This is a genomic window from Pseudoalteromonas rhizosphaerae (assembly GCF_902498845.1).
GTDB lineage: Bacteria > Pseudomonadota > Gammaproteobacteria > Enterobacterales > Alteromonadaceae > Pseudoalteromonas > Pseudoalteromonas rhizosphaerae.
In genome coordinates, this window is the sequence record NZ_CABVLM010000003.1 from 115,343 (window position 1) to 173,013 (window position 57,671).

At 40.6% G+C, this 57,671-nt stretch carries 50 protein-coding genes and 7 tRNA genes (2 of these 57 running past the window's edge); 17 read left to right on the forward strand and 40 right to left on the reverse strand.

The features are described from left to right. Positions 1-138, reverse strand: partial view of a VC2046/SO_2500 family protein gene (locus PSR9079_RS05825; protein WP_149980741.1) — the 5' end (the start) only. Its footprint begins 384 nt before the window's first position; the window shows 138 of its 522 coding nt (coding positions 1-138); it begins with the start codon at positions 136-138; its stop codon lies off the left edge, out of view. Positions 139-250: 112 nt separating this feature from the next. Between PSR9079_RS05825 and PSR9079_RS05830 the strand changes: the two genes are divergently transcribed. Together PSR9079_RS05830 and PSR9079_RS05835 are read left to right on the forward strand one after the other, a co-directional pair. Beyond that, positions 251-335: transfer RNA gene (locus PSR9079_RS05830), tRNA-Tyr, on the forward strand. Positions 336-384: 49 nt separating this feature from the next. Then, positions 385-469: transfer RNA gene (locus PSR9079_RS05835), tRNA-Tyr, on the forward strand. Positions 470-760: 291 nt separating this feature from the next. On the opposite strand, the gene PSR9079_RS05840 is transcribed toward PSR9079_RS05835, so the two are convergent. Continuing rightward, positions 761-1,492 (reverse strand): M48 family metallopeptidase, encoded by a 732-nt coding sequence (locus tag PSR9079_RS05840; RefSeq protein ID WP_149980742.1) that lies wholly within the window; start codon positions 1,490-1,492, stop codon positions 761-763. An 85-nt stretch (positions 1,493-1,577) separates the two neighbouring features. Between PSR9079_RS05840 and PSR9079_RS05845 the strand changes: the two genes are divergently transcribed. The 3 genes from PSR9079_RS05845 (at position 1,578) to PSR9079_RS05855 (ending at position 7,138) form a co-directional block, all read left to right on the forward strand. Beyond that, entirely contained in the window at positions 1,578-2,558 is a 981-nt protein-coding gene (locus PSR9079_RS05845) for an ion channel (RefSeq protein ID WP_145241414.1), read from the forward strand. Positions 2,559-2,807: 249 nt separating this feature from the next. Further along, entirely contained in the window at positions 2,808-6,149 is a 3,342-nt protein-coding gene (locus PSR9079_RS05850) for an MHYT domain-containing protein (RefSeq protein ID WP_149980743.1), read from the forward strand. After that, positions 6,149-7,138, forward strand: coding sequence for a response regulator (locus PSR9079_RS05855; protein ID WP_149980744.1), 990 nt, complete (start codon positions 6,149-6,151; stop codon positions 7,136-7,138). The genes PSR9079_RS05850 and PSR9079_RS05855 overlap by 1 nt, the downstream gene beginning before the upstream one ends. A 7-nt stretch (positions 7,139-7,145) precedes the next feature. Here the strand turns inward: PSR9079_RS05855 and PSR9079_RS05860 are convergent, their stop codons facing one another. Then, on the reverse strand, positions 7,146-7,535 hold the full coding sequence (locus PSR9079_RS05860) for a VOC family protein (RefSeq protein WP_145241420.1): 390 nt from the start codon (positions 7,533-7,535) through the stop codon (positions 7,146-7,148). Further along, a complete protein-coding gene (locus PSR9079_RS05865; protein WP_149980745.1) occupies positions 7,535-8,200 on the reverse strand; it encodes an HD domain-containing protein in 666 nt (221 codons plus the stop codon). Before PSR9079_RS05865 ends, PSR9079_RS05860 begins: the two co-directional genes overlap by 1 nt. A gap of 138 nt (positions 8,201-8,338) precedes the next feature. Between PSR9079_RS05865 and PSR9079_RS05870 the strand changes: the two genes are divergently transcribed. Next, a complete protein-coding gene (locus tag PSR9079_RS05870; RefSeq protein ID WP_145241424.1) occupies positions 8,339-9,529 on the forward strand; it encodes a class I SAM-dependent methyltransferase in 1,191 nt (396 codons plus the stop codon). A 34-nt stretch (positions 9,530-9,563) separates the two neighbouring features. Here the strand turns inward: PSR9079_RS05870 and PSR9079_RS05875 are convergent, their stop codons facing one another. From PSR9079_RS05875 to pspA, 11 genes are all read right to left on the reverse strand, one after another. Further along, positions 9,564-9,860, reverse strand: a complete 297-nt coding sequence (locus PSR9079_RS05875) for a PilZ domain-containing protein (RefSeq protein WP_145241426.1) — start codon at positions 9,858-9,860, stop codon at positions 9,564-9,566. A gap of 8 nt (positions 9,861-9,868) precedes the next feature. Next, positions 9,869-10,246 (reverse strand): response regulator, encoded by a 378-nt coding sequence (locus PSR9079_RS05880; protein WP_145241521.1) that lies wholly within the window; start codon positions 10,244-10,246, stop codon positions 9,869-9,871. A gap of 72 nt (positions 10,247-10,318) precedes the next feature. Then, positions 10,319-14,206, reverse strand: coding sequence for an ATP-dependent RNA helicase HrpA (gene hrpA, locus PSR9079_RS05885; protein ID WP_149980746.1), 3,888 nt, complete (start codon positions 14,204-14,206; stop codon positions 10,319-10,321). Between the two features lie 170 nt (positions 14,207-14,376). Beyond that, positions 14,377-14,721: a 4a-hydroxytetrahydrobiopterin dehydratase gene (locus tag PSR9079_RS05890; RefSeq protein ID WP_149980747.1), complete on the reverse strand. Its 345-nt coding sequence runs from the start codon at positions 14,719-14,721 to the stop codon at positions 14,377-14,379. A 9-nt stretch (positions 14,722-14,730) separates the two neighbouring features. Further along, the gene (phhA, locus tag PSR9079_RS05895) at positions 14,731-15,528 is read right to left on the reverse strand and encodes a phenylalanine 4-monooxygenase (protein WP_145241432.1); all 798 of its coding nucleotides are present in this window, start codon (positions 15,526-15,528) and stop codon (positions 14,731-14,733) included. A 212-nt stretch (positions 15,529-15,740) separates the two neighbouring features. Further along, complete coding sequence (gene megL / locus PSR9079_RS05900; RefSeq protein ID WP_149980748.1) at positions 15,741-16,922, reverse strand: methionine gamma-lyase; 1,182 nt, start codon at positions 16,920-16,922, stop codon at positions 15,741-15,743. 128 nt (positions 16,923-17,050) lie between these two features. Continuing rightward, the gene (locus PSR9079_RS05905) at positions 17,051-18,094 is read right to left on the reverse strand and encodes a TIGR01620 family protein (protein WP_149980749.1); all 1,044 of its coding nucleotides are present in this window, start codon (positions 18,092-18,094) and stop codon (positions 17,051-17,053) included. Then, complete coding sequence (locus tag PSR9079_RS05910) at positions 18,091-19,506, reverse strand: YcjX family GTP-binding protein (RefSeq protein ID WP_425468842.1); 1,416 nt, start codon at positions 19,504-19,506, stop codon at positions 18,091-18,093. The genes PSR9079_RS05905 and PSR9079_RS05910 overlap by 4 nt, the downstream gene beginning before the upstream one ends. A 58-nt stretch (positions 19,507-19,564) precedes the next feature. Then, the gene (gene pspC / locus PSR9079_RS05915; RefSeq protein WP_145241438.1) at positions 19,565-19,966 is read right to left on the reverse strand and encodes an envelope stress response membrane protein PspC; all 402 of its coding nucleotides are present in this window, start codon (positions 19,964-19,966) and stop codon (positions 19,565-19,567) included. Next, entirely contained in the window at positions 19,963-20,196 is a 234-nt protein-coding gene (pspB, locus tag PSR9079_RS05920; protein ID WP_145241440.1) for an envelope stress response membrane protein PspB, read from the reverse strand. The genes pspC and pspB overlap by 4 nt, the downstream gene beginning before the upstream one ends. 67 nt (positions 20,197-20,263) lie before the next feature. Continuing rightward, positions 20,264-20,923, reverse strand: coding sequence for a phage shock protein PspA (pspA, locus tag PSR9079_RS05925; RefSeq protein WP_145241442.1), 660 nt, complete (start codon positions 20,921-20,923; stop codon positions 20,264-20,266). Positions 20,924-21,110: 187 nt separating this feature from the next. Between pspA and pspF the strand changes: the two genes are divergently transcribed. From pspF to PSR9079_RS05955, 6 genes are read left to right on the forward strand one after another with little or no spacing between them, the layout of a single operon-like run. Continuing rightward, positions 21,111-22,169: a phage shock protein operon transcriptional activator gene (gene pspF, locus PSR9079_RS05930; protein WP_145241444.1), complete on the forward strand. Its 1,059-nt coding sequence runs from the start codon at positions 21,111-21,113 to the stop codon at positions 22,167-22,169. Between the two features lie 18 nt (positions 22,170-22,187). Next, positions 22,188-23,795, forward strand: a complete 1,608-nt coding sequence (locus PSR9079_RS05935; protein WP_145241446.1) for an ABC transporter substrate-binding protein — start codon at positions 22,188-22,190, stop codon at positions 23,793-23,795. Beyond that, positions 23,795-24,829 carry an ABC transporter permease gene (locus PSR9079_RS05940; protein ID WP_149980750.1) on the forward strand — a complete coding sequence of 345 codons (1,035 nt, stop codon included), beginning with the start codon at positions 23,795-23,797 and terminating at the stop codon, positions 24,827-24,829. The genes PSR9079_RS05935 and PSR9079_RS05940 overlap by 1 nt, the downstream gene beginning before the upstream one ends. After that, positions 24,816-25,709: an ABC transporter permease subunit gene (locus tag PSR9079_RS05945; protein WP_145241450.1), complete on the forward strand. Its 894-nt coding sequence runs from the start codon at positions 24,816-24,818 to the stop codon at positions 25,707-25,709. The genes PSR9079_RS05940 and PSR9079_RS05945 overlap by 14 nt, the downstream gene beginning before the upstream one ends. Beyond that, positions 25,710-26,702, forward strand: coding sequence for a peptide ABC transporter ATP-binding protein (locus PSR9079_RS05950; protein WP_149980751.1), 993 nt, complete (start codon positions 25,710-25,712; stop codon positions 26,700-26,702). Then, positions 26,702-27,463, forward strand: a complete 762-nt coding sequence (locus PSR9079_RS05955; protein WP_149980752.1) for an ATP-binding cassette domain-containing protein — start codon at positions 26,702-26,704, stop codon at positions 27,461-27,463. Before PSR9079_RS05950 ends, PSR9079_RS05955 begins: the two co-directional genes overlap by 1 nt. A 215-nt stretch (positions 27,464-27,678) precedes the next feature. Here PSR9079_RS05955 and PSR9079_RS05960 read toward each other — a convergent pair whose 3' ends face one another. From PSR9079_RS05960 to PSR9079_RS06020, 13 genes are all read right to left on the reverse strand, one after another. After that, complete coding sequence (locus PSR9079_RS05960) at positions 27,679-28,014, reverse strand: hypothetical protein (protein ID WP_149980753.1); 336 nt, start codon at positions 28,012-28,014, stop codon at positions 27,679-27,681. Beyond that, entirely contained in the window at positions 28,014-28,508 is a 495-nt protein-coding gene (locus tag PSR9079_RS05965) for an ImmA/IrrE family metallo-endopeptidase (protein ID WP_149980754.1), read from the reverse strand. Before PSR9079_RS05965 ends, PSR9079_RS05960 begins: the two co-directional genes overlap by 1 nt. Before the next feature lie 364 nt (positions 28,509-28,872). Beyond that, on the reverse strand, positions 28,873-30,780 hold the full coding sequence (ppiD, locus tag PSR9079_RS05970; RefSeq protein WP_149980755.1) for a peptidylprolyl isomerase: 1,908 nt from the start codon (positions 30,778-30,780) through the stop codon (positions 28,873-28,875). Positions 30,781-30,950: 170 nt separating this feature from the next. Continuing rightward, complete coding sequence (locus PSR9079_RS05975; RefSeq protein ID WP_301562686.1) at positions 30,951-31,253, reverse strand: HU family DNA-binding protein; 303 nt, start codon at positions 31,251-31,253, stop codon at positions 30,951-30,953. A gap of 185 nt (positions 31,254-31,438) precedes the next feature. Next, positions 31,439-33,799: an endopeptidase La gene (lon, locus tag PSR9079_RS05980; protein WP_145241462.1), complete on the reverse strand. Its 2,361-nt coding sequence runs from the start codon at positions 33,797-33,799 to the stop codon at positions 31,439-31,441. Between the two features lie 150 nt (positions 33,800-33,949). Then, positions 33,950-35,233, reverse strand: coding sequence for an ATP-dependent protease ATP-binding subunit ClpX (gene clpX / locus PSR9079_RS05985; protein WP_149980756.1), 1,284 nt, complete (start codon positions 35,231-35,233; stop codon positions 33,950-33,952). Between the two features lie 135 nt (positions 35,234-35,368). Beyond that, positions 35,369-35,986 (reverse strand): ATP-dependent Clp endopeptidase proteolytic subunit ClpP, encoded by a 618-nt coding sequence (gene clpP, locus PSR9079_RS05990; RefSeq protein ID WP_145241466.1) that lies wholly within the window; start codon positions 35,984-35,986, stop codon positions 35,369-35,371. 164 nt (positions 35,987-36,150) lie between these two features. Next, the gene (tig, locus tag PSR9079_RS05995; RefSeq protein WP_149980757.1) at positions 36,151-37,455 is read right to left on the reverse strand and encodes a trigger factor; all 1,305 of its coding nucleotides are present in this window, start codon (positions 37,453-37,455) and stop codon (positions 36,151-36,153) included. A 397-nt stretch (positions 37,456-37,852) separates the two neighbouring features. Further along, a tRNA-Pro gene (locus PSR9079_RS06000) sits at positions 37,853-37,929 on the reverse strand. A gap of 70 nt (positions 37,930-37,999) precedes the next feature. Beyond that, a tRNA-Pro gene (locus PSR9079_RS06005) sits at positions 38,000-38,076 on the reverse strand. 17 nt (positions 38,077-38,093) lie between these two features. Then, a tRNA-His gene (locus tag PSR9079_RS06010) sits at positions 38,094-38,169 on the reverse strand. 23 nt (positions 38,170-38,192) lie between these two features. Then, positions 38,193-38,269, reverse strand: a tRNA-Arg gene (locus PSR9079_RS06015). 131 nt (positions 38,270-38,400) lie between these two features. Beyond that, positions 38,401-38,477, reverse strand: a tRNA-Pro gene (locus PSR9079_RS06020). A gap of 350 nt (positions 38,478-38,827) precedes the next feature. Here PSR9079_RS06020 and folD point away from each other — a divergent pair. Then, positions 38,828-39,682 carry a bifunctional methylenetetrahydrofolate dehydrogenase/methenyltetrahydrofolate cyclohydrolase FolD gene (gene folD, locus PSR9079_RS06025; RefSeq protein ID WP_149980758.1) on the forward strand — a complete coding sequence of 285 codons (855 nt, stop codon included), beginning with the start codon at positions 38,828-38,830 and terminating at the stop codon, positions 39,680-39,682. Positions 39,683-39,748: 66 nt separating this feature from the next. Here the strand turns inward: folD and PSR9079_RS06030 are convergent, their stop codons facing one another. Beyond that, positions 39,749-40,639 carry a DMT family transporter gene (locus PSR9079_RS06030; protein WP_149980759.1) on the reverse strand — a complete coding sequence of 297 codons (891 nt, stop codon included), beginning with the start codon at positions 40,637-40,639 and terminating at the stop codon, positions 39,749-39,751. A gap of 198 nt (positions 40,640-40,837) precedes the next feature. Then, positions 40,838-42,217 carry a cysteine--tRNA ligase gene (cysS, locus tag PSR9079_RS06035; protein WP_149980760.1) on the reverse strand — a complete coding sequence of 460 codons (1,380 nt, stop codon included), beginning with the start codon at positions 42,215-42,217 and terminating at the stop codon, positions 40,838-40,840. A 150-nt stretch (positions 42,218-42,367) separates the two neighbouring features. Here cysS and PSR9079_RS06040 point away from each other — a divergent pair, with 150 nt between their 5' ends. From PSR9079_RS06040 to PSR9079_RS06050, 3 genes are all read left to right on the forward strand, one after another. Then, entirely contained in the window at positions 42,368-42,859 is a 492-nt protein-coding gene (locus tag PSR9079_RS06040; RefSeq protein ID WP_149980761.1) for a peptidylprolyl isomerase, read from the forward strand. Positions 42,860-42,948: 89 nt separating this feature from the next. Beyond that, positions 42,949-43,692 (forward strand): UDP-2,3-diacylglucosamine diphosphatase, encoded by a 744-nt coding sequence (locus PSR9079_RS06045; RefSeq protein ID WP_149980762.1) that lies wholly within the window; start codon positions 42,949-42,951, stop codon positions 43,690-43,692. A gap of 48 nt (positions 43,693-43,740) precedes the next feature. Next, on the forward strand, positions 43,741-44,520 hold the full coding sequence (locus PSR9079_RS06050; protein ID WP_149980763.1) for a substrate-binding periplasmic protein: 780 nt from the start codon (positions 43,741-43,743) through the stop codon (positions 44,518-44,520). 92 nt (positions 44,521-44,612) lie between these two features. Here PSR9079_RS06050 and PSR9079_RS06055 read toward each other — a convergent pair whose 3' ends face one another. The 3 genes from PSR9079_RS06055 to miaE all read right to left on the reverse strand — a co-directional run bounded on the left by PSR9079_RS06055 (position 44,613) and on the right by miaE (position 49,722). Continuing rightward, positions 44,613-46,535: a sensor histidine kinase gene (locus tag PSR9079_RS06055; RefSeq protein ID WP_149980764.1), complete on the reverse strand. Its 1,923-nt coding sequence runs from the start codon at positions 46,533-46,535 to the stop codon at positions 44,613-44,615. Next, positions 46,528-48,753, reverse strand: a complete 2,226-nt coding sequence (locus tag PSR9079_RS06060; RefSeq protein ID WP_149980765.1) for an EAL domain-containing response regulator — start codon at positions 48,751-48,753, stop codon at positions 46,528-46,530. The genes PSR9079_RS06055 and PSR9079_RS06060 overlap by 8 nt, the downstream gene beginning before the upstream one ends. 198 nt (positions 48,754-48,951) lie before the next feature. Further along, positions 48,952-49,722, reverse strand: coding sequence for a tRNA isopentenyl-2-thiomethyl-A-37 hydroxylase MiaE (gene miaE / locus PSR9079_RS06065; protein ID WP_149980766.1), 771 nt, complete (start codon positions 49,720-49,722; stop codon positions 48,952-48,954). 415 nt (positions 49,723-50,137) lie between these two features. Here miaE and PSR9079_RS06070 point away from each other — a divergent pair, with 415 nt between their 5' ends. Beyond that, a complete protein-coding gene (locus PSR9079_RS06070) occupies positions 50,138-50,737 on the forward strand; it encodes a Yip1 family protein (RefSeq protein WP_145241488.1) in 600 nt (199 codons plus the stop codon). A gap of 114 nt (positions 50,738-50,851) precedes the next feature. On the opposite strand, the gene purF is transcribed toward PSR9079_RS06070, so the two are convergent. From purF to PSR9079_RS06105, 7 genes are all read right to left on the reverse strand, one after another. Beyond that, entirely contained in the window at positions 50,852-52,378 is a 1,527-nt protein-coding gene (gene purF, locus PSR9079_RS06075; RefSeq protein ID WP_145241490.1) for an amidophosphoribosyltransferase, read from the reverse strand. Between the two features lie 18 nt (positions 52,379-52,396). Next, positions 52,397-52,891, reverse strand: a complete 495-nt coding sequence (locus PSR9079_RS06080) for a CvpA family protein (protein WP_054206292.1) — start codon at positions 52,889-52,891, stop codon at positions 52,397-52,399. 61 nt (positions 52,892-52,952) lie between these two features. After that, entirely contained in the window at positions 52,953-53,591 is a 639-nt protein-coding gene (locus tag PSR9079_RS06085) for an SPOR domain-containing protein (protein ID WP_149980767.1), read from the reverse strand. Positions 53,592-53,602: 11 nt separating this feature from the next. Beyond that, on the reverse strand, positions 53,603-54,868 hold the full coding sequence (gene folC, locus PSR9079_RS06090; protein WP_149980768.1) for a bifunctional tetrahydrofolate synthase/dihydrofolate synthase: 1,266 nt from the start codon (positions 54,866-54,868) through the stop codon (positions 53,603-53,605). Between the two features lie 25 nt (positions 54,869-54,893). Continuing rightward, positions 54,894-55,769, reverse strand: coding sequence for an acetyl-CoA carboxylase, carboxyltransferase subunit beta (accD, locus tag PSR9079_RS06095; protein ID WP_145241496.1), 876 nt, complete (start codon positions 55,767-55,769; stop codon positions 54,894-54,896). 160 nt (positions 55,770-55,929) lie between these two features. Continuing rightward, positions 55,930-56,724, reverse strand: a complete 795-nt coding sequence (truA, locus tag PSR9079_RS06100; RefSeq protein ID WP_149980769.1) for a tRNA pseudouridine(38-40) synthase TruA — start codon at positions 56,722-56,724, stop codon at positions 55,930-55,932. A gap of 178 nt (positions 56,725-56,902) precedes the next feature. Further along, on the reverse strand, positions 56,903-57,671 hold the end of the coding sequence (locus tag PSR9079_RS06105) for a FimV/HubP family polar landmark protein (protein WP_149980770.1). The gene runs 3,779 nt beyond the window's last position; the window shows 769 of its 4,548 coding nt (coding positions 3,780-4,548); its start codon lies off the right edge, out of view — the gene reads right to left on this strand; the stop codon is at positions 56,903-56,905.

Here is a 57,671-nt window from a genome sequence, read left to right on the forward strand (position 1 = left end):
AAATTGACTAAAATCTAACACGTCATGAGAAAGCATTGCCAATAATAATGCAAACTCGCCACGACGGTGTTCTGAGACACTTTTGGCAAGACGATTGTTAAGTTGACTCTCTGTGATTAACAAATCATCGATTTGCATAGACTTTAGCCGATTGCAGTTAGTAATAGATATTTATCGGCTTTATTTAATATTTCTTTAGCTTTTTTCTTTACTTAAATGCTCACTTTGCTATTATCAGCGCCGTTGCATTGGAGGGGTTCCCGAGCGGCCAAAGGGATCAGACTGTAAATCTGACGGCTCAGCCTTCGCTGGTTCGAATCCAGCTCCCTCCACCACTTTTCTTACCGCTAAGTTAAGTGGGGCCAAATGCGACAAAATTAGTGTGGAGGGGTTCCCGAGCGGCCAAAGGGATCAGACTGTAAATCTGACGGCTCAGCCTTCGCTGGTTCGAATCCAGCTCCCTCCACCACTTTTCTTAACTATCAGCAAAACTTCATTCTTCGAACTTTATTCTCGCTAACTTTATTCTCGCTACTTTATTCTCGCTAACTTTATTCTCGGTAACTTTATTCTCGGTAACTTTATCCTCGGTAACTTTATCCTCGCTAACTTTATCCTCGCTAACTTTATCCTCGCTAACTTTATCCTCGCTAACTTTATCCTCGGTAACTTTATCCTCGCTAACTTTATCCTCGGTAACTTTATCCTCGCTAACTTTACCCTCGCTAACTTTACCCTCGGTAACTTTATCCTCGCTAACTCATTCGACTACCCATTGTAAACTCGCACCGTGTTGCCTTAACCATTTTGTTGCTTGCTTATAATCAGGATAAAACTCACTGACGCGCTTCCAAAATGCGGCACTGTGATTTAAATATTTCAAGTGAGCTAGTTCATGCACAATTACATAATCAATAATACTCTGCGGCGCACTGGCTAATAACAAATTAAAGGTCAATTCTCGTCGTCGATTACAACTGCCCCAACGACGCTTATAAGTATGAATGCGAATACTGCTAGGTAAAGCCTCTGCCATTTTTAGGCAATAAGCATGTACACGCATTTCAATATAATTTTCTAATTGCTCATGTAAAAAACTTTCGAGCAAGGTTTGGTACATTGGCTGCTGATGCTTAACCCGTCCAGAAAGATTTAGCTGTAACACATTCCCCTGCTGATTTTTTACTAGCTGCCATGCGCTGCGCGAGCTGACACCATAAGTCAGTATCATAGGTTGTGAAAAAACCAGTACGCGATTATCTTGTAATGGGTATTGGCGAGTATCAAGCATTTGACTTTGCTTATTAATTTGCGCATTGATCCAGTCAGTTTTACTTAGCAGCCAGCTTTCAAGTTCCTTTTTAGCAACCCCAACAGGCGCATAAACTGTGACACTTTGTTGCTGGACTTTGATAGCGACAGTTTTGCGGCGGCGACTACGTTTTAATGTATATTCAAACAAACCTAACTCTTGTAATTGACCGACAGTCATTGAACTAATTAACAGGTCACTATAATACCTTGCAAAATAACTGCTAATCTATAACTAAGTAGAATTAAATAAAGCGATATCAAACATGCCTGATAAGCCTTGTTGTCGTTATACCTCTCCCGATGGCCATCATTGTCAAGAAACAGACATGGGCTCAGGTTTTTGTTTTTGGCATGATGCCAAATTTGATAAGTCAGGCTTAGATCTGACCCAAAAATTAGAGCGCTATGCAAAAAAGGGAGGATTATTACAGGGATTGCAATTAAAACGCGCTAACCTTAATGGGCTTAATTTGATAAAACAAGATGATGAGGATGGTTTTGATTTATCTTACAGTAATTTTTATCGTGCAACGCTCACCAACGCTCACCTGTTTAATAATAAAATAGCCCACAGTTCACTGATGAAAGCCAACTTGCACGAAGCAAGCCTGCATTACTGCAACCTACAAGATACAAATTTATTGGGTATAAAACTAAACAACACCCGTATTGATAACATTGAGCTAGGCGCTGAACTATTACAGGAAAAACAAGCTAAAGCAGCGCTTAAACATACAGATAAAAGCGCAGCCCTTGACTTATTTGAACAATCAGAAGAAATATTTCGCAATTTACGTAAAGCATCAGAACAACAAGGCTTATTTGAACTGGCGGGTAATTTCACGTACAAAGAACTGCGGATGCGTCACGCACAATATCCACGAGGTTCAAAAAAACGATTAGCCTCGAGCTGTATTGATATGTTGTGCGGGTATGGTGAAAAGCCTGAAAATGTGATCCGTTTTAGTTTGTCACTGATCATCTGCTGCGCCCTGTGTTATTTTATTTTTGGGGTGATGGATGCTGGTCGTATTATGCAGTTCAATCCGGCGGCAACATTAAGTGATAATTTATTAGCCCTACTTAATAGCTTCTATTTTAGCGTGGTTACTTTTACAACCTTAGGATATGGCGATATTACTCCGGTTGGTTTCTCCCGATTCGTTGCTGCAGTTGAAGCGTTTTGCGGGAGTTTCTCTCTGGCACTATTCGTAGTCGTATTTGTCAAACGTATGACCCGATAATTACCGATTACTTTATCTGCGAAAATAAATAGTTCAGCTAAATACCTGCTATAAAACTGGTTATAAATGATGCTAACATTGCGCACAATGAAACTTAGCGAATTGATTTTAAAAAGTTTTTGATTTTGTTAAATTTTGCAGCTAAATATGTAAACAAATAACAGGCGTTTGCGCAAAATTAATTAATTGTCTTAACATATATTTCAGGTGATATTAGTTATTACTGAAATAACAGTGTATTGAGTCGTTATGCTTACCGCTTTTTTTATTACCGATCACGATCCGAGCCTTCTTATTAATGGTGTTTATGACCCATTTTTAGTCGCTCTGTCTGTTTTAACGGCTATTTTCTCTGCATTTTTTGCAACTTACATGATCGATCTGGCCAAAGAAACACGCTTCAAAAGTTATCAAAAATTAGCCAACTCAACGGCTTCCTTGGTACTTTCTGGCGGTATTTGGAGTATGCATTTTATTGGTATGTTGGCATTTTCACTGTGTACAAATATCAGCTACGACCCAACACTCACCTTTTTATCTTTCATTCCAGCATTTTTAGCCTGCCTAACTGGCGTGTCATTATTAGTAAAAAATAACGCCACTATTTTCAGTTTAATACTGCCCTCGGTACTACTCGGCGCAGGTATCGGCACTATGCATTACAGTGGTATGGCAGCAATGGAATTGAGCCCGCTGCTACGCTACGATCCATTGATGTTTGGGTTGTCAATTATCGTTGCCGTTGTACTGGCGTTTATATCTTTATATGCTCGCTTTAATATTAAAAAGCACCTCCCAACACTAAATTCTTTGCAGACGCGGTTGATCAGCGCAATCATTTTGGGTTTTGCTGTTGCAGGTATGCATTACATGGGAATGGCGGCAACACGGTTTGTTGCAACCTCGCCATTAATTGGTAATGACAGCGCCAGCTCAGAACTTACATTTGTTGCTATTAGCGTAGTGTTCGCCACCATTATTCTAACCGCGATAGTTGCTATCATTAACGGTATGGTACGCTATCGCATGTTACTTGAAGAAAAAACAGGGAATGAATCTCGCTTAGAGGCTATTTTATCGACCGCTATAGATGGCATTGTAACAATTAACAATCGCGGTATTATCTTAAGCTTTAATAACGCTGCAGAGAATATTTTCGGCTGGCATAGCACTGATGTAAAGGGTAAAAACATAAAAATGCTGATGGCAGATGATATCGCAGCCGAGCATGATGAATATCTATTAAAGGCACATCACATCGATTTAGGTAAAGTTATTGGCGTCAATCGTGATGTTCTTGCTAAACATAAACAAGGTCACCTATTTCCTATTCGCTTAGGTATTGGTGAAGCAAACCAGCCAGGGCAAGAGTCAATATTTGTTGGCTTTATTACTGACTTGACTGAGCAACGCAAACTACAACAAAACCTCATAGCGCAAGAACAACAATACCGCTCGCTGATGAATAATATGCCTGGCGTGGTATTTCGCTGCCAGTTAGATAAAAGCTGGAGCATGATTTTTATTAGCCCTAGCATTAATGAAGTAACTGGCTATGTCCCATCGGAATTTATCAATCAGCATATTCAGTTTAGTGATTTGATTTTTAAAGATGATAACAAACGCATCAATAAATCGGTCGAGCAAGCGATCGCTGCTAAATCGCAATACTCAATTGAATACCGACTACGTCATCGAAGTGGCAAGCTAATTTGGGTGCTTGAGAAAGGTAGCTTTGAGTTCAACAAGCAAGGTGAAGCGATTTGGATCGACGGCGTTATTATCGATATTAGTGAACGTCGTGAATACGAAGATAAATTAAAGTTGGCGAAAATAGCCGCCGAAGATGCAGCCCAAGCCAAACAGTCATTTATGGCGAATATGAGTCACGAAATTCGCACACCGATGAATTCGATTATTGGCTTTAGTGATTTATTGATGGATACCCCACTTGATCAAGACCAACAAAAGCACTTAATTATCGTAAATAATGCGGCTCGCTCGCTGTTACGGCTATTAAATGAAATATTGGATTCTGCAAAACTTGAAAAAGGTAAGCTGACCATTGAATTAGTGCATTTTAATCTTCAAGCGGTGCTTGATAGTATTATTTCTACATTTTGGTTAGAAGCAAAAAAGAAAGATCTAGAACTAACACTTACCATCAAAGAGTCTGTTCACCCTACTTATTACGGTGATCCAGGCCGAATTCGCCAAGTTTTAACAAATTTAATTGGTAATGCAGTTAAGTTTACAGCTCAGGGCTCAGTGAATGTAACTGTCAGTACGACACAAAATAATTACTTATTTTTTGAAGTACAAGATACCGGTATTGGTATTGCTAAAGATCGTCTTAAAGCGGTATTTCAGCCTTTTGAACAAGCTGACGGGACTACTACTCGTCGTTTTGGTGGCACTGGACTTGGTACTACTATCAGTAAGCAACTCGTTGAGCTGATGGGTGGCATAATCAACGTAGTCAGTGAAGAAGATAAAGGCAGCTGCTTTTATTTTTCATTGCCTTTAGAGGTCGGTGATGAAACCCAAGTCAATTACTTTGATAAGTTGCATACGCAATTACCTAAGCTGCGCATTTTAGTCGTTGATGACATAGCACAAAATGTTGAGCTACTACAGTTATTATTGTCGCGAGATCAGCATACGATTAGCTCTGCAAGCAACGGCTTAGAAGCGATCGCTATTTTTGAAAAACAAGATTTTGATGTCATTTTAATGGATATCCATATGCCTGAATGTGACGGTATTGCCGCGACCGAAAAAATTCGTGAAATTGAGCAACAACGACAGCTAAAAAAGACTCCGATCATTGCGCTCACCGCCAGTGTCTTACAGCAAGATAAATTAACGGCTAAAAAAGCGGGTATGAATGGCTTCGCCAATAAGCCTGTTGATATCAATCAATTGAATCAAGAGATTGCGCAAGTGCTTGGCTTTGGTTTAAATATAGAAACGCAAATTGCTCACAGTGATCCCGCAGCACAGCATATTGATTTTAAAAAAGGACAGCAACTTTGGGGCAGTAAGTGTAAACAGCTGAGCGAAATACACCGTTTTTTTAAAGAGCAGCAGGCAACATGTGACATTATCTTTAATGATGGACTAAATGCCTTAAAAGATATTAATGGCACATTACATACCCTTAAAGGCTTATCTGGTAATTTAGGTTTACCGACTATGATGGCCCTGCTTTCAACCTTAGAAAACAGCCAAGCCCCTGAGCAGCAGGCGCAAATAATTCAGCAATTGCAGATAGAGTTTAATGCGGTCAATGAGTTGTTAGCTAGAAAAACGAGCAGCTGTATAGCTGTGCAAAGCAGCGAAAAAAATACCCAAGTACTATCGCTCAGCGAATTTAAAATACTGTGTGAACAACTGCGTAAAGACGCAGAAAATGCAGAGCTCAATGATGAGTTGTTAGCAACATTAGCAGACAATGCCCCCGCTACTTATCAAAGTGATGTGGATGCATTAATCGAATATTTCGACCAGTTTGACTTTGAAAATGCCCAGAGTACTCTTATTGCATTAATAGAGCTGCTCAATCAGGCAGCAAATTTGGAAACACACTGATGGACTTAATAACCGAACGCCCACGAATTCTTATTGTTGATGATGAACCCGCCAACCTTAAAGTCATGCGCGAAGTATTAGGGAATCAATATCGCCTCTCTTTTGCTAAATCGGGTGATGCCGCGCTCGCGTTAGTTGAAAAAGAGCCACCCAAACTCATTCTACTCGATATTATGATGCCAAATATGAGTGGTTTTGAAGTATGTCAGCTGCTTAAACAAAACCCTGCTACTGAGCATATTCCAGTCATTTTTGTGACTGCACTTGCGGATGAAAGTGATGAGTTTAAAGGTTTTGAAATTGGCGCGGTAGATTACATAACCAAGCCTATTAGTCCTGCAATCGTAAGAGCGCGTGTTAAAACTCATTTATCCCTAGTTCAGGCTGAGCAGCTAAAGTTGGCTCACGTTGATTTAGTCCATCGTTTAGGGTGCGCTGCCGAGTATAAAGACACCGATACTGGCGAGCATATTGTGCGCATGAGTAAATACAGTAAAATTTTAGCACTAGCCTATGGAATGAATGAACAACATGCTGAGCTTCTCAAACAAGCAGCGCCGATGCATGACATTGGTAAAATCGGCATTCCCGATGCAATCTTGCTTAAACCAGGGAAATTAACAGCCGAAGAATTTGAACACATGAAACAGCATGCCAAAATCGGCGCTAAAATTTTAGCAAACTCGTCATCGCCGTTATTGCAGCTCGCCTATATACTTGCGATGGAGCATCATGAAAAATGGGATGGATCAGGTTATCCAAACGGTCTTAAAGGTGAGGAAATTTCGATTGAAGGACGTATTGTGGCAATCGCCGATGTATTCGATGCACTTACCTCTAAACGTCCCTATAAGCAAGCTTGGAGCGTTGATGAAGCCATAAGTCATATGCGCGAGCAAGCTGGTAAACACTTTGATCCTCAGCTTATCGCACTATTTGAAGGCCAGCTAGATGCTGTTTTAGCAGTGTACTCTGCCTACCAAGGCTAACCATATGCTAGATGTTGGCCGAGATATATGCATAGTCATGAGAGGTGATTTCATGACTATTACCACTTAAATCCTGAAAATAAACAGAGTATGTAACTTTGTGATCAGCAACCACGGTTTTAATATTTAAGTCAGCCAAATGCTTAAGCCAAGCGATAAACTGCTCTCCAGATGCGCCAAATGCAATCCCTTTACTACTGCCCTCTCGCTCAAATAACGCTAAGCGAATAGTTGCCGCAGGATCTTCTAGTGTTAAAGGCCCAGTACCCTCATCCCAAAAAGCAAGCTCTGGCACAATATTAAATCCAAGGACTGTTTTGTACCACGTGACGGCTTGCGCAAGGTTAGTCACATTTAAATGGCAATGATCGACACCAGATAAAGTAGGCATTGCCATTAGCCAATCTCCGACTTAAGTTGTTCAATAAATACCTGCATATATTCAGTACGACGCACCGCTTCTGCTTTTGCTGAAGGTGTATTCATACTCTGTGCAATATGTAATAGCTTGATGAAGAAGTGATCTAATGTATACAAGCTGTCATCCGGGCTGCGGTGGGCGCAAAATGGATCGTCAGGGTGATATAAATTGCGTCCGATTGAGCCCCCTACTTTCATACAGCGGCTGACACCAATTGCTCCTAACGCATCTATACGATCAGCATCTTGAACGATTTGTGCTTCCACACTTTCAATTGCAATGTTAGCGCTAAAACTATGGGCTACAATAGCATGATGAATGGCATCAAAATATTGCGCGTCATACCCTATTGACGCTAAAAATGAAATTGCTTTATCTGCGGCCATTGTTGAAGCTTTAGCGCGATCCGGGTGGTTTTTAGCCACTGCAACACAGTCATGCAACCATGCTGCGGGTAACACCACGTCCATCGAAGCATCTTCAGCAAAGCATAGCTGTTTTGCAACACGCACGACTCGTTCAATATGGGTAATATCGTGGGCGACATCAGCACTCACTAACGACAAAATAAAAGCACGGCAATGATTTTCTAGCTGTTGCAACGGCTCAGATAATACTAAAACGGGCAAACGTTGTTCCATAAATCCTGTAATTTCAAATTAATGCATTGAATTACTGTTACTTTACCGCGGTTATAGGCTGTTGTGCAAAACATTCATTGTATGTTCGAGCCTGCTTCACTAAAATACGCTCTTAATTTATCCGTAATGAGAAGCCTAATGTCATCTGTCGTATACCTAGAAGCTGGTCGTGAAAAATCACTAAAAAGAAAACACCCATGGTTGTTTTCAAAAGCCATCAAAAAAATAAAAGGTAAGCCAGGTTTAGGTGACACAGTGACCATTCACGATAGTAATGGTAAATTTTTAGCTACAGCGGCTTACAGTCCGCACTCACAGATCCGCGCGCGTGTTTGGAGCTTTGATGAAACAGAAATCATCGACCAAGCTTTTTTTGAACGTCGCTTACGTCGTGCCTTTGCGGCACGCGAGCAAGTAATTACTGAAGGTGGCTTAACGGGATTTCGGTTATGTGCCGCCGAGTCTGATTTTTTACCAGGTGTAACCATTGATAAATTTGACAACTTTTTAGTGTGTCAGTTATTAAGTGCCGGTGCTGAGCGCCATAAAGGTGAAATAGTTGGCGCTTTAATCGCTATTTTCCCAGGCTGTAACGTGTATGAGCGCTCTGATGTCGATGTGCGCACCAAAGAAGGCTTAGAGCCGACCATGGGCGTGTTATGGGGTAATAAACCTGAGCAGCCAGTATTAATTGAAGAAAATGGTTTTAAAATTGAAGTCGACATTCTCGAAGGCCATAAAACCGGTTTCTATCTTGACCAACGTGATAGCCGTGCTGCATTAGAGCGTTTTTCAAAAGATAAAAGAGTACTTAACTGTTTTAGCTACACTGGTACCTTTTCATTGTATGCGCTGCGTGGCGGCTGCGAGCATGTTACTAACGTTGACGTATCGCAACCCGCGCTTGATACCGCAAAACGTAATGTCGAGCACAATAATCTTGATTTAGATAAAGTTGACTTCATAAAACAAGATGTATTTAAATTACTACGCCAATACCGTGAAGATGGGGTGTTATTCGATACTATCGTTATGGACCCACCTAAATTTGCTGATAACAAAGCACAACTAACGGGTGCGTGTCGTGGCTATAAAGATATCAATATGATTGCCATGCAAATTCTTAAACCAGGTGGTACGTTGCTTACGTTCTCATGTTCAGGTTTAATGGAGCAAAATTTATTTCAAAAAGTGGTTGCTGATGCAGCCCTTGATGCTGGCAAGGATTTGTTGATCATGGAGCGTTTAAACCAAGCTGCTGATCATCCAATCGCAGGCAGTTACCCTGAAGGTTTTTACCTAAAAGGCCTGATCTGTAAAGTTTACTAAACTGACTGCAACTAATTAACCTGAGTTCATCAGGTTAATTAAACTGCATTATTTCTAGCCCAGCGGTTACCGTGCCATCACTTTCTTTGCTGGCACGAACGACTTTTGCTGTTGCATCAAGTGGTGCAATGGCAGGGCTGGTCGAATCAATATTCACCTTCACAATGGTGCCCAGTTCAAGTAATTCATCCAACTGCAGTGACAACCCAGTTGCACTTAAATCGACACATACAGCATCAAAATGTTGATCAGCGACTGGCTCAAGTGTGGTTAATTTTGCCTGTGCATTTAATTGCATACGTCTAAAATTACGTTTATCTTCATTTAGCATAATAACTCCTAAACAACCGTATTGATTTTTTCTAATAACCCCACGACCGAAAAAGGCTTCACCACATAGGCATCGCAACCGGCATCAAAACCAGCTTGTTGTTCCTGTACGGATTCTAAGCCTGACACCATAACAACAGGAATATTACGAGTTTCAGGGGTGTTCTTCAACATTCGACACGTGTCGTAACCATCTAGGCCGGGCATACATACATCGAGTAAAATCGCATCCGGTGGATTTGCAATAGCCGACGATAAACAGCTCTTACCTGATTCAGCATAACTGAGCTCAAAATCCGCTGATAAAGCGACTTTGAGCATTTCAAAATTAAAGTACTCGTCATCTACAACTAGTAAACGCGGGTGTGTATTAGCGGATGAGCGCATGGTTAATATCAGTTCCTTCTCATCTAACAAATATTTCCTTCCAAGGTATTCGATGTTTACTAAATACCAAACTCAATCAATTTCTTTCAGAGCATTCAATACACGCTTAGCTGAAATCGGATACGGTGTCCCTAACGTTTGCGCAAACAAGGATACTCTAAGCTCTTGTTGCATCCAAAAAATATCCTGCAATTGTTGCGGAGCAGGCATTCCAGGCGGCACTTTTTTCAGCTGTTTTTGATACTCTTGAGCAACCTTTTCTAACTCAAGTACACATAATCTGTCACGATTTGGATCAACTGGCAACTTTTCTAAGCGTTTTTCTATTGCTTTTAAGTAACGAATTAAATCACTAAGTTTGTCTGCGCCATGATTTGAAACAAAGCCTTTGAATACCAAAGATCCCAGTTGGCTTTTTATATCTCCATGTGCAGTGATCATGGTTAAATCAACTCGCCCTTTCATTTTTTTATGTAACGCATGCGCAATACTCAACACTTGCTCAACTTGGGTTGCAATAGCAACAACCGCATCGCCGAGCTCACCGCGCACGTGCTCTTTTACTTGCTCAAACGCTTGTTCGGTGCGTACATCGCCTAATTTTACCAATAAACTGTCAACGCCTGCGGCAATACAGTCATCAATTAAATCAGCAACCTTACCAAACGGATTAAAATATAGACCTAATTTAGCCTTATTGGGTAAGTTTTGTTGCAAATATTTTATCGGCGAAGGTACATTCAGTAATACCAAACGGCGTAACCCCTGCTGATGGGCAGTTTGCGCTTTAACTTCGTTATCAAATAGCTCCACTGCAGCCGATGATTTTTTATCTACCAGCGCAGGATACGCTTTGATTTCATACTGGCCTTGTTTTTTCACATAGGATACCGGTAACTTGCCAAAATCCCATTGCAATAGGTCAGCTTTTTCAATGCCTTTATCTGCCACTTTAGACAGCGTTTGCGTCACTTTACCCTGCAATTGCGCTTTGAGTTTCGCTAAATCCATACCTCGGGCAAGTACATTATCTTTTTCATCACGAACTTCAAACTGCAGTCTTAAGTGAGTCGCAAGGGTGGTTAAATCCCAGGCCTCTGGATCAACTTTTACACCTGTCATACGTAATAAACGCGTACTGAGTGCCTCAATGAAGTTACCTTGCATAGGCTCGATTGCTGCAAGAACCGCATCTGCGTAATTTGGCGCAGGCACAAAATTACGACGTAGTGATTTAGGTAAAGATTTAATTAAACCGGTGATCAACTCATGACGAAATGCCGGAATATGCCAGTCAAAGCCAGCTTCTTCTACTTGGTTTAGTAAGGCCACCGGGATATGCACTGCAACCCCATCGACCGCTTGGCCTGGATCAAAATGATAGCTCAACGGCAACATTAAATTACCTTGTTGCCATACATCGGGGTAATCAAACTCAGTAACACTATCAGCACCGTGTTGCATTAAATCATCACGTGTCATTTGCAAGTAATGTTTATCCTGCTGCTTTTGCGTTTTATACCATTTATTAAATGCTGCACGACTGTTTATTTGAGCAGGAATTTTCTTATCGTAAAACTCATATAAGGTTTGCTCACCAACTAAAATATCACGACGGCGGCTTTTATTTTCTAGAGTTTGAATATCTTCAATCAGTTCGCGATTAAACTGCAAAAACCCTTCATTTTGACCTAAATCTTGCTCTACTAAGGCACTGCGAATAAACAACTGGCGGCTAACTTTCGGATCAATCTTACTGTACACACAGCGACGCTTTGACACTATGATCAGCCCGTATAGTACCTGCTGTTCGAAAGCGATCACTGCGCCGGGCTTTTTCTCCCAATGCGGCTCACTGTAACTGCGTTTTACTAAGTGTTGTGCTAATGGTTCAACCCAATCGATGTTAATTTTGGCATTAATACGTGCATATAATTTACTGGTTTCAACCAGCTCTGCCGACATCAACCATTTTGGGCTTTTCTTAAATAATCCAGAGCCTGGGAATACATGAAACTGACTGTTGCGAGCGCCTTTATATACTTGCTTTTCATCTTTAAAACCAATGTGACTGAGCATGCCACTCAATAGCGCTTGATGGATTTTATCGCCATCGGCAACATTGCTGGTCGCTTTCATGCCCATTTCATTGCACACAGTACTGAGCTGATAAACGATATCTTGCCACTCACGAATACGCATATAAGCGAGCATATCCTTTTGGCACAGCTTTCTAAATTGGCTGTTACTTAGCTCACTTTGCTGCTCTTCTAAGTAATTCCATAAATTTAAAAAGGCGATGAAATCTGAATCAGGATCGTCAAAACGGCCATGCTTTTCGTTTGCAGCAGCGCGTTTTTCTTGCGGGCGCTCGCGTGGATCTTGAATCGATAACGCCGCCACAATAATAATCACTTCACGCAGCACACCCAGCTTTTGTGCTGTTAGTACCATTTTAGCTAAACGCGGGTCAACCGGTAAGCGGCTCAGTTCAATACCCGATTTAGTAAGCTGTGTATTGCTATTGTGACGACTAGGTTTTACCGCTTCAAGTTCCTCTAGTAACGTTAAGCCATCGTTGATATTACGGCTATCTGGTGCTTGTACAAATGGGAACTCGGCCATATCGCCCAACCCTAAGCCGAGCATTTTTAAAATAACTGAGGCTAAATTAGTACGTAGTATTTCTGGATCAGTAAACTCTGGGCGCGAATTAAAATCATCTTCAGCATATAAACGAATACAAATACCCGCTTCCACACGGCCACAGCGGCCTTTTCGCTGATTGGCACTGGCTTGTGATATTGGCTCAATCGGTAAACGCTGCACTTTAGTACGATAACTATAACGGCTAATGCGCGCGGTACCAGGATCAATAACGTATCGAATACCCGGCACAGTAAGTGAGGTTTCAGCAACGTTGGTCGATAAAATAATATGACGACGACTATGGGGAGCAAAAATACGGTTTTGTTCTGCGTTAGAAAGGCGCGAATACAAAGGTAAAACATCCGCTCCTTTTAAATTACGTTTACTAAGGGCATCAGCAGTATCGCGTATTTCCCGTTCACCATTTAAGAAGATTAAAATATCGCCTGGGCCTTCTTGGCACAGCTCATCAACGGCATCAAAAATACCTTGCAGCTGGTCGCCTTCAGCCTCCATATCATTTTTATCAATTTCAACCAAAGGACGATAACGCACATCCACCGGAAATGTTCGTCCTGACACTTCAATAATCGGTGCATCATTAAAATGCTTTGAGAATCGCTCTGGATCAATGGTCGCAGAGGTAATAATTATTTTTAAATCAGGACGCTTTGGTAATAGGTTTTTCAAATAACCTAAAATAAAATCAATGTTTAAACTACGTTCATGAGCTTCATCAATAATAATGGTGTCATACTGGTTTAAAAATCGGTCTTGTTGAATTTCCGCCAGTAAAATACCGTCAGTCATCAACTTTATATAGCTGTTATTTGATACTTGATCGCTAAAACGAATTTTAAAACCCACTTGCTGGCCAAGTTCACATTGCATTTCATGAGCAATCCGATCCGCGACACTGCGCGCAGCCAAACGTCTTGGTTGGGTGTGACCGATATAACCATCAACGCCACGGCCAAGTTCTAAACACATTTTAGGAATTTGCGTGGTTTTACCTGAGCCGGTTTCACCCGCGATAATAACCACTTGGTTATTGGCGATAGCCTCTTTAATGTCGTCTTTTTTCTGACTGACGGGGAGCTGATCAGGGTAAGTTACTTTAGGTAACTGAGCTAAGCGCACCTCTCGCAATTGTTGGCTACGTGCTATATCCGCAGTGATTTTTTCAATCACGGCTGCTTGTTTTGTTTCATCGGTTATTTTTTTTATGCCGTGAAGGCGTTTTTTAAAGATGAATTGATCTTTTCTTAAACACGTTTTTAGTTCACCAAACAATTGACCTAGGTTAACCACCCGCGACTACCTTATAAAATTTGAGTAAAGACGAGCGATTGTAGCAAACTTCGCCGCAGGGGTTAACTTTGCTGCGATATAAAATGTAATAACCAAAGCTTAAAACAATAAAAAAGGCGCTAATTAAGCGCCTTTCATGTTCTTTGGGCAGAACAATTGCTGTGTTTTATTTATAGCGCAGCGAAAACTTCATCTGTTTTGGCAGCGCAAATAAAATCATTTTTGTGTAAGCCTTTAATTGAATGGCTCCACCACGTTACCGTTACTTTGCCCCACTCTGTTAGCAAGCCCGGGTGATGGCCTTCATCTTCAGCCATATCACCTACTTTATTAGTAAAAGCGATGGCTTGTTTAAAGTTTTTAAATTTATAAACACGCTCTAATTGCATAATACCGTCGCGTACTTCAGGCACCCAATCTGGGATCATTTTAATTAATTCAGCTAACTCGGTATCTGATACTTGTGGAGCGTCTACGTGACAGGCTTCACATTTTTGTGCGCTTAATGATGACATCTTAAATCCTTAACTTGCTAATTTTTCTTTAGGAGGAAATTTTGGGTCATGTAACCCTAATTCTTTTGCTTGCGCAACTAACGCCATAATATCCAGTTGTGAAATATCAAATAAATCATGGATAGAATTAATGGTGTAGTACAAAGGCTGCATAATATCAATTCGGTACGGCGTGCGTAATACGTCCAATACATTCATCGGGTTGATCTCGGGCTTATCTGAATACACGTATTGTGTTTCACCTGGACTTGATAAAATACCGCCACCATAAATACGTAGACCATCATCTGTTTGCATTAGGCCAAACTCAACCGTAAACCAATACATACGGGCAAGGTAAACCCGATCTTTTTTCTCGGCAGCGTAACCTAACTGGCCATATTTATGCGTAAACTTGGCAAAATCAGGATTAGTAAGCATTGCACAATGACCAAATATTTCATGAAAAATATCAGGTTCTTGCAGGTAATCAAACTCTTCACGGCTGCGAATAAAGGTTGCGACTGGAAATTGCTTATTTGCTAATAAACGAAAGAATTCATCAAAGTCGATTAAAGCTGGCACAGGCGTAACTTGCCAGCCGGTAGTCGCTAGTAATACTTCATTAAGCTCACTTAACTGCGGAATACGGTCATGAGGCAGGTTTATTTTTTCAAGCCCTTCCATGTATTCATTGCAAGCTTTGCCTGCAATACATTTTAGTTGGCGTGCGACTAGTTCTGACCATATTTTATTTTCTGCTTCGCTCCAATGGATAACGCCATTTTCATCTGGTGTCTTGGAGGTGTATTTACTTGCTTTAGCCATAATAACCTTCTTAGTGTTAAACCGATATCGGTGTCAACCTGTTAAGGAGATACTAAGCAAATGTAAGGCAAAGTTTAATAGCTGAGACAACATCAGCTATTAGCACCAAACCATCTTTTGTACACCAAACATTACACTTTAAGATCAAAAAGTTTACAGTGCTATTTTTAAAGGGCCAGAAGCAACACAAACCGTAAATATAAAATTACAGACTATACAATAAAAGTAAAAGCGCGGTTAAGGTCGTTAATTATATCGTTAACATCTTCAAGGCCAACAGATAGTCTGATCAGACCATCGCTAATACCCGCAGCTGCTCTTTCTTCGGGTGAATACGGTGAATGAGTCATCGATGCCGGATGTTGAATGAGTGTTTCGGCGTCTCCTAAACTCACGGCGAGTGTGCACAATTGGGTATTATCAATAAACTGCTCGCCATCTTTTAGGCTGCCTTTTAATTCAAAGGCAATAACGCCACCAGAGGCTTTCATTTGCTTACCGATAAACTTAAACCCTGGGTGAGATGCAAGTCCGGGGTAATAAACGGTATTAACTTGGGGATGCTGCTCTAAAAATTCAGCAATAATTTGCGCACTTTCACAATGACGCTGCATTCGTATCGCTAAGGTTTTTAAACCACGATTAATAAGCCATGCATCGTGTGGACTAATTGTTGCACCAATATCTTTAAGTACGGTCATTTTAATTAATGTAATGTGCTCTTGACTGCCACACACCAAACCTGCCACAACATCACCGTGACCATTTAAATATTTAGTAGCACTGTGAACAATTAAATCAATGCCATAATCAATTGGCTTTTGCAGTAACGGCGTGAGAAAGGTGTTATCTATTACACTGATCAAATTGTGTTGTTTTGCCACTTGTCCTATTAACGCTAAATCAATTACCGCCATAGTTGGATTAACTGGGGTTTCGGCAAAAATCATTTTTGAATTCGGTTTAATTGCATCGCGTAATTGCTGCTCATCGGTCATATCTACAAACGTCACTTCAATCCCCCAACGCGGCAACATATGTGCGAAGAAAGCAAACGTACAGCCATACAAAGCGCTTGATGCGACTAAGTGATCGCCTTGCGATAAAAAACTTAATACCGATGCAGAAACCGCGCCCATTCCTGTGGCTGTTGCTGCAGCGGCTTCGCAACTTTCAAGTTGTGCGACTTTTTGTTCAAGCTCTGTCGTCGTCGGGTTACCTAAACGGGTATAAATATAGCCCGGTTCTTCACCAGCAAAACGTGCTGCACCTTGCGCGGCACTGCTAAAATGAAATGTTGATGTTTGGTACAAAGGCGACGTTAGTGCGCCATGTGGATCGTTGGCTTTTTCTGGCCCATGAATGCATTGGCTGTCGATATGGAGTGTGTTCATAGTTTGATCTTTTTTGATTATTATTAATATGATAATCAAAGCGTATCAGCTGATAGATAACAAGCATGCCGGATGCTCAGATGGCTATCTTCTGTACAGTGACACCAAGACACTGTACAGATATCTTGTCAGTTTGTGTCTGCTGAGCTCTCTGTGGTCGCTTTTTTGCGAGACACAATTTTACTCGCAATCAACTGCGCGGTGCCTTTGAGTAAACTACGCTTGTGCTCAAGTCGCGGTAATGGGCGGCTTAACTCCATCGCTTTATAACCAATGCGTGCCGTAAAAATACCCGCGCTCAAGCCTTGTGCTGCTCGCCCTGATAACTTGCCTAATAACTCAGCACTGAGTGCCGTTGCAGCTAAATCAGATACTAACTCAGCACTGCCAACAAACATCACCTGCTTGATCAACATACGATACAATTTTATGCGACTGGCATAACCAAAACCAATCCCGTAAACCTTACCGATTTGCTCAATCAATTTAGTGCCGCGCCACAGCACAGCCATCATATCCACCAGCGCTAAAGGGCTAAGCGCCACCAATAAACCAGACTCCGTAGCAAAACGGTTGATCAGTTTTTTCGCTTGGGTATCTTGTTTCACTAATAAACTATCAGCGTACAAAGTCATGATCTCTTTATCGCTATGATGGCTATCAATACTGGCTTTAAACTCGTCAAAGCCGGTTAATTGCTGATGTTTATTGAGCTTTTCAAGCCAAGGTAATGCGCCTCCCACTTGTTCGCTATTCAGTAGTCTATCTGCCTCATGGCGATGCAATTGATTGCGCTTTAAACTACGCAACATTCTATACTCACGCCATAATAGCTTGCCTAATAACAACACCCCGCTCAGCACTGCAATTAAATATACGCTGCCTAAGATGATGGATTGCTGAAATGTCACAACCATAGAAAATATAAATTCAGCTAACACTAAAGTTATAAAGCTAATCGCAAACACGGCTTTAAGCGTTTGCCATTTTGATTTTTTATAAACTGGCGCTAAATCAATTTCCTCGTCCAGCGGCGCGTCATTTACGTGTTGATCTTCATACTCACCTTGCTCAATTACTTTTGCTGGGGTCAAGGTGAGTTCATTCCCTAAAGGCTGTTCACTGGTATCAATACGTCTACCAGCTTGAAATCCTGATGTGGTCTCGCTCATGTTAATTTGTCTCCTAACAGGTACTGCATGACATGATCCAAACGAATGTGTTTTAACTGCTTATCTGGGCTTGGCATTGGCGCAAAGGATAAAAATTCAAAGCCATGACTTGGCCACTCGTCTTTACCCAGAATTCGCAGTGGTGGTTGCGGCGGTAAATAAGTCAACCATTGCGACTCTAATAACGGCTTACCATAAATACAATTTAGGGTTTTGCCTTGTTCAACCACTTGCTTTGGCGTAGTTGCAGCAATTGATGACATCGCCATAGTTTCAATTTTAACGCCATCAAATTTTAAATGGTTACGTTGCTCATGCACTAACGAATCAAGCAGCAAGGCTAAGTCTTTATGGTGCGCGCTACTGATGTGATCCGATTTATTAGCGGCAAATAACAGCTTATCGATATTTGGTTTGAATAAACGTTTTAAAAAGCCAGTTTCGCCATAATTAAAATGGGCAAGTAATTGTTTGATCACATCACCTTGCTCTTGCAACGTCTCAGGCCCTTCATTGAGCGCACTGAGCACATCAACAAGCACTATTTGCCGATCAAAGTTGCGAAAGTGTTGTGTATAAAATGGCTTAACCACTTCTTTCACATAAGCATTAAAGCGCTTTTGCAAGTGCGCCAAATTAGACCCTGCAACCACCTCATCATTAGCCTGCGCAACTGGGAAAAACAATAATAACGGTGCACCTTGTAATTCACCTGGCATCAGCATGCGTCCAGGTTGTAGCATCGCCAATTTAGTGTCTTTTTTAAGACTCACTAACAGTGTTTGATAGTGCGTAGCAATCGCGCTTAGCGCACTTTCATCTACCGGTGCAGTTAAATCAAGCTCGCTCAGTGCAGTTAAAAATGCCTGCGACTTTTCAACCCGAGGCGAGCGTTGTAGTAATGCATATTGCTGCTCACTCCACTGTTGATAGCTTTGCTCTAGCATGGGTAAATCAAGCAGCCACTCACCGGGGTAATCAACAATGTCTAAATACAAGGTTGATTGCGGTGCAAAGTGACCACGTAAGCCTGCGTCACTCCGATATTTAATTGCCAGCCGTAAAGTATTTATACGCTCGGTTGATGCAGGCCAGTGTGGTTGCCCTTCAAGCGGCAATAAAGCACTCAGGGCTTTAGGGTAATCAAATGTAGGAATGGTCAGCGCTTGTTGTGGCACTATTTTTGTGGCGATATGACGCTGTTGCTGCATAACATCAAAAAACGGTAAGTTTTTGTCTGTTGCTTGGCTGGTTAAATGCTTTACTAAAGCGGTAATAAAAGCGGTTTTACCACTGCCACTGAGGCCAGTTACCGCTAATTTTACGTGTTGATCTAAACTACGGTGAACAGCTTTTTCAGCCTTACCTTTGAGTTTATTAAAGGCGTTTTTTGCAGATGAAGTGTTTATCATAATGAGCTAGCACTTCAGCGCCATTATAAATTAGGTGGCTAAAGTGCTATTAAGTCCTTTACAGCTTATTGATTTCACGGCTAACCGTAAACTCGGTTGAAGTAACATAACGTTCCATATCTTGTAAACGTATATCAACACGTCCCAAACGGTCTTTTAAATCTTGTAAAGCACGACGTGGTGGCTCACCTTTTTGCCATACTTTAAATTTTACTTCAAGAGGATCTTCGTGTTTTGCCGCATCAGTTTTGCTTTGTGCATTGGCAGGTTTTTTATCTAAAATAAACCACGCTGCGATGTAAGCCACAACAAACAACGGGCCACCAGCTAGTAACACTGCCGTTACTACGATAATACGTACTAACCACAATTCCATATTGAAATAATCACTGAGTCCTGCACATACACCGGCTATTTTACCACGTGCTGGATCTCTTAGCAGTTCACGTTTAGCACTCATACCTTACGCCTCCACTGTGGGGCCTCTTGATCAAGTAGTGCTTCTAAAGTTTCTACTCGGTCAGCCATTTTATCTGCTTTTTGAGCAAGCTCAAGTAACTGGCGGTGTTCGTGTTCGCTCAAGCCTTGGCTTACTTGCTTTTTACTTCGGTAATGTAAAATTAACCAAAGGGGTGCTACCACAACCATAAAAATGATAATTGGAGCAACAAACACTTCTGCATCAAACATAACCCTCTCCTACACATCCATTAATTTATCAAGCATAGGGGGATGACTCCCCCTTTATTTATTATCTTTATTTATCAGCAAGCTTCTTTTTAAGTGCTGCTAATTCATCATCGATTTTTTCGTTTTGCTGTAACTCAGCAATTTCATCAGCCAATGACTTTTTGCCTAAGTCGTACGATTCTACTTGTGATTCTAGTCCATCAATCTTAGTTTCGTAGCGCTCAAAGCGATTTAATGCATCTTCAACTTTAGAGCTGTCTAATGCTTTTTTCACCTCTAGGCGTGACTCAGCTGAGCGTTGACGTAAAATAATCGCTTTTTGACGTGCTTTTGCATCCGCTAACTTGTCTTGTAGCGTACTTACTTCCTGTTGCAGCTTATCAATGTGAGATTCTATGTGACTGAGTTCATCTTCAACAGCAGCAACCGCTTGTGCTGACTTTTGCTTTTCAAGCAATGCAGCACGGGCTAGATCATCACGGTCTTTGCTCAATGCCAGCTCGGCTTTATCTTGCCATTGAGCGACTTGCTCTTTTAATGTATCGACACGACGTACTAATTCTTTTTTCTCTGCTAATGTTTTCGCAGAGGTTGAACGTACTTCAACTAATGTGTCTTCCATCTCTTGGATGATCAGACGTACCATTTTTTCAGGATCTTCTGCTTTATCTAAAATGGCATTGATATTAGAATTAACAATATCTGCAAAACGCGAAAAAATTCCCATAACATTTACCTCTGTAGTGTTTAACTTAATTGGTCTGCTGTTACTGTTACAATATGCTTGCCAACTTTATAAAACATAAAATACAGTAATATTTTCATAATGTTAAACTAAAAATACAAATTCCTTTAGTTCTCCCTAATTATGAAATACACTAACTGTTAGTAAAAATGACTAAGAGTTAGGGAATATGAGCCAATTTCGCCAACAAGATAATTTACTCGGCCAATCAGACAGCTTTTTAGCGGTACTTGATCAAGTTTCACAGCTGGCAAGTTTAGATAAACCAGTACTGATTATTGGTGAACGTGGCACAGGTAAAGAACTGATTGCCGCCCGTTTACACTTTTTATCAAAGCGCTGGGAGCAAAGCTACATTAAGCTCAACTGCGCGGCACTTAACGAAAACTTGCTTGAAAGCGAATTGTTTGGCCATGAAAGTGGTGCCTTTACCGGCGCAAGTAAACGCCACGAAGGACGCTTTGAACGTGCCAATGCCGGTACGCTATTTTTAGACGAACTAGCAAATACCTCTGCCATGGTGCAAGAAAAACTATTACGGGTAATTGAATACGGTGAATTTGAGCGAGTCGGTGGCAAACAAACCGTCAAGGTCGATACTCGCTTAGTCTGCGCAACCAATGAAGATCTTCCTTATTTAGCCGAGCAAGGTGAATTTAGAAGCGATTTACTCGACAGGCTCGCATTTGATGTAATCACTTTACCGCCACTGCGCGAACGTCAGGAAGACATCATGTTACTCGCTGAGCAATTTGCGATGAATATGGCCCGTGATTTGGACTGGCAACTATTCAGTGGTTTCACCCGCAGTGCAGTGGAAATACTGCAAGGGCATGATTGGCCAGGTAATATACGTGAACTTAAAAATGTCGTGGAACGAAGCTTATATCGCCATGGCAGTGAACATATTCCCGTTCACCAGATTATTTTAGACCCATTTGAAAGCCGCTTTAGACCTAAGCAACGAATTAAAAAACTCCCCACTAAAGCCGTAGAAGCAGCTCCTGTTGCAGTTGTAGCCAATGAACCGATAGTTGCAACAAGTACCCCGCAATTTCAGTTTCCATGTAGCTTAAAAGACCTCTCAAATGAATTTGAAATTGATTTAATAAAAAAAGCGCTTGAATATAGTCAATTTAATCAAAAGAAAACTGCAGAAGTACTTGGTTTAACGTATCATCAACTACGAGGCTATTTGAAAAAATACAACTTGTTAGATCAACAATAATAGTCAGAGGCTAAACGAGTGTATAAATTATTACTTGGTATCTTAACGGTATGCCTAACGGGTTGCTTAGATACCAAAGAAAAAACGCTAGAAGAAAAGAATCAGGGCTTAGTTTATTGCGCTGAGGCTAACCCTGTGTCGTTCAATCCCCAAGTGACGACCACAGGTTCGACGATCGATATTATTGCAAATCAATTGTATGACCGTTTGATCAGTATCGATCCCGTGACCGCTGAATTTAAAAGTGAACTGGCCACTGACTGGAAAATAAGTAAAGACGGCAAGTCAGTTACCTTTACCTTGCGCAAAGGAGTGAAGTTTCATACTACTGCATACTTTACCCCAAGCAGAGAGTTTAACGCTGATGATGTAATCTTTACCTTTAGCCGTTTATTCGATGTGTATAATCCTTATCACTTTGTTGGGGATGCCAATTACCCTTATTTTCAAAGTGTCGGCATCGACCAGCTAATTCGGCAAATTGTTCGCGTGTCCGACTACCAAGTGCGCTTTGAATTATTTAATGCCGAAAGCAGTTTTTTAGCCAATATGGCAACTGATTTTGCAGTGGTTTTGTCTCGCGAATATGCCATGCAATTAAAACAGCGCGACCAAGTTAATCTTTTTGATCAATACCCTGTTGGTACTGGCCCCTATGTTTATAAAGAGTATCGGCGCGATCACTTAGTCCGCTATTATCGTAATCCTGACTATTGGAAACACCATGTAGTGCTGGAGCAGTTGGTTTACGACATCACCCCAAATGGCACCACCCGAATTGCAAAAATGCTCACTAAAGAGTGCGATGTAACCGCACACCCAAGTAGCGCACAGTTAAGTATTTTAGCCCAACGCGACGACATTAACGTACAAAAAGAAACCAATCTTAATGTAGGTTATTGGGCGTTTAATACCGAGCGCCCACCATTTGACGATTTAAGAGTACGTCAAGCACTGGCCCATGCCATTGACGTTGAAAAAATCATGCAAGCAGTTTATTACGGCAACGGTATTCGTGCGCAATCGTTATTACCGCCAACATCATGGGCATATCAACCACAAGCTAAACTACCCGGATTTAACCCTGATCTAGCTAAAAAACTGCTGATTGAGGCTGGCCTTCCAAATGGCTTTGATATGACCATTTGGGCTATGCCAGTGAGCCGAATTTATAATCCTAACGCACGTAAAATGGCCGAGCTAATGCAAAGCGATTTACGAAAAATTGGTGTAAACGTCAGTATCGTTGAGTATGAGTGGAACACCTTTATTCAACGCATAGGTGAACACCGCCATGACAGCGTGTTATTAGGTTGGGCTGCAGATACACCGGATCCAGATAACTTTTTTAGCCCGCTACTCAGTTGCACCGCGGCATTTAGTGGTAAAAACCCTGCGAATTGGTGTGATCCTGAGTTTGACTTACTCTTGACACAAGCGCTTGATACCACCGATTTAGCCAAACGAAAAGCCTATTATCAACAAGCACAAGCGATGATAGTGCGTGAACTACCTTTATTACCACTTGCCCACGGTATGCGTTTTCAAGCAAGTAGTGCCGATGTAGAAGGTATTCCACTTGGCCCATTTGGCGCAATTTCCTTAGCCAACGCGAGGAAAAAATAATGGTGTTAAATTATATTTTACGCCGTTTAGGCTTACTGTTATTTATGATGTTTACCTTGAGTGTATTTACATTTTCACTGAGTTATTTATTTCCCGGCGATCCGCTTAGTAATTTAAGTGGTATCAGTAATACCAGTTTTTCACAAACCAGTGAACTACAAGAAAAATATCACTTTAACGATAATTATTTAATGCAATATTTTGCTTTTATTGCGCGTATTGTGCAAGGCGACTGGGGCGTGTCGTTCGCTTCGGGCGACAGCGTATTTACTCATATTATCGAGCTATTCCCAGCCACGTTAGAGCTGAGTATTTATGCGTTAATTATTTCTGTGGTGGTTGGCGTTCCGGCAGGTATCTTCGCGGCGGCCTACCATCGGCGCTGGCCAGATAAACTAGTTAACTCCACGACATTAGTGGGCTACTCAATGCCGGTATTTTGGTTAGCTTTGCTGCTGATCATGGTGTTCTCATTACAACTAGGTTGGTTCCCTATGTCAGGGCGAATGGGCTTACTGTACGAGATCCCCTCCCAAACTGGCTTTATTTTGATTGATATTGTATTAGCAGACTTTCCTTATTCTGGTCTGGCAATGCTTGATGCTCTGCATCATTTAACCCTGCCGACCATTGTTCTGGCAATGTACCCTACAACTGTATTAGTGCGCTTTACACGAGAGTCAATGTTACATGTGCTTGAGCAAAGTTTTATTAAAACTGCCCGAGCCAAAGGCTTAAACCGTGCCCAATTAATTATGCATCATGCCTTACGTAATGCCTTGTTACCGGTTATAAAGCAAATTGGTTTACAGTTTAGTACCTTGATCACTCTGGCGATGATCACTGAGGTGATTTTTTCATGGCCCGGTGTTGGCCGTTGGTTAATTGATAGTATTTATCAACGAGACTACCCTGCCATTCAAGGTGGCTTATTAGCGGTATCGATGTTTGTAATTCTGGCGACTATTATTGCAGAATTAACCTATACCTTGTTCGACCCGCTGTCACGGAATCAAGCGCATGGCAAAGTTTAATTTATTTTCAGAAGAGTCAAACAAATCGCCATTAGCGCGATTTTGGCGCAAATTTAAATCCAATCATCCTGCCTTAGTGGGGTTATGGATTTTTATCGCCTTTGCTATTTTAGCTGCGGCTGCGCCACTGATTGCACCATATGGAGTAAACCAGCAACACAGTGATGCGTTACTTATTCCTCCATCGTGGCATGAAATGGGCGATGTACGTTTTATACTCGGTACTGACGACTTAGGTCGCGATGTACTCTCACGGCTTATGAATGGCGCAACTTATACCTTTGGCTTATCAGTCATTGCTGCGCTGATCACCACCATCATAGGTGTGTTAGTAGGCACATTTGCCGGCATTAGCCGAGGTATTCGCTCAAGCTTTTTAAATCATCTACTCGATATAACCTTATCAATACCGTCTTTATTGTTAGCGATTATTATTATTGCGATATTAGGCCCAGGCCTGATGAATACCGTGTGGGCAATTATTTTAGCGCTATTACCGCAATTTATTCACTCGGTGCGTAACCTCATCGTCACTGAGCTTAATAAAGATTACATTACTGCATTTAAGCTTGATGGCGCATCGAATTGGCATATTCTCTCGCGCGGGATTTTTCCAAATATTTATGAGCATATTGTGGTTATTTTTACGATGGCATTATCGACCGCTATTTTAGATATTTCCGCTTTAGGCTTTTTAAAACTAGGGGCACAACCACCAACCACAGAGTGGGGTGCAATTTTAGCTGAAAACCTGGGTTTAATTTATTTAGCACCTTGGACCGTTGGCTTACCTGGGGTGTTACTCTTTTTAGCCGTGCTGTCGACCAACTTAGTGGGCGACGGGCTACGCCAAGTGCTCAAAGCACGTAAGGCTGATTAAATGCAATTACTTGATATACGAAATCTGACCATAGAGCTGCGCACCTCTGATACTGTTATTCGCGCCGTAGATAGAGTGAACTTGAGCCTCAAAGAAGGTGAAGTACATGCATTAGTGGGCGAATCTGGCTCAGGTAAAAGCTTAATTGCTAAAGCCATTGTGGGTGTATTAAATAAACGCTGGCACATTACCGCCGACCGAATGCATTGGCGCGGCGTAGATTTAATGCGTCTATCAAACGAACAACGACGTAAAATTGTTGGTAGTGACATCGCAATGATTTATCAAGATCCCAGTCGCTGTCTTGATCCAACCGCAAAAATATTTGAGCAAATAGCCGAAACGCTCCCTGAAATAGCAAACTCCGGGTTTTTCTTAAAGCGTAACCGCGAACGTAAAGACCGCGTAAAAGCGCTGATCCACAAAGTGGGCATTAAAGATCACGAAAAAGTACTATCGAGCTACCCTCACGAGCTCTCAGAAGGCGTTTGTCAAAAGGTCATGATTGCTATGGCCATTGCTCGTACACCTAAGTTACTGATTGCCGATGAGCCAACTACAGCACTTGAAAGTACCACACGAGCCCAAGTATTTCGGTTATTAAAAAGTTTAAATCAACTTAAAAACATGTCAATTTTAATGATCTCTCATGAACTTGAAGAAATCATTAATTGGTCTCATTGTATGCATGTACTTTACTGCGGACAAATGGTTGAAGCAGGCCCAACCCAGCGTATTTTTGCCCAGCCTCGCCACCCTTATACGCAAGCATTATTAAAAAGCTTACCGGATTATGAGCAAGGGCTTGCCCATAAAGAACCTTTTTATGCACTAAAAGGTACAATCCCAACCTTGCAGCATTTGCCTATAGGATGTCGCCTTGGTCCTCGCTGTCCGCAGGCACAAAAAGCTTGTGTAGTAACACCGCCTTTAACTAAACAACATGGTCATAGTTATGCGTGTCATTTCCCTCTCATTAAGGTGATGAAATAATGCAACCTCTGTTAAAAGTGCAAGCCTTGTCAAAAAGCTTTAACCTGCGTGCTGGGTTATTTTCACGTAAGCGTTTTGAGGTATTAAAAAACATCTCGTTTTGTTTAGAGCAAGGTGAAACACTGGCTATTATTGGCGAAACTGGCTCTGGTAAAAGTACCCTAGCAAAATTACTCGCTGGAGCAGACAGCGCAGATGCTGGGCAAATCCTACTCGATGGCAACATCATCGAAAACAAAGGCGTTCGCGATCAGCAATGCCGCCATATTAGAATGATTTTTCAAGACTCCGAAGCCTCGCTAAACCCAGGTTTAACGATCGGCGATATGCTCGACGATTGCCTGCAATATAATACTTCTTTGGATAAAGTAACTCGCGCTGAAAAAATCACCGCAACACTGTCTAAAGTAGGTTTATTAAACGACCATCAGTATTACTACCCACATATGTTTAGTGGCGGTCAGCTGCAACGTGTCGCTCTAGCACGTGCATTAATACTCGACCCTAAGGTTGTGGTACTTGATGAAGCATTATCGTCTCTGGACCCTTCTGTACGCGCACAAACCGTCAACCTGCTACTCAAGCTTCAACAGGACACGGGTCTCAGTTATATCTTGATCACTCACCACTTAAGTTTAGTACGCCACATCAGCGATCAACTTGTAGTACTCGATCACGGTGAAATTGTTGAATACGGTAGAACCGAGGATGTATTCCAAAAGCCAAAATCAAAAGTCACTCAGAAGTTGTTGAGTTGCTAAAAAAAGGTTCTAGGTTCTAGGAAAAGCCAGAGCAGTTAAGGGATATATATCTATCGCTGTTTGTGGTTAAAAAACGAAAGCCAATAGTAAAGCGGATTTATCAACCGCTTTATGCGAAATGAGAACATCGTATTTGGGATAGTGCTTACGTTTAACTCAGAAATAGTAGGTTCTGGAAAAATAGAACCTTAATCAACTCCAAACAGTCTGAAAAATCATCTATTTGTTGGCTTGGTTGGAAACAGGTTCTTGGTGATTACTAAAATTACGCCGAACACTTCCGCTAATGTACCACCCATATATAAATTTAACGACCATTCATCAAAAGCCAGCCAACCAAATCCTACGCAAAAAAATACAATATTCATCACGATAAGTTGGCCTATAAGTATTTTAATAAACCAATTTGCATAGGATTTTTTTAATTCTCTATCTGCTTTTGAATCTTCAACTTTCTCTGAAACTAAAGGATCTGTCGGGGTAGTTTTACTTTTATCTTGCAGGCTCGCTTTTATTAACGATGCTAAATTTCCCTTTTCTTGTACCGTCATTATAAAAGCCTCAATGCTTTTAATCTATGCTTAAGCGCCTCATGAGAAACCCCGAAATACATTGCTAAATTAAAATGATTTTTACCTGAACGCAATAATTTTTTTAAAATTGCTTCAGGCATTAATAAGTTAGCTGCGAACTGATTTGCAAATATTTCATCAGCATCAGTTCCGTTTGAAGCATTTGGGCCTCTTAAGTCAACATACTCATATTCAAGGCTTTCATCGTTAGACTCAATCCTGGAAACGTAATGACCTAATTCATGTGCGCAGGTAAATCGTTTTCGGTTACTGTGATCAGCATGATGTAAAGCGATGATCGGATCAGCACCAGCCTCTTTAATCAAGGCGCCGGAAACACTAGGTGGGAGTTCTGTATCCAAAACTTGTAATCCCATTTTTTTAGCTATCGAGACAGGATCAACAGGAAAGTCCTGATTAAGCCAAAGTGTTTCAAGTACTTTGTTAGCTTCAGTTTGTGGATTCAAGTTCATATAATTTCCTCAACTAGAAATTTCTGTTGTGTTTATACAGATAAAAGCAAAAAAACGTCAATTGCACTGATAATATATACAGTAGTTAATATTCAGTTTTTTGCCAACATGCATTTTAACACTATCACATAATTCTTAGTGTGTTTTTCTGCCATTCTAATATCAATAATAATTGTCACAACTGCTATTTAAAACTTCACAGGTTCAAAGGCTTTCGTTGCACGCTACCCAATTTTGTAAACTAAACTCAAACCTAGCACCTTTAACCTAGTACCTTTTAACTTTAACCTAGCGCATGACCCCTTTAACTGCACCCACAAAAAAAGCGCCATTAGGCGCTTTTTTAGGTTTGCTTAATTAAGCATTACTCTGTGGCGGCTTGCGCTTTAGGTAAGTTTAATTCTGCATTTGCTTTTAAAGCTTCAATGAATACCATGTAGTTTTTGTTAACTTGGGCCATAGTAATATTTTGCTTAAGCTGTGCGTCAATTTCGCCTTCAACAGTAGCGTTAGTTACTGTTTTAAGTGCTACGATTGCCGCGTCACCGTTGTTTAGGTCAACTTTTTCAACTACTGGTGTGTCATCAGTTGGATGTGCCATTTTAAAGGCATGTTGAACGATTGCAGGCGAAACAGTGTAAGCTTGACGGGTTAGTGCCGCTTCTTGACGAAGTTCTAAGCTTTGCTCAGTTACTAGGTCATTTAAGCTCTTGCCAGCTTCAATCTCAGCATACAGCGTTGTTGCTTTTTCTTTCGCAAGCTCTGATGCTTTTTCACTAACTAAACGTGCTTTAATTTGCTCTGATACATCAGCAAGTGCTTTTGTTGCAGCTGGTACATGCTCTTTAACACGCACTAACACAACATGCTCATCGCCCACTTCGATAACTTCAGAGTTCATTTTATCTTCAAGCACATCTGGTGAGAATATTGCAGCTAATACCGCTGGTGTATTAAGCGGCGCAGGTAGAGAATTACGGTCAACTAATGCTGTTGTTTGTACTTCAACACCGGCAACTTCTGCAGCATCAACTAAGGTATCTGAAATTTCAAATGCAATAGCGCCCATTTCTGTTTGCTTTTCATAGAATGCATTTACTTTTTCAGTACGCTCAAGCTCAGCACGTAAATCAGCTTTAACAGTGTCATACGCTTTTACTTGTTGGCTCTGAATATCAGTTAACTGAATAATATGGTAACCAAACTCAGATTGTACAACGTCTGAAAAATCCCCTTTATTTGCTAATGCGAATGCCGCATCTTCAAAAGCAGGATCCATCATGTCACGTTCGATCCAATCTAAGTCACCACCCATTTCAGCACTAACGGTATCATCAGATGATGATTCTGCTAATGCCGCAAAATCACCGCCTTGTTGTAATTGTGCTAACAAGTCTTCTGCTTTGGCTTTTGCTGCATCATCATCTTCACTGTTATCAATTAAGATATGCGATACACGGCGTTTTTCAGGTTCGACGTATTGTGCTTTGTTTTGATCATAATATGCTTTAACGTCTGCTTCGCTAACATGAGTTTCAAGTGTTAAGTTAGCTGCATTTAAATCAATGTAGTTTACTGATACTTGCTCTGGCGCTAAAAACTGCGACATATTTAGATCATAGTAATCGGCAATTTCTTGCTCTGTTACTGTCACGTTTTGCTGTAAAGACTCTTTGCTGATCACGACATAGTCAATATTGCGCGTTTGCTGTTGTAGCGCAACGGCATTAGTCAGTTCGCTATTTAGAGCGAAATCGGTGCCTGCAACCGCTGAAATTAGCTGGCTACGAGTCATTTCTTCACGTAAATATTCACGAAATGCGTCAGGTTGAAAGTTCATTTGACGGATAACTTGTAAGTAACGATCGTTGTTAAATTGCCCACCAATTTGGAAGTATGGCAATTCTAAAATCGCTTTACGAACACTGTCGTCACTAACACGTAAGCCAAGTTCGGCCGCTAGTTGAGTTTGCAATTCTTGTTGTACTAGACGGTCAACGACGCCTTGACGAATTTGTGCCATATAAGTTGGATCAGCAGCAATTTGTGCAAAGTATTCGCCAAATTGTTGCTCTAAACGTGCACGTTCGTTTTGGAACGCACGGCTAAACTCGGTTTGGCTAATTTTAACTCCATTTACTTCAGCTACGGGCTGCTCTGTGGTTTGACCTAAGTAACCACCGATCCCTGCTAAGGCAAAAGATAAAATCACCGCGCCTAAAATAATTTTAGCTACCGGTCCTTGTGAACCTTCTCTGATTTTCTCAAGCATTTATTTATCTCTATTCTATTCGAGGCAGAAATCGCCTTGCTTATGTAAAAAAAGCGTATCTTACCAGATACGCTTTTTTACTTGAAGCAGTTGGCGAGAAAGAACGTTAATTAAGCTGTAAAAGCGATTAACTTCTTACACTACCAAACCAACTCACTAAAGAGCAGTGATTAGCTGTTACATGCATCTTTAAGCGCTTTACCTGCTTTAAAAGCTGGGATAGTCGCTGCAGCGATTTGAATTGTTTCGCCAGTTTGTGGGTTACGGCCTGAACGTGCAGCACGTTCACGTACTGAGAAAGTACCGAAACCAACCAATGCTACTGAATCGCCATCTTTAAGAGCGCCAGAAACAGCCTCGATGAATGAATCAAGTGCACGACCCGCAGCCGCTTTAGAAATGTCAGCATCAGCTGCGATTTGATCGATTAATTGAGATTTATTCACAATATCATCCTCTTTCATTGTTATTATCAAGAGCGATTGTTTTTTAAACTAACATCACTATTTTGAAAATTTTAGAGCAAACTTTTTCATGCTCATACGATTGTAATTTTTCTTCAGCCTAGGCCACATAAGGCCTCGGCTTGAAAACCAGTGCTTAACTTATCATACCATCTAGATTTGAAAAGCCCTTTAAAGCACTTTTTTTCGCTTTTTTACTGGTTTTTTGATGTTTCGACTGAAAAACTCTCAACTGGGTGTACTAAAGCCAGTTTTAAAACCTCATCAATCCACGTAACTGGGTGAATATCAAGTCCTGCCAATACATTGTCAGGGATCTCTTTTAAGTCACGTTCGTTAATTTTTGGAATAATGACCGTTTTAATTCCACCACGATGAGCGGCTAATAGTTTCTCTTTTAAGCCACCAATTGGTAATACTTCACCACGTAAGGTGATTTCACCCGTCATCGCCACATCAGCACGTACCGGGTTACCTGTAAGACTTGATACCAAACCTGTTACCATCGCGGCGCCAGCACTTGGTCCATCTTTTGGAGTTGCCCCCTCAGGTACGTGCACATGAATATCACGTTTTTCGTAAAAATCACTGTTAATACGAAATGCATCAGCGCGATTACGTACAACTGTCATAGCTGCTTGAATCGACTCTTGCATTACATCGCCTAGTGACCCGGTGTAGCTTAGTTTACCTTTGCCTGGTACTGCGGCACATTCGATGGTCAGCAAATCACCGCCCACTTCAGTCCACGCTAAACCTGTAACTTGGCCAATGCGATCGCCGTCTTCAGCTTTACCATAATCATAGCGCTGCACACCTAAGAAATCTTCAAGGTTGTCAGCATTAATAGTGACTGTTTTAGTGCCTTTTTCAAGCAAGATATTCTTCACCGCTTTACGGCATAACTTAGATATTTCGCGTTCTAAGTTACGTACGCCCGCTTCACGGGTGTAATAACGAATAATGCCGATGATTGCACTGTCTTCGATGATTAATTCGCCATCTTTTAAGCCATTGCGCTTAACTTGTTTAACAATTAAATGCTCTTTGGCAATATTCAGCTTTTCATCTTCGGTATAACCCGATAACCGGATCACTTCCATCCGATCCAATAACGGACCAGGAATGTTAAAGCTGTTTGATGTAGCAACAAACATTACGTCAGATAAGTCATAATCGACTTCTAAGTAATGATCCGCAAAATGGCTATTTTGCTCAGGATCAAGTACTTCTAGCAGTGCCGATGCAGGATCGCCACGCATATCAGATGACATTTTATCGATTTCATCTAACAAGAATAATGGGTTTTTAACGCCCACTTTACTCATGTTTTGAATCAACTTACCTGGCATTGAACCTATGTAAGTACGACGGTGACCACGAATTTCTGCTTCATCACGAACACCACCTAGTGCCATACGAATATACTTACGCCCTGTAGAGCGAGCAATCGATTGACCTAATGACGTTTTACCAACACCCGGAGGACCCACTAGGCACAAAATTGGCCCTTTGAGTTTATTGGTACGCTGTTGCACGGCGAGATATTCAATGATGCGTTCTTTGACTTTATCAAGACCGTGATGGTCGCTGTCTAAAATCTTTTGTGCGCCCGCTAAGTCTTTTTTCACTTTCGAACGTTTTTTCCATGGCACATTAATTAATGTGTCTATGTATGAACGTACAACCGTGGCTTCTGCCGACATCGGCGACATCATTTTAAGCTTAGCAAGTTCAGAGTTCGCTTTTTCTTGCGCATCATTGCTCATACCTGATTCTTCAATGCGCTTTTTCAGTGCTTCGAATTCATCTGGTACGTCGTCAAGCTCGCCTAATTCTTTTTGAATGGCTTTCATTTGCTCATTGAGATAATACTCACGTTGCGACTTTTCCATCTGCTTTTTAACGCGGGTACGAATTTTTTTCTCAACTTGCAGTAAATCAATTTCACCTTCCATCAACGCCATTAAATATTCAAGACGTTCTGTAACATTGGTGATTTCGAGTACTTTTTGCTTTTCAGGCACTTTCAGCGGCATGTGCGCTGCCATAGTATCGGCAAGGCGCGGCGCTTCATCAATGCCACTGACCGAGGTTAACACCTCTGGTGGTATTTTTTTATTTAGCTTTACATAGCCTTCAAACTGACTGATGGCACTGCGAATAAATACATCTTGCTCTTGCTCATCGATTTCTTCTGAACCAATAAACTGCGCATTAGCAACAAAAAAGTCTTCATTATCAATAAAGCTTTCTAGTTTTGCTCGCTGTGTGCCTTCAACCAGTACTTTGACTGTGCCATCAGGAAGTTTAAGCAATTGTAATACCGTGGCTATGGTACCAACACGGTAAATATCATCTTGCTCAGGCTCATCCACGGTCGCGTCTTTTTGCGCAACAAGGAAAATTTGTTTGTCTTTATCCATTGCCGCTTCAAGGCATTTTATTGATTTTTCACGGCCTACAAAAAGCGGGATCACCATGTGCGGATATACCACGACATCGCGCAGTGCTAGCACCGGGATTTCGACTCGATCTGTTCTCTCAAGCGTCATTATTTTTCTCTTCGCTCTTCATTTATTTTAAAGATTACTCAAGTATATGGGGATAACCTAAGTAAAGTTCAACAATTTAACGTAACTGGATTAAATAAATTATAAAAAAAGGAGCACTAGGCTCCTTTTTATTATCAAAATGAGTAAATTTTACTCAGACGCTGCTTTATCTTGGCTAGCGCTTTGATAAATCAAAATAGGATCTGATTCACCTTTGATCACGGTTTCGTCAATCACTACTTTGCTGACGTTTTCCATTGAAGGAAGTTCGTACATAGTATCGAGTAACACCGCTTCAACGATTGAACGAAGACCACGAGCACCTGTTTTACGCTCCATCGCTTTATGAGCGATAGCACGCAGTGCGTCATCACGGAATTCAAGTTCAACGTCTTCCATACCAAATAATGCGCCGTACTGTTTCGTTAAGGCATTTTTAGGCTCATTTAATATTTGCACTAAAGCCGACTCATCGAGTTCAGTTAAGGTTGCCACTACTGGTAGACGACCAATGAACTCAGGGATCAAACCATATTTCACTAAATCTTCTGGCTCAACATCTTTAAATGTATCACTTAAAGAACGACTCGCCGCAGATTCTTTTACGTTTACCCCAAAACCAATACCGGTATTTTTATGACTACGCTGCTCAATCACTTTATCAAGACCAGAGAATGCGCCACCACAGATGAATAAGATTTTAGAGGTGTCTACCTGTAAAAACTCTTGCTGTGGGTGTTTACGCCCGCCTTGTGGTGGCACAGATGCCACAGTACCTTCAATTAGTTTAAGCAGTGCTTGTTGCACGCCCTCACCAGATACATCACGAGTGATCGACGGGTTATCAGATTTACGTGAAATTTTGTCAATCTCATCAATGTAAACAATACCACGTTGCGCTTTTTCTACATCGTAATCACATTTTTGTAGCAACTTTTGAATGATGTTTTCAACATCTTCGCCCACATAACCAGCTTCAGTTAGTGTGGTTGCATCGGCCATTGTAAACGGCACATCTAATAAACGCGCTAACGTTTCAGCTAATAATGTTTTACCACTGCCGGTTGGGCCAATAAGTAAGATATTACTTTTGCCTAACTCAATATCCGTTTTACCGGTTTGATTACGCAAACGTTTGTAGTGATTGTAAACCGCTACTGACAGTACTTTTTTGGCGTGATCTTGACCAATAACATAATCATCTAAATGATTACGAATTTCTTTTGGTGCAGGCAGTTTATCAGAGGTATTGTGCTTTGGCGCAATGTCTTTGATCTCTTCCCTGATAATGTCGTTGCATAGCTCAACACATTCATCACAAATGTATACTGAAGGGCCAGCAATTAACTTACGAACTTCATGCTGGCTTTTGCCACAAAAAGAGCAGTATAACAATTTATTACTTTTGTCGCCGTCTGTAGGAGTGTCAGACATTCAGCTACCTCATCTTATTCGTTGGCTGCCAAACTACTTAGCAGCTATTTTAATACGCTTAACTATACCAAAAAATATTGGTTTTCACAGTGTAAACAGCTCAAGCTAGTACTGTTAGTTACCAGCTTGTATTTGTTACTTGCTGTCGCGACTAGTAAATACCGCATCAACTAAACCATAATCAACAGCTTGGCTGGCGCTCATGAAGTTATCACGGTCTGTATCTTTTGAAATCACATCTAATGGTTGGCCGGTATGCTCTGCCATTAAACGGTTTAATTTATCTTTAATAGACAAAATTTCTTTGGCGTGTATTTCAAAATCAGATGCTTGACCTTGGAAACCGCCTAATGGTTGGTGGATCATCACGCGTGAATTAGGTAAACAATAACGTTTGCCTTTTGCACCAGCAGTCAATAAAAATGCTCCCATGCTCGCCGCTTGGCCAACACAAATAGTACTTACATCTGGTTTAATGAAATTCATAGTGTCATAAATCGCCATACCCGCAGTCACTGAACCGCCTGGCGAATTAATATATAAAAAGATATCTTTTTCTGGGTTTTCTGATTCTAAAAATAGCATTTGCGCTAAGATCAGATTAGCCATGTTGTCTTCAACTTGACCTGTTAAAAAAATGATTCGCTCTTTTAATAGTCTCGAATAAATATCATACGAGCGCTCGCCTTTCGCTGTTTGTTCAACAACCATAGGTACTAATGCATTGAGTGGATCTGTAATACCAGTGTTCATATTTATCTAATTCCTTATGCGCTTATACTTATCCTTATTATAAGGAAGCATAGTTATTTTTTGGCGAAATTGAAGGCCACAAACTAAAATGGCTCGGGCACACTGCATAATACAGAGTAACACGAGCCATTTAATCGTTAGCGAGGGCTTAAGTCAATGACTTATTAAGCACCTTGCTGTGGATTCATGATGTCATCAAATGCTTTTTCAACGTCAGTCACATTTGCTTTAGCTAAAATAGCTTCAACAGCTTGCTCTTCCATTGCTACATTACGCATTTGTTGCATAAGTTGATCATTTGCTTTGTAGTATTCTACAACTTCAGTTGGATCTTCGTATGCAGAAGCCACTGTTGCAATTAATGCTTCAACTTTTGAATCATCAACTTTGATCTCGTTCGCTTTAATTACTTCACCTAATAATAGGCCAGTCTTAACGCGTGTTACTGCTTGTTCATGGAACAACTCTGCTGGAAGCTCAGGCATGTTTTTAGCGTCGCCACCAAAACGTTGTGCAGCTTGTTGACGTAGTGCATCAATTTCTTGATCTACTAGGGCTTTAGGCACGTCGATTTCGTTGTTAGCTAAAAGACCTTTAATTGCTTGGTCTTTCACGTTAGCTTTAACCGCTTGGTCAAGTTCACGTGTCATGTTCTTTTTAACTTCTTCTTTAAGAGCGTCAACACCGCCTTCAGTTACACCAAACTTAGTTGCGAATTCTTCGCTAAGTTCAGGTAGCTCTTGCGCTTCAACTTTCTTCACTGTGATAGTGAATTGAGCTGCTTTGCCTTTAAGATTTTCAGCATGGTAATCTTCAGGGAAAGTTACGTCAGAAACAACTTCTTCGCCTGCTTTTTTACCTACGATGTTATCTTCAAAACCTGGGATCATACGACCTTGACCAAGTTCTAATGGGAAGTCTTCAGCTTTTCCGCCTTCGAATACTTCACCGTCGATAGTACCTACGAAATCAACCGTTACACGGTCTTTTTCGCCAGCAGCTACATCAACTTCAGCCCATGATGCATGTTGCTTACGAAGTGTTTCTAGCATGTTTGCTAAATCTTCGTCAGTTACAGTTACAGCTGGTTTTTCTACAGTGATTTTATCTAAACCTTGAACTTCAACTTCAGGGTAAACTTCAAATGTTGCAGAAAATTCTAAATCTTTACCTGCTTCAAGTGCTTTAGGAGCAAATGTTGGTGCGCCAGCAGGGTTAATTTTTTCAGCTACGATAGCTTCATAAAAATTACGTTGCATTACTTCGCCAGCAACTTCCTGACGAACTGCGCCACCGTAACGTTTGTTGATTACAGACGTTGGTACTTTACCAGGACGGAAACCATCAATACGCTGGGTTTTAGACAGTTGTTGTAAGCGTTTTTTTACTTCGGTCTCAACGTTCTCTGCAGGAACGGTGATGGTCAGACGGCGCTCAAGGCCTTGAGTCGTCTCAACAGAAACTTGCATGATATACCTCAATCTTCAATTTTGGCGACTGTTCGCCTTCCTTACAAACACGGTAATCACTATGCGTTTTGGCACGTTTAAAGTCATTAAAGCGACTTATCAACCCCATCTTCACTATAAGATACCAATGCTGCTCTGCCCTTCGGGCACTATGTTAAACAATAGACGCGGCATTATAACCTAATATTTATGATAGTCGAGTCTAGGGGGCAATTATTTGGTCAGATAGCGGATTAAGCAAGCATAGCGGGTAAAAAGTAGGCGTTTGAGTGGCAAGTTAGCAAGTTAGCAAGTTAGCAAGTTAGCAAGTTAGCAAGTTAGCAAGTTAGCAATATTTTAGCTTTAGAATTAAGCTATGAAATATGAATTTTGAATTGTTTTTTATTAATTAAGAAAGTGGTCGGCGATGCAGGATTTGAACCTGCGACCCCTTGGACCCAAACCAAGTGCGCTACCAAACTGCGCTAATCGCCGATATTGAAGTATTAAACCTCGTTTTCATTGAACACTCAAACTGTGTATTTGAGACCACTTTTTGAGAAAGTGGTCGGCGATGCAGGATTTGAACCTGCGACCCCTTGGACCCAAACCAAGTGCGCTACCAAACTGCGCTAATCGCCGATATTCTTTTTTGTAAATGGGGTGACTGATGGGGCTCGAACCCACGACAACCGGAATCACAATCCGGGGCTCTACCAACTGAGCTACAACCACCGCTATATTTACATGTTTTCAAATGGTGCACCCAGAAGGATTCGAACCTTCGACCGACGCCTTAGAAGGGCGTTGCTCTATCCAGCTGAGCTATGGGCGCATCGAAAACTTCATAGTTTACCAATAAGCCAATCTATTATAATAGAATAGTTATCTGCTTTTCAGCATTTAACCTGTGACTGCATAGGATATACCCAAACCAATCATTACCATTCTTTATAATTGAGAAAGTGGTCGGCGATGCAGGATTTGAACCTGCGACCCCTTGGACCCAAACCAAGTGCGCTACCAAACTGCGCTAATCGCCGATGCTTACTATTGTTAGCGAGTGACCTCGTTGACAACGGGGTGCATAATAGTGATTTGACCGTGTCAGGTCAAACCTTTTTTTAAGAAAATAAATCAATCGGTCATTTTTAGTTCATAATGGTCAAATATTGTGACGATCAGCTAAAATTTCAACTCTTTTATATAATTAGCGGCTATATCAGAAAAGCAACTTGGCGCATTAGCGCTTTTCTGCGAAAATAGTAAGCATATTAAAAACGAGTAATAAAGAACGTGTTCTTTATTAGCATTATATTACCCCTATTTCTATATGCATTCGTTTTTTTAAAGTATCGGTATTAAGTTAACTAACCCCAATTAAAGGTCACCCATGACGGCAAACATCATCGATGGTAAGGCAATAGCTAAACAAGTACGCAGTGCAGTAGCACAAAGAGTAAGTGAACGTGTTGCAAACGGTTTGCGCGCACCTGGACTTGCAGTTGTACTTGTAGGGCAAGATCCTGCAAGCCAAGTTTATGTAGGTTCAAAACGTAAAGCCTGTGAAGAAGTTGGCTTTATTTCTAAATCATTTGATTTACCAGCAGATACAAACGAGCAAGCATTATTAGATTTAATTGATGAGCTCAATAACGATGCACAAGTTGATGGTATTTTAGTACAACTTCCTCTTCCTGCTGGTCTTGATGTTGAAAGAATCCTTGAGCATATCACTCCACTCAAAGATGTTGACGGCTTTCATCCTTATAACATTGGCCGTTTAGCACAGCGTATGCCTGCTCTTCGCCCATGTACGCCAAAAGGTATTATTACACTGCTTGATTCGACCGGTGTAAAATACAAAGGCATGCATGCAGTTGTTGTTGGCGCTTCAAATATTGTTGGTCGTCCTATGGCATTGGAACTATTACTTGCAGGTTGTACAACCACTGTATGTCATAAATTTACGCAAGATTTAGAAACTCATGTACGCCGTGCTGATCTGTTAGTTGTGGCAGTTGGTAAACCTGAGTTTATTCCTGGGGATTGGGTTAAAGAAGGTGCAATTGTGATCGATGTAGGCATTAATCGTTTAGATAGCGGCAAATTAGTCGGTGACGTACAGTATGAGATCGCTGAACAAAAAGCACATTTCATCACGCCAGTACCTGGCGGCGTAGGCCCAATGACAGTAGCAAGCTTGATTGAAAATACCCTTGAAGCCTGTGAAAAATACCATAGCTAATTAGCCTCTAACGTCGCATCAAGAATTAACAAGGGTTGCTGTTTAGCAACCCTTTATTGTTATTTGTTAGACTATTTTAGCTGAGCGCTGGCGCCGTGTTAGTTTTAACAATTGCGGCAGCACAGAGAAGAAAATCATTAAAACCATAATCGTATATTGCCAAACTTGATAGTGCTCACTTAGTAATACCACGGCGCAAATAATACCTGCGATCGGATTAGCAATCGTACCGAAAGTAAACTCAACCACCGTCATGCGGCCAAGTAACCAAACATACAAGATATACGCAAGCGCTGTATTTGGCACAATTAACCAAAATAATGCAAGCCACTGTATTGAACTGACACCATTAGCAAGTACTTGATATTGTTGTGGATCAAAGTAAATAGCTTGAGTCATTGCTACTAATGCTAACAATGATCCGCCAATGATCAGCTGCCATGTTAATACCGTCCACCAATGAGTGTGGGTAGACATTTTTTGCACTAAAGTACTACCAACAACAATTGTTAACAACGCACCAATTAAAGCGAATACTCCTAAGGCATTAATCGTGACATGCTGGGGATCAAATAATCGCCAAGCCAAAATCACTAATACAAGTGCGCACACCGATTGCAAAAACGCTGGACGCTGCTTTTTAAAAACCCACGCATAAATCAACGCAACCACAGGCACAGAGACCATACCAACACCGGCAATTGCCGCTGGTAAATTAACCGCCATAATAAAAATAAAACTAAAAAACAGGGCAATATTAACCACAGCTAATAATACTAAACCGCGCCACTGTTTTGCTTGAGGCCATGATGGTTTAAGCACAAATAACAGTAAACCCGCAGGTAATGCTCGCAACGCGCCAAGTAATATTGGCGGCCAATCTGGGGTGGCATATTTAGTGACCGCATAGGTGGTGCCCCATAAAAAAGCTGGGATCATGGCAAGAAAAATATTCATTTCATTCCTTTCAAAATAACTAAGAAACGCAAAGGTAAAACCTAAGGTTAAGTTGAGGTCAAGCTAGAAAAAATAAAAAGGCTGCCAAATTGGCAACCCTTTGTAATACTTACTAATACAATACTTACTAAAATAATACTTACTAAAATACGTCTTATTCAGCAATGCCTATTTGACTGGCACTAGTAAGGTAATTAATTACGCTTTACGCCATGTAGTTTTACCTGCAGAGTCTTCCAGTATCACCCCAAGTGCATTTAAAGCATCACGCGCTTCATCAGCCGCAGCCCAATCTTTACTAGCGCGCGCTTCATTACGCTTAACTATTAACGCTTCTATTTGGGCAACTTCGTCATCTGCTTGGCCACCTTGTAAAAATGCCTCTGGTGCTTGTTGAGCAACCCCTAACACTTCCCCAAGACTGCGCAGTACAAATGCTAACTTACCCGCTTGCTCAGCATCAACGTCTTTTACACGGTTTAGCTCTTTGGCTAATTCAAATAACACCGGTAATGCTTCTGGTGTATTAAAGTCGTCATCCATTGCTTTTCTAAATTTAGCCACATGTTCATTTGTTGCTAAATCACAACTGATAGGCTCAACACCACGAAGTGCCGTATAAATACGCTCAAGCGACGAACGTGCTTGATCTAAGTTCTCTTGCGAGTAATTTAACTGGCTGCGGTAATGACCAGAAATTAAAAAATAACGAACCGATTCAGCATCATATTCTTTAAGTACATCACGAACAGTAAAGAAGTTGTCTAATGATTTTGACATCTTCTCTTTATTTACTTGTACCATCCCCGTATGGATCCAGGTATTGACGTACTTGCCGTTATTTGCACAGCATGATTGCGCAATCTCATTTTCATGGTGTGGAAACTGTAAATCTGAACCACCGCCATGAATATCAAAATGCTCACCTAAATGCTTTGAGCTCATTGCCGAACATTCAATATGCCAACCTGGACGACCTTCGCCCCACGGTGATGTCCATGATGGTTCACCCGCTTTGGCTTTTTTCCATAACACAAAATCAAGTGGATCATCTTTATCTTGTGCTACTTCAACACGCGAGCCGGCTTGTAGCATAGTTAAATCTTGCTGTGACAATGCACCGTATTGTTCAAACGTTGAGACGTCAAATAAAACATCGCCGTCGGCTGCAACATAGGCGTGGCCTTTAGCAACTAGTCGTTCAACCATTTCGATAATTTCGTCCATATGACCTGTGACTGTAGGTTCAATGTCTGGACGCAACATGTTTAGACTATCAAAATCTTCATGCATTGCTTTTGTCATACGCACAGTTAAGTCGTTAATCGCTTCGCCATTTTCATTCGCACGCTTAATGATTTTGTCATCAACATCGGTGATATTGCGCACATACTTTAAATCATAACCAATGTGACGAAGATAACGTACGATCACGTCAAAGCTAACAAATGTGCGGGCATGACCAATGTGACAATAATCATAAATGGTGATACCACACACATACATGTCGATCTTGCCGTCGACCATAGGTTTAAATTGCTCTTTTTGACGCGTGAGTGTGTTGTATATATTTACCATTTATTTTAAGTCCTTGACTATTTACTTGAATCGCTATGTTAACACTTGAAAAGCCCCTGCTCTAGCGCTTTATCAATTGAATAAGCACTTTGTTAATCTTAGCTAACTAAGATAAAATAGCGGCAAATAAATCAGCTAATAGGAAACCACATGGTTGTTCTACACACAAATTTTGGTGATATCACCATTAACATGCACAAAGAAGATGCGCCAAACACAGTTAAAAACTTTTTACAGTATGCTAACGCAGGCTTTTACGACGGCACTATTTTTCACCGTGTGATTGATGGTTTCATGGTACAAGGCGGTGGTTTTGAACCAGGTATGACACAAAAAGAAGTGCATGATCCTATTCAAAATGAAGCAAACAATGGCCTTTCTAATAAGATTGGTACACTTGCTATGGCACGTACTCCTGATCCACATTCAGCAACAGCACAGTTTTTCATTAACGTGAATAACAATGACTTCTTAAACTTCAGCAGCGAAACATCTCAAGGCTGGGGTTACTGTGTATTTGCTGAAGTTGTTGAAGGCATGGACGTAGTAGAAAAAATTAAAGCCGTTGCTACAGGTAGCACAGGCTTTCATCAAGACGTACCTCTTGATGACGTTATCATCACAAGCGTAACTGTAAACTAATAGTACGCTTACCCACGTAACGTGGCGTTTTAGCGGGTATTTATGCTATACGTATATGCCCGCTTTATTTATTTTTAAAAGACTTACCTATGACTCGCCAAACCTACTTTATTGCCGACCTCCATTTAAGTGAAAATCGCCCAGATATCAGTGCAGCTTTTTATCAGTTTTTAGACACGCATATTATTAATAAGGATGTAGACGCGCTATATATACTCGGTGACTTTTTTGAAGTATGGGTAGGTGATGACTATATAACTGCACTCTCAACTGAAGTTGCAAAGCATTTAAAAGTAGTGAGTGATAACGGCACCCCAGTATATTTTGTGCATGGCAATCGTGATTTCATTATGCGCGATAAATACGCCAAACAAGCTGGAATGACCTTATTACCTGAACAGCTAGTAATTGACTTATATGGCACTCCCACCGTCATTTTACATGGCGATGAAATGTGCACACAAGATATTGAATATCAAAAGTTTCGTAAAAAAGGCCGCAGTTGGTGGTGGCCAAGATTAATGCTTGCTATGCCACTGTGGTATCGTCGTAAAGTTGCGCAAAATGCCAGAGAAAAATCAAAGCAAAATCAAACCGGTAAAGCGCTTGAAATATTAGATGTTACTGAACAGGCGGTACTAGCAACATTTGCAAAACACCAAGTAAAACATATGATCCATGGCCATACTCATCGCCCTAATGTGCATCATTATGAAGTAGATAAGCAAACACTCACTCGCACAGTGTTGGGTGATTGGTATACTCAAGGTTCTTATTTAGTCGTTACCGCGCAGACACAAGAACTTGTAAGTGAGCCATTCGCACAAATATAAAATATTGTCTACGCTTACGATATTGCTCGTTTTTTAATACTGGTCGTAATGCTTAAATTATTTTTCATACTTATTTGTTTACCTTACGCAAGCCATACATTCAGCCAAGATAAATGGCTTTTTGTTACCGAGCCTTTTCCCCCGTATTTTTCAGAGCAACTGCCACAACAGGGTTGGTTAGCTGACATTGTTGTTACCGCATTAGCAAGCCAAGATATTGAAGCTAGCATTGAGTTTACAACTTGGGCTCGTGCGCTAAGATTACTTGAAAAAAATAAGCGAACAGCTCTTTTAGGGGCTTATTATAGCGCCGAGCGAGAAAAAATATTCCACTATTCAAGACCATTAGCAAATTCATTTACTGGATTATTTAAACGAAAAAGTAGCAAAATAAACTACGATGGCAGTTTAACGTCGTTACAGCCATACAGTATAAGTAAAGGTAGTAACTATATAGTTAGCGAGGATTTTAGTAGTGAACACAACTTAGCCATTACAGCGACTAATGACTTGATCAGCAGCTTACGCGTGTTACAGCTTGGCCGCGTTGACTTAGTAGCAGGCACCAAAGAAGTCGGTGAGTACTGGTTAAACAATCATCCACAATTACAAACAGGACAGTCAATCGTATACATCCCTCCTCATTTAGCATCCCACTACCTATATATTATTTTTTCCAAATCTGCTACGCAAAGTAAGCAACAATTAATACAATTAGAAAACGGTTTCAACACCATTGTAAATAATGGTGAGGCCGCACAAGTTCTCCTACGCCATGGCTTTTCAGAGGCTAAGACTGAGCAATACCTACAATTTTTAAAACGTTAAAACACAAATACTTATATAACTATCACTCTAAGCAACGAATTCGCCGCGCTAAAATTTAGAGTCGGTATCTGAGTTCACCATTAACCCAGCTTTTACTTTATGATATTAGGTATAATAATAATAAACTGAGTTTTAAACCGCTCTACAGAGTGTGGATTGGACTGTAGTTTAATTTCCCCCTGCAAAATTTGTGTAACCCATTGGTGCACCATATATAAGCCAAGCCCAGTATTACCAATACCACGAGCCGAGGTGTAAAAAGGCTCAAAGATGTACTGTTGAGAATCCTCTTTAATCCCAATACCGCTATCTGAAATGGTTAATTTAATGGATTGACTAGCCGCTTGTGCTATTTTTATTTCAATTTCACCAACTTGATTTTTGGCAAACCCGTGGGTTAATGCATTCATTATCAGGTTTTCTAGCACTTGGGAAATAATTCCTGGTCGGCTTTTTATATCTTGCTCAGTTTCAACTAAGGTTTTCACTTTTATGTTTGAGTTTTTTAATCTTGAATTGAGGGTGATCAGTAAATCTTCGGTTATTTTTCTTATATTACATGTGATGACATCATCATTATGACGATCTATGGCCATTTTTTTAAAACTTTTAACTAATACCGCAGCCTTGTTTAAATTAACTTTAGCTAACCCTAAATTTTCCTCAATGCTCTGTGTACTTTTATCTAATTGCGATTTAGTTAATCCTGCTTTCATCGCCTCATTCAACTTATTAATAGCCACATCCGCATTAGACACAGAGATAATAGCACCACCGATGGGTGTATTCATCTCATGAGCAACCCCCGCTACCAACAATCCCAATGACGATAATTTTTGTGCTTCGAGTAAGCTTGCTTGTAATTGCTGCTGCTGCCTTATAGTTAAATCGAGTTGTTTGTTGACACTATCTAACTCTACTTTTTCACGCTGTAATTTATACGATAAAGTAATTAACTGCTGTTGGAATAAATATTCACGGTAACTAAAACCAAAACCAACAATACATAAAACAATACTACACAGTGCAGCATATTGAAAAGCAGTCATTTTTGCATTATAAAGCAGCTCTTTAGGGCTACCGATAAGTATAATAATCTCTTTATCGGAGTCTGCTGTTCTGTGTGTTGCTTCACGTAATGAAACAATAGAGAACCGCCTGAAAGTAGATAAACTGTCATGAAAAATACGTGAGGTGCTTTGTACGTCATGTTCAATGATATGTTGCCAAAGCGCTGGAGAGTTATTTGCTAGCGAGTTATTAACTTGATTATACATAAACCCAAACTGTAATGCGGGATCCTTGTTATACAACCAATAACCATCATGATTTAGAATATTTACTTGGGTGTTTTTTTCATCATATTGTCGAATATTACTAAATAAATAATCCAGATTAAAATTCACTACTAACAAGCCATCTATTAAATAATCATCAGCTGGCGTTCTGTAAGTGACTCTAATTGTTGGCTCATGCGGGATAACAACTTTTCCGCGTTCAACATTTAAATCAATTTCTGAAATAAATGTATTCGGTGGTGCAACTAACATCCCTTCTTTAAAGTAATAACGATTTTGCTTATTTTGTAATTGTGATACCTCAACAATTTCGCTTTTTTTATTGCTGAAATTAATTCTATAACGTTCTTTACCACTGCGTTCAAGCCAACGAATTTGCGAGATATTGGTTGATACAGAAGCAAAATTTAAAAAATAGTCATTTATGAGTTTGTCGCTTTTTTGAGCGCTCAATGTATTTAAATCTGTATTACTTTTTAATACTTGGCCATTTGCTAACAGCTGAGTAAGTTTTTTAATACTGCTTAGCTCTTTAGATAAATCAGTACTCACAAGCACCAGTTTTTCATCTTGGCGCTCTTTTATTATGGTTACCTTTGACTGATAAACCTGCTCATACACCAGCCAACCAATTAATATCGCAACAAATAAAATAAACAGCAACTTTATAAGTACGCCTTTTTTATCGCTGTAAAATAAGTTGTTTTTTTTAGTCATTTACATTATCAAACTGTGTTAACCAAATCAGTAAATCGTCATAAAATAATGGTTTTGCAAAAAAGTAACCTTGGGCCATTTCACAACCTGCTTGTTTTAACCATTGCACCTCAAATTCGTTTTCAACCCCCTCAGCAATAACTTTAAAATCAAATTGCTTTGCGAGACTGATGATCATTTTGATCATGTATTGATTATTTATATTATGCTCAAGGTTGCTGACAAAGTAGCGATCAATTTTTATCGCATTCGACGGTATTTCATTTATATGTGCTAACGATGAATAACCCGTACCAAAGTCATCAATACTCACTTTAATACCCAATGCCATAAATCGTGATAAAGCCTCTTTAATAAAGTTGTAATTACTGATCGCTTGGGTTTCTGTCACTTCAAGTTCCAGCATCGAGGGGGATACTTTATATTCCTCAATCCGACTTTTGATTGACTCAAAGTAAGAGGGCTCGATCAAGTCATAAGATGATGCGTTAAACGCAATGGGTAAATTTATGCCACAACTTTTAAGTTGATTAATTATTTGTAGTATTTTTTCAAAAATAACATTATCTAGCTCATTAATTAAACCAGCTGTTTCAGCAAGTTCTATAAACTCTTCAGGATTTACAAAGCTGCCATCAGCTAACTGCCATCTAGCTAGCGCTTCAAAACCAATTGGTTTTAATGTTTTCAAGCACATTTTTGGTTGCAAAGCGACACGCAATTCTTTGGTACTAATAGCCGTTCTCAAGCGCGCCATTAACTCATAGCGCCTTGTTATTGCCACTGTTTTCTCATCGGTATGCAAAATAAACTTCGCTTGAGTTACTTGCATGTAATTTAAACTCGACTCTGCCAGGCTAATTACTTTTTCGGGAGTAATATTTGATGCGCAACTTAGCTTTAACTCCAACACTCTTACGTCAATAAATTGCTTAACATTTTCAATTTCGTACTTTTGTTTATTATGAAAACGCGCAATATCATCTGTAATATCAAAATCAACATTAATGAGCATGCCAAAGCTACTATTACTAATAATCGCAATTCTGGGGTCATATATTGAAAAAACATCTACAATACTTTTATGTACCAGTTTTATGATTTTTTTACAAAAATCATAACCAAAGGTAAATGCTTTTTCATCAAACTGATAAATATCAAAAATAATTAAACGCATTTTGGATTTTTCATATACGTTCATATTTTTAATTTCGCGAGTTAACCAGTTTCTATTCTGTAAGTTTAATGAAACATCGGTATAGGCAAGCTCGGTTAATCTATTTAATAATGAAATATTAGCAAATCCGCTACTGACGTTTTCACTAAATACTTTCAATAAATATTCGTTTTCTTCACTAATGGGATTATCTGATTTTACCAAGGTAATATAGTGCGTGCCTTCAGCAATGGTTGCTGGGAAGAAGAAGATACTATGCTGATTTGAAAACACATGACGTTTCTCTTGAATCGCTAGCTGGAAGTCATCGTACATATCGGCCAGTAAATTGCTATCTACTTTTTGTCCTTTCATACCATTAAAGCAGCCGTTGGTAGTGAGGATCATTGCATTGTCGCCTTTATCAAGGTTGCTTGAACAAAGGATCCCGCCTCCCTCGGATATTTTTAAAATATTGCTTAGTTCTTGCAGCACGGCAGCTGAGTATGAGCCCATATCATGTTTGCTATTAATGCTCCTTGATGCATCAAGCACAAGTTGCAAACCTTGTTTAGCGGCTGTTATTTGCGAAATATATTGCCAAGTTCGCATATTACTATTAACGATTGATTCAAGCTTTTGCGCAGAAATGTCAGACTTATTCCAGTACTCATCAATATCGAGCATTTTCATCACATCGGTTTCAGGGGCGAAACCGGGCTGCCCTGTTAGTAACACGATACGCATTTCAGCGTTGCCAATCACTTCTCTGATGGTATTTACCAAACGCAGTCCGGAGTCATCTTCTTCCATAACCACATCGATAAAAACAAGTGCTATATCTGGGTGCATACTTAAAGCAAGCGCAGCTTCTGGTACTGAGTTGGCCGCTAATAACTCATATTTGTAGCCTTCTTTGGCCTTTAATGCTTTTAAGCTATTAACTAATGCATGTTGATAATCGAGATCATCCTCAACGGTTAGAATTTTCCATACTTTAAGGTCAGTATTTACTAACTCTTCCTCAGCAGAAAATACAAATAATCCCTCTTTTTCATCCATATATACCCACCAAAATAATAATAGCAATACCTTTCATTCACAATTCATTGCAACGCAATAAAATAACTGATAAATAAAAATTTAACTTGCTTTAAATATTAGGTGAGAGTTTTTGATGTGTCTAATTTAAAAACACTTTTGATAATAAAGTATGTGCTACAGCATGATTTGAAAAGCTGCAGCACATGTTGGTGTTGGTTAAGCGCTTTTATTTACCGGCGTACCACTGTGAAACTTAAAATCGTCATCAAAAGATGTAATTAACTGCGCTTCAATTTCACCAAACTCTTTAACCCGCTCGGTAATATCAAAACCAGCAATTTCTTGGGCAAGAGTTAAATAGTCTTGATAGTGGCGTGCTTCTGAGCGCAATAACGAAATATAAAAATCACCTAAACGCTTATCAACATGAGGTGCAAGCGCAGCAAAACGTTCGCACGAACGAGCTTCGATGTAAGCACCGACTATGAGCTTATCGACCAGTGCATCTGGCTCAAAGGTTTTTACATGTCTTAGCATACCCTTAGCATAACGACACGGCGTAATACTTTGATACTCAATACCGTACTCATCCATGATCTCTAATACTTGATAAAAGTGGTGCAGCTCTTCTTTGATCAACATCACCATTTTATCAACCAAATCTTGCCCATAAGCTGAATCAGATTTTGGGATCACTGCTTTAGTCAGTTTGTTTTTAGCCGCAAGATCGCGCCAATTCCCTTCGCGTTTGTAAATAAGCGTTTCAAACGGCTTTAGCCACTCAAGCAAGGCATCGCTGCTTTGTTTATCCACGGCATATTTACGAATTAAAAACATCGCAGATTGCGCGGCTTTAAGCTCACAGATGAGATGATCAATTAAAATAACCGCTAGGTTTTCTTTTTTAGTGGCTTCATCAATCCACCCTAAAGGGGTTTCACAACGTAAAAATTGCTTAATCGGTTCTAAAAGTTGGCTATGTGGCACGAAGGGAGTTGCTCATTAGTATCTATCATTAAGAAAATGATTTTATCATGAAAAATGACTGATAATAAAACAAAGCTGGGGGTTTGATTAATTAAATAACCCGAACTCTAGTTAAATATATCCCCGCTGATTTTTTTTGCTTTCGTCTCTCATTGGTGTTTCTTGACAAGACCCCATTACTGAACCATAACTTAATACAAGCTGTATAAAAATAAAACAGCGAACTAATACCAATCGACTTAAATATTTAACCATTCTAGCGAGCTAAATAAAGCGCTAACTGCGTTATAATTTTTTCAAGTAGAACAACTACATGTCAAAATTTACGCCTTGTTATCACTGTATTTATCTGTCGCTATAAATGGTCAGTAACTTAACACGATTGGTATAATTCCTTTTCATGGGGCACACAATTATGATACTAAACCATCTTTGGGGCATATATGCCCATCCACTCGAAGAGTGGCAAACAATAGATAACCGCCACGAGAGCTTAACATATAGCCTATCACATATATTACTGATAGCGTTGTTTCCATCTGCAATGGGTTATTACTCATCAGTTTATTTGGGCTGGAGTATCGGGGCTGGTAATCCGGTATTTTTAACCCACGATAGTGCAATACTGATTGCTGCAGCTATGTATGGCGCTTTAATTGTAGGTGTGTTTGCGCTGGCTTATTTAGCACATTGGATGGCTGTTACTTTTGGTGCAGAACCAACCTTTACCCAAACCTTAGAACTTGCAGCGTATACTTCAACACCAGTATTTATGTCTGCACTAGCGGCATTTTGGCCAGAACTATGGTTTGTTGTATGTGTGGGTTTGGTCGCTTTAGGCTATTCGGTCTACTTGCTGTATACCGGTGTGCCCATTTTGATGCATATACCGCAAGAGCGTGGCTTTATTTACGCAAGCTCTGTGGTAACTTGCGGACTAATTTTACTGGTGATTATTTTAGCTGTCACCGCCATATTGTGGACCAACGGTATCGTCAGTCCAACCTTTACATGATACCTAGTTCAACGTTAGAAGCTGTAAAATGTAGTATATAGTAGTGTTATTATTTTCTTTCCTTCGCAAAAAAGGAGCTAAATTTAGCTCCTTTTTTATTTCGCTAGGCAGAGATTAATCTGAGCCGTTTTCTTCTTGATTATGTAACTCTAAACCAGAAGACATGGCACTTTCACGACTACTTTTTGCCGAATCATTACGCAGCTGTTCAATACGATTCAAATAATTCTGATCGATACCACCGGTAATATATTGGCCATCAAATACTGATGTTTCAAATCGTGTAATTTCTGGGTTTTCCTGCGCTACGGCAGCAATCAAATCAGGTAACGATTGGAAAATCAAACCATCAGAGCCAATGCTTGCATTGATATCTTCAACTTCACGTCCATGGGCAATCAACTCAGCCGCAGATGGCATATCAATACCATACACGTTCGGAAAGCGAATTTCAGGTGCAGCAGAAGCAAAGTAAACGTTTTTAGCACCAGACTCACGCGCCATTTCAACAATTTGTGCTGAAGTAGTGCCACGTACAATCGAGTCATCAACTAGTAATACGTTTTTACCTTTAAACTCACGGTCAATTGCATTGAGCTTTTGACGTACTGACTTTTTACGCATTTCCTGACCAGGCATGATAAACGTACGGCCAATGTAACGGTTTTTAACAAACCCTTGGCGATATGGCAGATTAAGTACGCGGGCGATTTCCAATGCCACATCACATGATGTTTCTGGGATTGGAATAACAACATCAATATCTTTATCAGCCCATTCGCGAGCAATTTTTTCGCCAAGCTTAGTGCCCATATTTACACGTGTAGCGTAAACAGACATGCGATCGATATTTGAGTCTGGACGTGCAAAGTAAACAAATTCAAAGATACATGGCGAATAAGATACTTTATCTGCGCATGTTTGTGAGTAAAACTCACCGCCTTCAGTAACATATATCGCTTCACCAGGAGCGACATCACGCACAAATTCAAAACCATCGGTTTTTAACGCAACGCTTTCAGAGGCAAACATATACTCGGTGCCATTTGCAGTTTCACGTTTACCAAACACTAATGGACGAATACCATTTGGGTCACGAAACGCGATAATACCATGGCCAATTACCATAGCGATGGTGGCATAACCGCCTTGAACTTTATTTATAACTTCGGTGATACCATTAAAAATATCTTCAGGGTCAAGATGTAGTTTATTTGGTTTACTTAATTCATGAGCCATGATGTTAAGTAAAATTTCAGAATCTGAGGTTGTGTTAACGTGGCGACGTGCTTCACAGAACAATTGCTCTTTAAGCTGCTCTGCATTGGTTAAGTTACCGTTGTGTGCTAAAGCAATACCGAACGGTGAGTTAACATAGAACGGCTGCGCTTCAGACGAGCTAGAAGAACCTGCTGTCGGATAGCGTACATGGCCGATACCAATAGTGCCTTGTAAACGCTTCATATGACGGGTGTGAAATACATCTTTCACTAAGCCATTTGCTTTGCGTAAACTAAAGGTGTTGTTTTCAATGGTAATGATGCCCGCGGCATCTTGACCACGGTGTTGCAAAACAGTTAAGCCATCATAAATCGCCTGATTTACAGGAGATGTTCCGACTATTCCAACGATACCACACATGAAATTTTTCCTCGCCGATTAACGGTTGACCGAATTTAAAAAGCTAGAGTTATTTTCGAGGTATGAAAAAAACCACTCAACAACAAAGCCAAATTCTGGGATCAAAATAGAGTTACCCCACCAGTGCGTATTGGGTGCACCAGTAAAAGCATCAAGAAAGAAGAGTAACGCGCTCACGACCAACACGCCACGAAGTGCACCAAAGACAATGCCGAAGACACGGTCTGTGCCAGACAAACCAGTACGTTGTACAAGTTCACCTAGAAGGTAGTTTAACAATCCGCCTAACAATAGCGTCGCAAAGAATAATATGGCAATGGCCGCTGCATTTCTTAAAAGGGGTTCAGAAATACTTGTTAGGAATGATGCTAAATATTGGTAAAACAAGCTAGATATGATAAATGCGCCAGCCCACACAGCCAAAGACATTGCTTCTTTTATAAAGCCACGAATTAAACCGATAATAGTAGACAGTGCAATAATGCCAAAGATGGCGTAATCAACCCAGATCATATGAACCAACTAGTCGTTAATTTGGGGCGCATTCTATAAGAGGTCAGCACTAAATGCCAGATCATTTTGCTACTTCAAATTGGGTAACTTTTCCGTTAAGTTTAGTAAGTGCTTTTAATTCAGGGAGTTTGCTCTCAAGCTGGGCTTTATCAAGCGACGGACCCACAAAAACTTTGGTTAAAGTACCATTTGGTGTTTTAACTGGACGGGTAAAGGTTTTAAACCCTTTGTCACTTAGTTTAGCTTGTAGCGATTTTACATTCGCACTATGCGAAAAGCTCCCCAACTGAATTACATATGCCATTTTCGATAAATTTTCTTCAGGCTTACGTGATGGCTCAGACTTTTTTTCAACAGGTTGTGCTGTAGTCGTTGCTACAGTAGTTTGCTCAGTCGATGCTTCAACCATTTTTTTCGCTACTAGCGTCGTCTCTTCAACCGCATCAGAGGAACTTGAGAGTAGGTCATCATCTGGCAATATATCTTCCTCAGGCTCTTCGTTTGGCTGTTGTGCGTTAGCCACTTGATCATCTATTGAATCTTGCAAGTCAATAGTTGTGAACTCAGGACGTTCCGGAATGGCTTTAAAGCCTTCTTTGTAATGTACTTTTTCGCCATCAAGAATATTAGGAATAAACACGATAGCTGCAATCACCACAATAGTTGTGCCGACTAAACGATTTATAAAGCCTGAGTTCACCTGATTCCTCTCTATTTTTTCCAATAATTGATAGCAGCTGCAACAGTTAAGAAGGAGCCAAATATGATTAACACCGTCTTCTCATCAAGCTGTGGCAACACACCATCCAATGCGTCTGCAACTGTTTGATATTTTTCAATTGGCGCGCTTGTATGCACATTATCCATGGATTTAGCTAAATTCTCTACTTTATCGCCACGAAAGCAATTAAGTCCGGCTAAACACCACGCATCAACTACCGGGCTAACTTCATTTAATACAGCGACTTTGTCTTTATCAGCCAGCATAGCGACTAACGCATGAACTTTAAAGCCTTGATCTTGCAGGTTAGCTAACTTTTTAGCTAAATAGCGTGCAGATTCAGCATTATGTGCCACATCAGTATAGACCATAGGTTTGCTGCTTAGTTGCTGAAAACGCCCTTCAACAACTAAATTAGCTAAACAATCACGGATCACTGCCTCACTAGGTAATAAATCTAACACAGCTAATGTGGTTAGTGCCGTTGCCGCGTTTTGGCATGGGATTGATGGTTTAGCAAACTCAAAGTGATGGGCTTGATATTGCCAACTAAAACTTTGCGCATGCTCTTTAAATATAAAGTCTCGCCCTGATAAATGCATCACCGCGTTAATTTCATGACCGTAGTCGGTGACTGTGTGCGGTATATTTAAATCGCCGACAATGGCAGGTGTGCCAGTACGGAAGATCCCTGCTTTATCATAACCCACAAGCTCTCGCGTATCACCAAGGTACTCTTTATGATCTAGATCTATGGTGGTGATCACACTGGCAAATGGAGTAACAATATTGGTAGCATCGAAACGCCCACCTAAACCCACTTCTAACAGCACATAATCAACGCTATGGCGTTTAAAAATAGCCAGTGCGCCTAAGGTGCCATACTCAAAATAAGTCAGTGGCGTGTCACCGCGGCCTTGCTCGAGCAAGTCAAACGCATCAACATGAAATTGATCATCAAGCTCAGCGCCATTAATGCGCACTCGCTCGTTATAATGAATTAAATGAGGAGAGGCATAGGTACCAACCGAATAACCTTGGGCAAGCAGCAGTGATTCTAAACATCGGGCAGTGGTGCCTTTGCCATTGGTGCCGGCTATTAGAATAATTTTACTTGGGCTATCTAGTAAACCAATGGTATTGGCAACTTTGGCAACGCGTTCTAAACCCATGGCAATATTTGCTGGGTGAACACTTTCTAAATAACAAAGCCAATCATCAAGGCTTGATGATTGGCTAGGAAGATTTTTTGTCATAGCGTGTAATCAGTAAAGCTGAAATTTACGCTACTCTATGCTCTTGTTCCGTAGAAGGCAAGTTCATAAATTTAGCTAGTATGCGGGCAAGTGTGTCACGCATTTCACGGCGATCAATAATCATATCGATGGCACCATGCTCGAGTAGAAATTCACTGCGTTGGAAGCCTTCAGGTAAGGTTTCGCGCACAGTTTGTTCAATTACACGAGGACCCGCAAAGCCGATTAATGCTTTTGGCTCCGCCACGTTGATATCTCCTAGCATAGCTAATGATGCTGATACACCGCCCATAGTTGGGTCAGTCATTACTGAGATAAACGGTAAGCCTTGTTCGCTCATCTTAGCAAGTGCAGCACTGGTTTTAGCCATTTGCATAAGCGACATTAGTGCCTCTTGCATACGTGCGCCACCTGAAGCGGAGAAGCAAATTAGCGGCATGTTATGCTCTAAACACTGATCAACAGCATCCACAAAACGTGCGCCAACAACCGATGCCATTGACCCACCCATAAATGAGAATTCAAATGCGACGGCGGCCACTGGAATGCCTTTTAAGCGTCCCTTCATCGCGACTAATGCGTCTTTTTCGCCACTTGATTTTTGTGCGGCGGCAATACGATCTGAATATTTTTTCGAGTCTTTAAACTTTAAAATATCTTTTGGTTCGTGCTGTGTGCCAAGTTCCTGGCGGTCGCCATCATCCAAAAAGTGCTCAAGGCGTTTACGGCCACTCACACGCATGTGGTGATTGCATTTAGGACATACATTGAGTGATTTTTCTAATTCAGCTTTATATAAAATCGAATCACAATCTGTACACTTTGCCCAAACACCTTCAGGGATCTCTTTACGAGCCGAAGACTTTGTTGTTTTAGGTAGGATTTTTTCTAACCAACTCATTTGCAACTCTCTTAATACTATTCTGTGCTTTGCTGCGTTCCTGCCAAATCATTATTGACAGACAAATTTTTTCAATTAAAACATGAATTCCACACAGGCGGTATAAAAAACTGGTCTTAGTAGTGAAATGCCTGCAAGGTTATGTTTAATTTATCACCAATTAACCCTTCACATCCGTTAAGAATAAAGGGCCAAGTGGTGTCGACGGAATTTCAAACCGCGCCGGATAGTCAACATCAACTAAGTATAAACCTGCCGCCTTTGCCGTCGCACTGGCTTTGGCTCGCTCTTTTAAATCAAGTAACTCTTTTAGCCACACAGGTTGCTGCTTATGAATACCAATATCGGTTAAGCAACCGGTAATGTTACGCACCATGTGGTGTAAAAATGCATTAGCCTTAATATCAATAATCACATAACTGCCTTGACGCTCAACTGACAAGTGATGAATAGTACGTGTAGCAGTATTCGCTTGACAATGCAAAGCTCTGAATGACGTAAAATCATGCTCACCTAATAGATATTGACACGCTTCTTGCATTTTAGTTTCATCAAGTGGATGATGAAAATGCGTAACGCCTTCATTTAATATTGCTCCTCGAAAGGCGTTATTGTAAATAACATAACGATAACGACGAGCTGTAGCACTAAAACGTGCATGAAAATCATCACTCACCGGTTTTGCATAGCGAATAGCAATATCTTTCGGTAGCAAGGTATTCATACCCATAGTAAATGCAACCATATCGCGTTCAGCATCGGTATCAAAATGCACCACTTGCCCAGTGCCATGCACGCCGGCATCAGTGCGCCCAGCACAGACTATTTCAACTGGATGATTACAAATACGCGAAAGCGCGGTTTCTACTTCTTGTTGTACGCTATTTACATGCGATTGACGTTGCCAACCACTATAACGGGCGCCGTTGTACTCAACTCCAAGTGCTACTCGCATAATTACTGCTTTACCTACTGTGCTAATGAACGGGGCATTTTATGCTATCTGACGCTGCAATAAAAGTGACTCTATACAAATTAAGCGCACAGTAGCCAAGCGACCTTTTTTCTATTGCTAAAAAAACGGCGAGTAAACTAAATTTACTCCCCGTTTTAACTATAAATGCAGAAACAACTTACAGTAATTTTGCTTTTAAGCTTTGTGCTTCTTCTTGTACTTCTTCGGGACCATTTGCTATCACTTCGTCAATAGCGTCAAGGGCTGCATCCATATCCCCTATTTCAATATAAGCACGTGCTAAATCAAGTTTTGCAGAATAACCGCCACTTTCAGCATCCACATCAGTTGGGTTATCTCCAGCAAGTAAGGCATCAAACTCACTTAATCCGACATCCATATTTACATCATCATAAGGTTCATAATCTAAGCTTGTATCATCACTTTGTTCAATCAAAGCATCAATATCGACAAATTCATCCGCAACGATGTCCTCATTTGTTGATGTATTCACGTCTTCACTTAATTGCTCCGCCGACGGCATATCATCAGGTACTGAAAGCTCTTCAAGTGCAGCAAGATCTTCACTGAGTAACGCATTGAAATCAACTTCAAACTCGCTGCTATCATCTATTTCTAAAGACTCAGGTTCAGCCAACTCACTAAGCAATGCATCAAAATCTGTTTGGGTGAGATCAGCCATAAAATCATCATCAAGCTGATCATCTGACAACGATTGTTCCAGTGGATCTTCAAGTTCAGTCGCGAAATCACCATGATATTCATCTTCTAACGCATCTGTAAGTTCATCTTCAACAACTGCTTCATCTTCAGTAACTAGTTCGTCTTCAGCAACTGGTTCGTCTTCAACAACTGGCTCGTCTTCAGCAACTGGTTCGTCTTCAACAACTAGCCCGTCTTCAGCAACTGGCTCATCTTCAGCAACT

Excerpts from the sequence above, each read along its gene's own strand:
- PSR9079_RS05840 (WP_149980742.1), bottom strand. The coding sequence starts at position 1,492 with ATGACTGTCGGTCAATTACAAGAGTTAGGTTTGTTTGAATATACATTA.
- PSR9079_RS05845 (WP_145241414.1), top strand. The coding sequence starts at position 1,578 with ATGCCTGATAAGCCTTGTTGTCGTTATACCTCTCCCGATGGCCATCAT.
- PSR9079_RS05850 (WP_149980743.1), top strand. The coding sequence starts at position 2,808 with ATGCTTACCGCTTTTTTTATTACCGATCACGATCCGAGCCTTCTTATT.
- PSR9079_RS05855 (WP_149980744.1), top strand. The coding sequence starts at position 6,149 with ATGGACTTAATAACCGAACGCCCACGAATTCTTATTGTTGATGATGAA.
- PSR9079_RS05860 (WP_145241420.1), bottom strand. The coding sequence starts at position 7,535 with ATGGCAATGCCTACTTTATCTGGTGTCGATCATTGCCATTTAAATGTG.
- PSR9079_RS05865 (WP_149980745.1), bottom strand. The coding sequence starts at position 8,200 with ATGGAACAACGTTTGCCCGTTTTAGTATTATCTGAGCCGTTGCAACAG.
- PSR9079_RS05870 (WP_145241424.1), top strand. The coding sequence starts at position 8,339 with ATGTCATCTGTCGTATACCTAGAAGCTGGTCGTGAAAAATCACTAAAA.
- PSR9079_RS05875 (WP_145241426.1), bottom strand. The coding sequence starts at position 9,860 with ATGCTAAATGAAGATAAACGTAATTTTAGACGTATGCAATTAAATGCA.
- PSR9079_RS05880 (WP_145241521.1), bottom strand. The coding sequence starts at position 10,246 with ATGCGCTCATCCGCTAATACACACCCGCGTTTACTAGTTGTAGATGAC.
- PSR9079_RS05890 (WP_149980747.1), bottom strand. The coding sequence starts at position 14,721 with ATGTCATCATTAAGCGCACAAAAATGTGAAGCCTGTCACGTAGACGCT.
- phhA (WP_145241432.1), bottom strand. The coding sequence starts at position 15,528 with ATGGCTAAAGCAAGTAAATACACCTCCAAGACACCAGATGAAAATGGC.
- megL (WP_149980748.1), bottom strand. The coding sequence starts at position 16,922 with ATGAACACACTCCATATCGACAGCCAATGCATTCATGGGCCAGAAAAA.
- PSR9079_RS05905 (WP_149980749.1), bottom strand. The coding sequence starts at position 18,094 with ATGAGCGAGACCACATCAGGATTTCAAGCTGGTAGACGTATTGATACC.
- PSR9079_RS05910 (WP_425468842.1), bottom strand. The coding sequence starts at position 19,506 with ATGATAAACACTTCATCTGCAAAAAACGCCTTTAATAAACTCAAAGGT.
- pspC (WP_145241438.1), bottom strand. The coding sequence starts at position 19,966 with ATGAGTGCTAAACGTGAACTGCTAAGAGATCCAGCACGTGGTAAAATA.
- pspB (WP_145241440.1), bottom strand. The coding sequence starts at position 20,196 with ATGTTTGATGCAGAAGTGTTTGTTGCTCCAATTATCATTTTTATGGTT.
- pspA (WP_145241442.1), bottom strand. The coding sequence starts at position 20,923 with ATGGGAATTTTTTCGCGTTTTGCAGATATTGTTAATTCTAATATCAAT.
- pspF (WP_145241444.1), top strand. The coding sequence starts at position 21,111 with ATGAGCCAATTTCGCCAACAAGATAATTTACTCGGCCAATCAGACAGC.
- PSR9079_RS05940 (WP_149980750.1), top strand. The coding sequence starts at position 23,795 with ATGGTGTTAAATTATATTTTACGCCGTTTAGGCTTACTGTTATTTATG.
- PSR9079_RS05945 (WP_145241450.1), top strand. The coding sequence starts at position 24,816 with ATGGCAAAGTTTAATTTATTTTCAGAAGAGTCAAACAAATCGCCATTA.
- PSR9079_RS05950 (WP_149980751.1), top strand. The coding sequence starts at position 25,710 with ATGCAATTACTTGATATACGAAATCTGACCATAGAGCTGCGCACCTCT.
- PSR9079_RS05955 (WP_149980752.1), top strand. The coding sequence starts at position 26,702 with ATGCAACCTCTGTTAAAAGTGCAAGCCTTGTCAAAAAGCTTTAACCTG.
- PSR9079_RS05960 (WP_149980753.1), bottom strand. The coding sequence starts at position 28,014 with ATGACGGTACAAGAAAAGGGAAATTTAGCATCGTTAATAAAAGCGAGC.
- PSR9079_RS05965 (WP_149980754.1), bottom strand. The coding sequence starts at position 28,508 with ATGAACTTGAATCCACAAACTGAAGCTAACAAAGTACTTGAAACACTT.
- ppiD (WP_149980755.1), bottom strand. The coding sequence starts at position 30,780 with ATGCTTGAGAAAATCAGAGAAGGTTCACAAGGACCGGTAGCTAAAATT.
- lon (WP_145241462.1), bottom strand. The coding sequence starts at position 33,799 with ATGACGCTTGAGAGAACAGATCGAGTCGAAATCCCGGTGCTAGCACTG.
- clpX (WP_149980756.1), bottom strand. The coding sequence starts at position 35,233 with ATGTCTGACACTCCTACAGACGGCGACAAAAGTAATAAATTGTTATAC.
- clpP (WP_145241466.1), bottom strand. The coding sequence starts at position 35,986 with ATGAACACTGGTATTACAGATCCACTCAATGCATTAGTACCTATGGTT.
- tig (WP_149980757.1), bottom strand. The coding sequence starts at position 37,455 with ATGCAAGTTTCTGTTGAGACGACTCAAGGCCTTGAGCGCCGTCTGACC.
- folD (WP_149980758.1), top strand. The coding sequence starts at position 38,828 with ATGACGGCAAACATCATCGATGGTAAGGCAATAGCTAAACAAGTACGC.
- PSR9079_RS06030 (WP_149980759.1), bottom strand. The coding sequence starts at position 40,639 with ATGAATATTTTTCTTGCCATGATCCCAGCTTTTTTATGGGGCACCACC.
- cysS (WP_149980760.1), bottom strand. The coding sequence starts at position 42,217 with ATGGTAAATATATACAACACACTCACGCGTCAAAAAGAGCAATTTAAA.
- PSR9079_RS06040 (WP_149980761.1), top strand. The coding sequence starts at position 42,368 with ATGGTTGTTCTACACACAAATTTTGGTGATATCACCATTAACATGCAC.
- PSR9079_RS06045 (WP_149980762.1), top strand. The coding sequence starts at position 42,949 with ATGACTCGCCAAACCTACTTTATTGCCGACCTCCATTTAAGTGAAAAT.
- PSR9079_RS06050 (WP_149980763.1), top strand. The coding sequence starts at position 43,741 with ATGCTTAAATTATTTTTCATACTTATTTGTTTACCTTACGCAAGCCAT.
- PSR9079_RS06055 (WP_149980764.1), bottom strand. The coding sequence starts at position 46,535 with ATGACTAAAAAAAACAACTTATTTTACAGCGATAAAAAAGGCGTACTT.
- PSR9079_RS06060 (WP_149980765.1), bottom strand. The coding sequence starts at position 48,753 with ATGGATGAAAAAGAGGGATTATTTGTATTTTCTGCTGAGGAAGAGTTA.
- PSR9079_RS06070 (WP_145241488.1), top strand. The coding sequence starts at position 50,138 with ATGATACTAAACCATCTTTGGGGCATATATGCCCATCCACTCGAAGAG.
- purF (WP_145241490.1), bottom strand. The coding sequence starts at position 52,378 with ATGTGTGGTATCGTTGGAATAGTCGGAACATCTCCTGTAAATCAGGCG.
- PSR9079_RS06080 (WP_054206292.1), bottom strand. The coding sequence starts at position 52,891 with ATGATCTGGGTTGATTACGCCATCTTTGGCATTATTGCACTGTCTACT.
- folC (WP_149980768.1), bottom strand. The coding sequence starts at position 54,868 with ATGACAAAAAATCTTCCTAGCCAATCATCAAGCCTTGATGATTGGCTT.
- accD (WP_145241496.1), bottom strand. The coding sequence starts at position 55,769 with ATGAGTTGGTTAGAAAAAATCCTACCTAAAACAACAAAGTCTTCGGCT.
- truA (WP_149980769.1), bottom strand. The coding sequence starts at position 56,724 with ATGCGAGTAGCACTTGGAGTTGAGTACAACGGCGCCCGTTATAGTGGT.